The sequence below is a fragment of the Breznakia pachnodae genome, assembly GCF_030814225.1.
Lineage (GTDB): Bacteria > Bacillota_I > Bacilli_A > Erysipelotrichales > Erysipelotrichaceae > Breznakia > Breznakia pachnodae.
In genome coordinates, this window is record NZ_JAUSUR010000001.1 from 1,093,364 (window position 1) to 1,151,034 (window position 57,671).

General features: G+C 32.4%; 47 protein-coding genes and 1 pseudogene (2 of these 48 running past the window's edge). 13 read left to right on the plus strand and 35 right to left on the minus strand.

The features are described 5' to 3' along the window. Both J2S15_RS05190 and J2S15_RS05195 read right to left on the minus strand, forming a co-directional pair. Positions 1 to 2,313, minus strand: partial view of a leucine-rich repeat domain-containing protein gene (locus J2S15_RS05190; RefSeq protein ID WP_307406118.1) — the 5' portion only. Its footprint begins 675 nt before the window's first position; only the first 2,313 of its 2,988 coding nucleotides appear in the window; it begins with the start codon at positions 2,311 to 2,313; its stop codon lies beyond the left edge, outside the window. 45 nt (positions 2,314 to 2,358) lie between these two features. Next, positions 2,359 to 3,702, minus strand: a complete 1,344-nt coding sequence (locus tag J2S15_RS05195; protein ID WP_307406120.1) for an RNA polymerase sigma factor — start codon at positions 3,700 to 3,702, stop codon at positions 2,359 to 2,361. A 272-nt stretch (positions 3,703 to 3,974) separates the two neighbouring features. On the opposite strand from J2S15_RS05195, the gene J2S15_RS05200 reads away from it, so the two are divergent. From J2S15_RS05200 to J2S15_RS05210, 3 genes are all read left to right on the plus strand, one after another. After that, on the plus strand, positions 3,975 to 4,268 hold the full coding sequence (locus tag J2S15_RS05200) for a hypothetical protein (RefSeq protein ID WP_307406122.1): 294 nt from the start codon (positions 3,975 to 3,977) through the stop codon (positions 4,266 to 4,268). Positions 4,269 to 4,335: 67 nt separating this feature from the next. Continuing rightward, positions 4,336 to 4,998: an HAD family hydrolase gene (locus J2S15_RS05205; protein WP_307406124.1), complete on the plus strand. Its 663-nt coding sequence runs from the start codon at positions 4,336 to 4,338 to the stop codon at positions 4,996 to 4,998. Positions 4,999 to 5,049: 51 nt separating this feature from the next. Further along, positions 5,050 to 5,727, plus strand: a complete 678-nt coding sequence (locus J2S15_RS05210) for a class I SAM-dependent methyltransferase (RefSeq protein ID WP_307406125.1) — start codon at positions 5,050 to 5,052, stop codon at positions 5,725 to 5,727. A gap of 40 nt (positions 5,728 to 5,767) precedes the next feature. Here the strand turns inward: J2S15_RS05210 and J2S15_RS05215 are convergent, their stop codons facing one another. The 5 genes from J2S15_RS05215 to J2S15_RS05235 form a co-directional block, all read right to left on the minus strand. Next, positions 5,768 to 6,859 carry an ABC transporter ATP-binding protein gene (locus J2S15_RS05215; RefSeq protein WP_307406128.1) on the minus strand — a complete coding sequence of 364 codons (1,092 nt, stop codon included), beginning with the start codon at positions 6,857 to 6,859 and terminating at the stop codon, positions 5,768 to 5,770. Between the two features lie 10 nt (positions 6,860 to 6,869). Continuing rightward, entirely contained in the window at positions 6,870 to 7,037 is a 168-nt protein-coding gene (locus J2S15_RS05220) for a DUF6903 family protein (protein WP_307406130.1), read from the minus strand. Between the two features lie 9 nt (positions 7,038 to 7,046). Then, positions 7,047 to 7,916 (minus strand): carbohydrate ABC transporter permease, encoded by an 870-nt coding sequence (locus J2S15_RS05225; RefSeq protein WP_307406132.1) that lies wholly within the window; start codon positions 7,914 to 7,916, stop codon positions 7,047 to 7,049. Between the two features lie 11 nt (positions 7,917 to 7,927). Next, positions 7,928 to 8,809: a carbohydrate ABC transporter permease gene (locus J2S15_RS05230; protein ID WP_307406134.1), complete on the minus strand. Its 882-nt coding sequence runs from the start codon at positions 8,807 to 8,809 to the stop codon at positions 7,928 to 7,930. A 71-nt stretch (positions 8,810 to 8,880) separates the two neighbouring features. After that, positions 8,881 to 10,206: a carbohydrate ABC transporter substrate-binding protein gene (locus J2S15_RS05235; protein ID WP_307406136.1), complete on the minus strand. Its 1,326-nt coding sequence runs from the start codon at positions 10,204 to 10,206 to the stop codon at positions 8,881 to 8,883. A gap of 213 nt (positions 10,207 to 10,419) precedes the next feature. Here J2S15_RS05235 and J2S15_RS05240 point away from each other — a divergent pair, with 213 nt between their 5' ends. Continuing rightward, the gene (locus J2S15_RS05240) at positions 10,420 to 11,874 is read left to right on the plus strand and encodes an arylsulfatase (protein ID WP_307406137.1); all 1,455 of its coding nucleotides are present in this window, start codon (positions 10,420 to 10,422) and stop codon (positions 11,872 to 11,874) included. Positions 11,875 to 12,194: 320 nt separating this feature from the next. On the opposite strand, the gene J2S15_RS05245 is transcribed toward J2S15_RS05240, so the two are convergent. The 5 genes from J2S15_RS05245 to gnpA all read right to left on the minus strand — a co-directional run bounded on the left by J2S15_RS05245 (position 12,195) and on the right by gnpA (position 21,727). After that, a complete protein-coding gene (locus tag J2S15_RS05245; protein ID WP_307406139.1) occupies positions 12,195 to 16,109 on the minus strand; it encodes a hypothetical protein in 3,915 nt (1,304 codons plus the stop codon). Between the two features lie 20 nt (positions 16,110 to 16,129). Further along, on the minus strand, positions 16,130 to 17,440 hold the full coding sequence (locus tag J2S15_RS05250; RefSeq protein ID WP_307406141.1) for an RNA polymerase sigma factor: 1,311 nt from the start codon (positions 17,438 to 17,440) through the stop codon (positions 16,130 to 16,132). A 190-nt stretch (positions 17,441 to 17,630) separates the two neighbouring features. After that, positions 17,631 to 18,731: a radical SAM/SPASM domain-containing protein gene (locus J2S15_RS05255; protein ID WP_307406143.1), complete on the minus strand. Its 1,101-nt coding sequence runs from the start codon at positions 18,729 to 18,731 to the stop codon at positions 17,631 to 17,633. A 9-nt stretch (positions 18,732 to 18,740) separates the two neighbouring features. Further along, a complete protein-coding gene (locus J2S15_RS05260) occupies positions 18,741 to 19,523 on the minus strand; it encodes a sulfite exporter TauE/SafE family protein (RefSeq protein WP_307406145.1) in 783 nt (260 codons plus the stop codon). 41 nt (positions 19,524 to 19,564) lie between these two features. Then, positions 19,565 to 21,727: a 1,3-beta-galactosyl-N-acetylhexosamine phosphorylase gene (gene gnpA / locus J2S15_RS05265; protein ID WP_307406147.1), complete on the minus strand. Its 2,163-nt coding sequence runs from the start codon at positions 21,725 to 21,727 to the stop codon at positions 19,565 to 19,567. Between the two features lie 231 nt (positions 21,728 to 21,958). Here gnpA and J2S15_RS05270 point away from each other — a divergent pair, with 231 nt between their 5' ends. Next, on the plus strand, positions 21,959 to 22,819 hold the full coding sequence (locus J2S15_RS05270) for an AraC family transcriptional regulator (RefSeq protein WP_307406149.1): 861 nt from the start codon (positions 21,959 to 21,961) through the stop codon (positions 22,817 to 22,819). A gap of 43 nt (positions 22,820 to 22,862) precedes the next feature. On the opposite strand, the gene J2S15_RS05275 is transcribed toward J2S15_RS05270, so the two are convergent. Then, a complete protein-coding gene (locus J2S15_RS05275; protein ID WP_307406151.1) occupies positions 22,863 to 23,471 on the minus strand; it encodes a 3-keto-alpha-glucoside-1,2-lyase-like domain-containing protein in 609 nt (202 codons plus the stop codon). 90 nt (positions 23,472 to 23,561) lie between these two features. Continuing rightward, a complete protein-coding gene (locus J2S15_RS05280) occupies positions 23,562 to 25,487 on the minus strand; it encodes a BglG family transcription antiterminator (protein ID WP_307406153.1) in 1,926 nt (641 codons plus the stop codon). A gap of 172 nt (positions 25,488 to 25,659) precedes the next feature. Here J2S15_RS05280 and J2S15_RS05285 point away from each other — a divergent pair, with 172 nt between their 5' ends. From J2S15_RS05285 to J2S15_RS05310, 6 genes are all read left to right on the plus strand, one after another. Further along, entirely contained in the window at positions 25,660 to 26,082 is a 423-nt protein-coding gene (locus J2S15_RS05285) for a PTS sugar transporter subunit IIA (RefSeq protein WP_307406155.1), read from the plus strand. Continuing rightward, entirely contained in the window at positions 26,075 to 26,563 is a 489-nt protein-coding gene (locus J2S15_RS05290) for a PTS sugar transporter subunit IIB (RefSeq protein ID WP_307406156.1), read from the plus strand. Before J2S15_RS05285 ends, J2S15_RS05290 begins: the two co-directional genes overlap by 8 nt. A 32-nt stretch (positions 26,564 to 26,595) precedes the next feature. Then, positions 26,596 to 27,369, plus strand: coding sequence for a PTS mannose/fructose/sorbose/N-acetylgalactosamine transporter subunit IIC (locus J2S15_RS05295; protein WP_307406158.1), 774 nt, complete (start codon positions 26,596 to 26,598; stop codon positions 27,367 to 27,369). Beyond that, positions 27,366 to 28,211: a PTS system mannose/fructose/sorbose family transporter subunit IID gene (locus tag J2S15_RS05300; RefSeq protein ID WP_307406160.1), complete on the plus strand. Its 846-nt coding sequence runs from the start codon at positions 27,366 to 27,368 to the stop codon at positions 28,209 to 28,211. Before J2S15_RS05295 ends, J2S15_RS05300 begins: the two co-directional genes overlap by 4 nt. Before the next feature lie 12 nt (positions 28,212 to 28,223). Further along, the gene (locus J2S15_RS05305) at positions 28,224 to 29,024 is read left to right on the plus strand and encodes a sorbitol-6-phosphate dehydrogenase subunit (protein WP_307406162.1); all 801 of its coding nucleotides are present in this window, start codon (positions 28,224 to 28,226) and stop codon (positions 29,022 to 29,024) included. A 61-nt stretch (positions 29,025 to 29,085) separates the two neighbouring features. Next, positions 29,086 to 30,168: a mannitol dehydrogenase family protein gene (locus J2S15_RS05310; RefSeq protein WP_307406164.1), complete on the plus strand. Its 1,083-nt coding sequence runs from the start codon at positions 29,086 to 29,088 to the stop codon at positions 30,166 to 30,168. Between the two features lie 57 nt (positions 30,169 to 30,225). On the opposite strand, the gene J2S15_RS05315 is transcribed toward J2S15_RS05310, so the two are convergent. The 14 genes and pseudogenes from J2S15_RS05315 to J2S15_RS05380 all read right to left on the minus strand — a co-directional run bounded on the left by J2S15_RS05315 (position 30,226) and on the right by J2S15_RS05380 (position 43,544). Beyond that, complete coding sequence (locus J2S15_RS05315; protein ID WP_307406403.1) at positions 30,226 to 30,744, minus strand: PDDEXK nuclease domain-containing protein; 519 nt, start codon at positions 30,742 to 30,744, stop codon at positions 30,226 to 30,228. Positions 30,745 to 30,825: 81 nt separating this feature from the next. Beyond that, positions 30,826 to 31,266: pseudogene (locus tag J2S15_RS05320) on the minus strand (DUF1016 N-terminal domain-containing protein); the annotation flags it as partial. 616 nt (positions 31,267 to 31,882) lie between these two features. Continuing rightward, the gene (locus J2S15_RS05325) at positions 31,883 to 34,990 is read right to left on the minus strand and encodes an ABC transporter ATP-binding protein/permease (RefSeq protein WP_307406166.1); all 3,108 of its coding nucleotides are present in this window, start codon (positions 34,988 to 34,990) and stop codon (positions 31,883 to 31,885) included. Between the two features lie 343 nt (positions 34,991 to 35,333). Beyond that, positions 35,334 to 36,065, minus strand: coding sequence for a hypothetical protein (locus J2S15_RS05330; RefSeq protein WP_307406168.1), 732 nt, complete (start codon positions 36,063 to 36,065; stop codon positions 35,334 to 35,336). Next, a complete protein-coding gene (locus tag J2S15_RS05335) occupies positions 36,055 to 36,600 on the minus strand; it encodes a PadR family transcriptional regulator (RefSeq protein ID WP_307406171.1) in 546 nt (181 codons plus the stop codon). The genes J2S15_RS05330 and J2S15_RS05335 overlap by 11 nt, the downstream gene beginning before the upstream one ends. Positions 36,601 to 36,712: 112 nt before the next feature. Then, on the minus strand, positions 36,713 to 37,492 hold the full coding sequence (locus J2S15_RS05340; protein ID WP_307406173.1) for a DNA alkylation repair protein: 780 nt from the start codon (positions 37,490 to 37,492) through the stop codon (positions 36,713 to 36,715). A gap of 23 nt (positions 37,493 to 37,515) precedes the next feature. Then, complete coding sequence (locus J2S15_RS05345) at positions 37,516 to 37,830, minus strand: YciI family protein (RefSeq protein ID WP_307406175.1); 315 nt, start codon at positions 37,828 to 37,830, stop codon at positions 37,516 to 37,518. Between the two features lie 22 nt (positions 37,831 to 37,852). After that, positions 37,853 to 38,143: a YciI family protein gene (locus J2S15_RS05350; protein WP_307406177.1), complete on the minus strand. Its 291-nt coding sequence runs from the start codon at positions 38,141 to 38,143 to the stop codon at positions 37,853 to 37,855. Positions 38,144 to 38,162: 19 nt separating this feature from the next. Beyond that, positions 38,163 to 39,077 carry a helix-turn-helix transcriptional regulator gene (locus J2S15_RS05355; RefSeq protein WP_307406178.1) on the minus strand — a complete coding sequence of 305 codons (915 nt, stop codon included), beginning with the start codon at positions 39,075 to 39,077 and terminating at the stop codon, positions 38,163 to 38,165. A gap of 125 nt (positions 39,078 to 39,202) precedes the next feature. After that, positions 39,203 to 39,511 (minus strand): PTS sugar transporter subunit IIA, encoded by a 309-nt coding sequence (locus J2S15_RS05360; RefSeq protein ID WP_307406180.1) that lies wholly within the window; start codon positions 39,509 to 39,511, stop codon positions 39,203 to 39,205. A 1-nt stretch (position 39,512) separates the two neighbouring features. Next, complete coding sequence (locus tag J2S15_RS05365) at positions 39,513 to 39,815, minus strand: PTS sugar transporter subunit IIB (protein WP_307406182.1); 303 nt, start codon at positions 39,813 to 39,815, stop codon at positions 39,513 to 39,515. Between the two features lie 2 nt (positions 39,816 to 39,817). Beyond that, complete coding sequence (locus J2S15_RS05370) at positions 39,818 to 40,690, minus strand: MurR/RpiR family transcriptional regulator (RefSeq protein WP_307406184.1); 873 nt, start codon at positions 40,688 to 40,690, stop codon at positions 39,818 to 39,820. A 59-nt stretch (positions 40,691 to 40,749) separates the two neighbouring features. Continuing rightward, a complete protein-coding gene (locus tag J2S15_RS05375) occupies positions 40,750 to 42,090 on the minus strand; it encodes a PTS sugar transporter subunit IIC (protein WP_307406186.1) in 1,341 nt (446 codons plus the stop codon). Between the two features lie 8 nt (positions 42,091 to 42,098). Beyond that, entirely contained in the window at positions 42,099 to 43,544 is a 1,446-nt protein-coding gene (locus J2S15_RS05380) for a glycoside hydrolase family 1 protein (RefSeq protein ID WP_307406189.1), read from the minus strand. Between the two features lie 264 nt (positions 43,545 to 43,808). On the opposite strand from J2S15_RS05380, the gene J2S15_RS05385 reads away from it, so the two are divergent. After that, positions 43,809 to 44,234 (plus strand): hypothetical protein, encoded by a 426-nt coding sequence (locus J2S15_RS05385; protein ID WP_307406191.1) that lies wholly within the window; start codon positions 43,809 to 43,811, stop codon positions 44,232 to 44,234. Positions 44,235 to 44,265: 31 nt separating this feature from the next. Here the strand turns inward: J2S15_RS05385 and J2S15_RS05390 are convergent, their stop codons facing one another. From J2S15_RS05390 to J2S15_RS05400, 3 genes are all read right to left on the minus strand, one after another. Next, positions 44,266 to 50,991 carry a hypothetical protein gene (locus J2S15_RS05390; RefSeq protein WP_307406193.1) on the minus strand — a complete coding sequence of 2,242 codons (6,726 nt, stop codon included), beginning with the start codon at positions 50,989 to 50,991 and terminating at the stop codon, positions 44,266 to 44,268. Positions 50,992 to 51,039: 48 nt separating this feature from the next. After that, positions 51,040 to 52,227, minus strand: a complete 1,188-nt coding sequence (locus J2S15_RS05395) for a hypothetical protein (RefSeq protein WP_307406195.1) — start codon at positions 52,225 to 52,227, stop codon at positions 51,040 to 51,042. Between the two features lie 105 nt (positions 52,228 to 52,332). Continuing rightward, positions 52,333 to 53,610 carry an RNA polymerase sigma factor gene (locus J2S15_RS05400; RefSeq protein WP_307406197.1) on the minus strand — a complete coding sequence of 426 codons (1,278 nt, stop codon included), beginning with the start codon at positions 53,608 to 53,610 and terminating at the stop codon, positions 52,333 to 52,335. 261 nt (positions 53,611 to 53,871) lie between these two features. Between J2S15_RS05400 and J2S15_RS05405 the strand changes: the two genes are divergently transcribed. After that, positions 53,872 to 55,032, plus strand: a complete 1,161-nt coding sequence (locus J2S15_RS05405; protein WP_307406198.1) for a DUF998 domain-containing protein — start codon at positions 53,872 to 53,874, stop codon at positions 55,030 to 55,032. Between the two features lie 44 nt (positions 55,033 to 55,076). Here the strand turns inward: J2S15_RS05405 and J2S15_RS05410 are convergent, their stop codons facing one another. The 4 genes in view from J2S15_RS05410 to J2S15_RS05425 are tightly spaced (at most 38 nt apart) and all read right to left on the minus strand, a layout consistent with a single transcriptional unit that may run on beyond the window. Then, on the minus strand, positions 55,077 to 55,820 hold the full coding sequence (locus J2S15_RS05410; protein ID WP_307406200.1) for an SIS domain-containing protein: 744 nt from the start codon (positions 55,818 to 55,820) through the stop codon (positions 55,077 to 55,079). Between the two features lie 13 nt (positions 55,821 to 55,833). Next, positions 55,834 to 57,108, minus strand: a complete 1,275-nt coding sequence (ulaA, locus tag J2S15_RS05415) for a PTS ascorbate transporter subunit IIC (RefSeq protein ID WP_307406201.1) — start codon at positions 57,106 to 57,108, stop codon at positions 55,834 to 55,836. A gap of 18 nt (positions 57,109 to 57,126) precedes the next feature. Next, positions 57,127 to 57,411: a PTS sugar transporter subunit IIB gene (locus J2S15_RS05420; protein WP_307406204.1), complete on the minus strand. Its 285-nt coding sequence runs from the start codon at positions 57,409 to 57,411 to the stop codon at positions 57,127 to 57,129. Positions 57,412 to 57,449: 38 nt separating this feature from the next. Continuing rightward, a protein-coding gene (locus J2S15_RS05425; protein ID WP_307406205.1) for a PTS sugar transporter subunit IIA crosses the window boundary here: on the minus strand, positions 57,450 to 57,671 show its end. It continues 222 nt past the right edge of the window; only the last 222 of its 444 coding nucleotides appear in the window; its start codon lies off the right edge, out of view — the gene reads right to left on this strand; the stop codon is at positions 57,450 to 57,452.

Sequence of the window (57,671 nt, forward strand, 5' to 3'; positions counted from 1 at the left end):
TAGTTCTGTTTTCAGATTACTATCTTCTAAACCTGTTACAAAGTCTTGTGAGTTTGTGATATCCTCTTGTGTAACACCATCTTTTAATGTTCCATCTTCATTGAATAATCCATCTACTGGAAGATATGTCAATGTATTATCATCTGTATCATAAATGATTGTTCCTGGATATGTAATACTAGTAGAACCATCATCAACAATAACTCCTGATGGGAATGTAACTTCACCTCCATCTGTTGTTATATCACTTACCTTATCTGCTGGTACAGTAATTGTCGTATCTGATGTAGTAAGATTTCCTTTTTCGCTTACTTTTCCAACGCCTGTTAAATACGTATTATTTCCTTCATTATCTGTAATAACACTTCCTGCAGGAACTTCAACAACACCACCATCATCATTTAATGTAATTGTTGCATTTGTCCCATTTGGTGTTTTTATTACAGTTGTTACATCAGTAATTACTACTTCACCATCTGTTATATTATTTGCAATTGTTATAGTTCCAGCAGTAGTAATTTTATCTTCACCAACAATCGTATTCCCCTCAAATGTATATGTAGCATTCCCAGTTACTATAGTTCCACCATTTGGCAAATTAACAGTACCTGTTGACGAATCTACATTAGTAAGATTTGCCCCAAGAATAAGATTTCCTTCATTATCCATTAATCCTCCAGCAGATAAATCCGTACGACTAGATGAAATCATTTTTAAGTTTCCATCTACATCTGTATAAGCAATCGCAACATAATACTCAGCATTCATAGCAGCATTAATTACATAATATCCTGTTGTTGAATCCCACTCAAATGCTCCTGCATTTCCAACTAATCTTGTTCCTGCACTGTACTTTGATTTGCTACCTGTAACATAGAAATTTGTAACCCTTGATAAATTAGCATTTGTTGCTTTTGTTATTGATAAATCTACTAAAGAATTCATTCCTGATAAATCAGCAATCTGCAAACTTTCATTGTCATGATATCTAAATCTATTTACACTTGTTAAGTTTGAAAATGAACTCGGAATCGAACCACTTAACTGATTGCTATAAAATTGAAGTTGCTTTAAATTAGTTAGATTCCCAAGTTCACTTGGAATAGTTCCACTTAATTGATTCTCACTCAAATTCAATAACTGTAAGGATGTTAAATTCCCTATTGTTGTAGGTATTGAGCCACTCAATTGATTACTTGTTAAATATAGCGTTGTCAATGATGTCAAATTTCCTATTTCACTTGGAATTGAGCCACTCAACTGATTAGTAACAGCTCGAAACGTTGTTAGTGATGTTAAATTTCCTATAGTTGTAGGTATTGATCCAGTCAATTGATTATTATCCATGTTAAGTGTTATTAATGATGTCATCCCTCCAATTGTTGTTGGTATTGAACCACTTAATTGATTTGATCCTAAATTTAGTTCTGTTAATAATCTTAGATTTCCTAATTCGCTTGGGATTGAGCCACTAAGTTGATTATTTGTTAAATGCAACTTCGTTAACGACACTAGACTTCCCAACTCACTCGGAATTGAACCAGTCAGTTGATTAGCATTTAAAGAAAGTTCACGTAGAGATATAACACTTCCAATTGTCGTAGGTATTCCTCCACCTAACTGATTATTAGACAAGTTTAAATATTGCAGACTAGTTAAATTTCCTATAGTTGTAGGTATTGAACCAGTTAATTGATTATTATTTAAATATAGATATTGTAATGAAATTAAATTTTCCACTTCATTTGGAATACTTCCAGTTAACTGGTTATTCTGTAACCATAATCTTGTAAGTGATGTTAAGTTTCCAACATCACTTGGTATTGAACCAGTTAGCGCATTTCCATTCAAGTATAATTGATTAATACCAGTCAAATACTGAATTCCATCTAATGTACCTGTAATTCCTTTTGACTGTAAATCTAGCCTTCCACTTAATGTAGCTGCTTCTGTTTTCGTTATATAGCCATCGCCATCTGTGTCGATTGAGCCATATGTTGCATGGTTTACAATTGCATCATTTAAGGATTTCGATTCATCTGTAAACGCCCAATCTGCAGGTATACTTTTTGTAAGACCACTTTTGTCATATGTTTGTGTAACTTCACCTGTAGTTATATCATCAGTTGATGTTTCTTCCAGTTCATTTGAGATTACTTCTTCACTTGTTTCGTTTGTATTATTGGTTTCATCCGATACAACTTCTTCGTCATTGGCAAAAATAGAGTTATTGGCAATTAATCCACATGATAACATAATCGCTAACAAACTTAATAACACTTTTCTGCTCATATTTGATTTCTTATTTTTCATTTTTCCTCCATCTAATTAATTGATAATTCTCATTATTTTTATTATTTATATAAGTACTACAATATATCTAATAAATAGTCCTTCTTTGTTAAACAATACAATTGATACTTCTCCATTAAAATTCCCTTGTATTATACTGTCTTGATTTATTTCATATTTTTCATTCTTATATTCAAAATACGATTGTTCGTAATCTAATTGCGACATTTCGTCATTAATAATTAACTGTAGATAATTATTGTGGTTTTGCACCTCTACTAATTCAGGTGCGAATTCATCAATATTATCAATTTTAAACTTAAATTTTGTATTATCTATCGTAACTATATATTCTCCATTTTCTTTTATCTGTACAAAAATATTCTTGCTATCTTTTTTAAACAATATATCCTCGTCATTCAACTGAATAGCAATAGCATTTTCTGCTACATCCTTTTTAAGTTCAATAGAAACCTCTACAGATTTCCTCGCAGGAAATGTAACATAATTAATATTTCTAATATATGGATGCTTTTGTAATTGATTGTTAATACTATCAACATTTGCATATCCCTTACTTATGTTTTCTCCTTCTAGATTTTCTTCTAGAGTAAAATACATAAAACCCATCAATGCTACTACTACAAATGAAATCACTGTTATTAATACCTTTCCAGTTAAAATTGATGATAATTTATCTAAACCTGATAGGTTATGTTTAAATACGTTTTTCTTATAACTCAAATCTTGCTTTTCACATAACTCGTTCCTGTGTTCCTGTAAAACCAATCCAAGTATTGCAAATAAAGAAATATTATATAATTTCACATTATGCTTCTTTTGATATTTAGAAATCTGTGATTCTAAATTCTTTCTTCCATCATGAAGTCTTGATTTTACTGAACCTGCATTGTAATCTAATACTTCTGCAATTTCTTCAATTTTCATTTCCTCAAGATAAAACAATGTTATTACTTCCTTTTGTCTTTTAGGAAGGTTGTCAATGAAACTAGCTACCAATCGTTTTGTCTCATTTAGGTCATAGGATTCATGAGGTATATGTTCTAATCGTTCTTCTTTTACATTCTCTTCAAATTGCTGCGCATAGTTGTCATTACTTATAAATTCTAAATCGTGTTTCTTATATCGTTGTACATAGTTTAAGCAATGGTTACGAATCAATCGATACATCCATGAAGTAAATGCTTCAGGATTTTTCAACTTTCCAATATTCTTATAAATAAGAAGCATAGATTCCTGTGTCATATCCAAAGCATCTGCTTCATTACCAACAACAGAATAGCACCAGTAATAAACTTTATTTACAATGTGTGAGTATAACAACTCAAATTGCTTTTTATCCTTTTGGACTTCTTTGACAATTTGGGTAAGTTCTTCTCTCTTATCCATAGTTTTTTCGCCCTCCTCAATCAGTCATTTCACTTACCCTCAATACTTAGGCACAGATGGGTTTGTAAAAGTTCGGATTTATTTTTAAAATATTTTTTAGTTATTTTGCATCCAAAAATTAGTCGTATTAATGTACAATAACGTTCATTTTATTTCAATAATATAAAATAATGAGGTTTTGCTTTTTCATATAATAATTATTATAATGAATTAGTATTGAAGAATAGGATTTGATGTAAAAAAAGATATTAGTTTGTGAAGGAGGTAAACAAATGGTAGCTTTTATGTTAATACTTTTAGGAGTAAGTTTACTGTATAGTTCTCTACTTGGTAAAAACTCTAAGAAGGGAAATAAGTATATGGTGCTTTTATTAATAATTGCAATCGTATTTCTAACATATGGTGGATATATTATGTACTTGTACTCAGGAGGAACATTGGGGCGCGAACTCTTAGTTGGAAGTCGTCAGAAAACAGCTTATACACTTGTTGATACAATAGGAATAGGTTTGTTTATATTAACAGCAATTGCAGGAAGATTATTTTATAAGACTAAGAAAGATTAATTTCTTTGTTTTGTATGTGGTTTTGAAAGACAAAAGTTAGTTTTTTTAATAGAGAGGACAATTGATTATGCTGAAAGGTTTTATTTTTGATTTTGATGGATTAATGATTGATAGTGAAGTGATTTCCTTTAAGTGCTATAAAGATTTTTTAGGACAATATAATATAGAACTTGATGAAGATGGTTACATCGAAGAGTTTCCTGGTAAAGAAACTAGACTTGCTCTAAAAATATTCAAAGAGAAGTTTGGAATTGAGTTTGATACAGATGAAGCATTAGCACAGATTAGAGAATATGAAAAGTTCTACATGGAAAGAGATGGTGTAGAATTAAAAGAAGGGTTAATTGAACTTCTTGACTATTTAAAAGCGAATAATTATAAGATGGTAATTGCAACCTCTAGCATTAAAGATCGGGCACTTAAGATTTTGGATAATCATAAGATTGCTCATTACTTTGATGACATGACCTTTGGTAGTGAAGTGGAAAGAGGAAAACCTTTTCCAGATATTTTCTTAAAAGCATGTGAGAAGTTAGGACTGCAAACTGATGAGGTGGTCGTGTTAGAAGATAGTGAAGCTGGGATTCAGGCAGCTTATGATGCAAATATTCCTGTTGTTTGTATACCAGATATGAAATTCCCTGATGAGGGTTATGCTGAAAAACCAATTGCTATTTTTGATTCACTAAAAGTTGTTACAAGAGCAATGAAACACGGTGGGTTATATTAATAGGTTTTCCTATTAATCATTGTTATAATGTCAAAAAGAAGGTGAAGCGATATGTACAATAATTATGCAAAGTATTTTGATTTGATTTTTTCAGCAAATAAAACTACTGTCGATTTTTTAGATACACATCTTAGTGGAAATAAAATATTAGATATTGGTTGTGGCAGTGGTGAATATGCTATTGAATTATATGATAGAGGATATGATATTGCTGGTATTGATTTAGATGCTGAAATGATTAAGTATGCGAAATTAAAAAATGAACATATTAACTTTAAAGTGGAAAATATGTTAGAAATGGATACTATGAAATATGATAGTTTATATTGTATTGGAAATACATTAGTTCATCTGCCAACTAGAGAAAATATTCAGACCTTTTTAAATAGTTGTTATTTGAAACTGGAAAATGGAAATCTGGTACTGCAGATTATTAACTATGAACGTATTCTTGATCAAAATATTACCTCTCTACCAACAATCGAGAATCAGGGAATTACCTTTGAAAGAAACTATAGTATTGGTAAAGAAAAGGTTATCTTCTCAACCGTACTGACAACACAAGAAGAAACATACAGTGATTCAGTAGAATTACTTCCAATCCAAAAGGAAGAGCTTGAGATGATGTTAAAAACTGCTGGGTTTACATCCATTCAGAGTTATGCTGGATTTTCAGATAAACCATATCATAAAGATAGTTACGCTTTGGTAGTTGTAGCTAGCAAATAGAAAAAGAAAGTCTTCCATGTTTTTACATGGAAGACCTTTTTTATACTATTTTATTTGTCGTTTCTTTATCAAAGAAATGTACTTTACTTAAATCAAATGCAACTTCTACATCACTGTGAGAATCAATTCCCAAACGAGTAGCAACTTTTGCCACTAAACTTTGTTCACTGATTTTACCATGCAGAATACTTTCATGACCAAGTAATTCACTGATATCCACATGGAATTTAAACCTCGCTGTAGGATATGTTTCTGCCACAATTCCTTCACAGTAGATATCTTCAGGACGTACACCCATAACTATTTCTTTTCCATCATACTCTTTCATTTCAGCTTGTAGTTTTTCAGGAACTTCAATTGTGTTTCCATCAAACGTAAATTTTCCTTCATGATAAATTCCATTCAAGAAATTCGTAGCTGGTGCACCTACAAATCCTGCAACAAATATATTTGCTGGATTGTTGTAGATTTCTTTTGGTGTACCAATCTGTTGGATATACCCATCTTTCATAACAACAATTCTAGTTGCCATGGTCATCGCTTCGGTTTGATCATGCGTTACATAAATCGTAGTAGCGCCTACTCGCTCATGTAACTGGATAATCTCAGAGCGCATCTGTACCCGTAGTTTCGCATCAAGGTTACTAAGTGGTTCATCCATTAGGAACACCTGAGGATTACGTACAATTGCCCTTCCTAGAGCAACTCTCTGACGTTGTCCACCAGACAATGCTTTTGGTTTACGATCTAAATAATCTTCAATTTCTAATATCTTTGCAGCATTTTGTACACGTGCATCAATTTCGTCTTTATTCGTTTTTCTGATTTTCAATCCAAACGCCATATTGTCATATACACTCATATGAGGATATAGAGCATATGATTGAAACACCATTGCGATATCACGATCTTTTGGTGCAATATCATTTACTAACTTATCATTGATGTATAGTTCCCCGCTGCTTATTTCTTCTAATCCTGCAATCATTCGTAATGTAGTTGATTTCCCACATCCACTAGGACCAACAAATACAATAAATTCTTTGTCATGTATATCTAAATTAAAATCAAAAACAGCCTGTACATTGTTGTCATAGATTTTATTAATATTTTTTAACTTTAAATCAGCCATCTACTACCTCCTACTTGTGGTCCTTGTTGTAAATAAACAACACTGCCAATAATCCAACTAATCCTATTAATTCCACAAACAATCCTTCATAACCAACATTACGTTGACCAAGAATAATCATTAATAAACATACAACAGATACCACTGCCATAACAATTGTTTTTACACGAATACCCATACTGTTCACCTAATCCTTTAATCCACCAAGGCTCATTCCTTGGGTTAATTTCTTTTGAACTAGAATATATAGAATTAATGTAGGTATCATAATAATTACTAACCCTGCATACATAACACCATCATTTGATTGTGAACGTGCATCTGCCATCAGAAACTTCACTCCAACCGCAAGCGTTGAATTCTCTTTATCCATAAAGGTAAAGGCTAATACATATTCATTCCAGAATGATAAGAACTGAAATAGAATAACCGTAATAATACTTGGTCTTGCCATTGGTATCATTACTCTCATCATTGTTTTAAAGTAACCACAGCCATCAATTCTGGCAGCTTCTTCGTATGCCTTAGGCAAGGTTTTAAAGAATCCACTTAATAAGTATATCGTAAATGGTAATGACGTTGCTGCATAAATCAATGCTAATACAAACTTATTATTTAATAATACATTGGTCCAGTCAAAGGCGACTTCAATATTAAAGAGCATTACAAATATTGGTAAGACAATATAATTTACATTGATAAACAATCCAGCCATAAATAATGCATTAAAGAATTTCTTTCCAAAGAAATCAAATCTTGCAAGGACATAAGACGCTGGTAATGCAACCGCTAATAAAATAATCAGTGCCATTGATGTTACAAGTACGGAGTTAATCAGATAGTCTCCCATTCTTGCTTTTTCAAATGCATCCACAAAGTTCTGCCATACTAAGTGTGTTGGTAAAGAGAAAGGATCATTACTTACCAAATCCAGTTGTGACTTCAAACTTGCCATGAACACCCAGATAATAGGAACGATGATTGTAATCGCTAAGGTTATTAGTGCTACATAGATAAATATTTTATAGATTGAAATCGGTTTTTTCTTTTTATTCATCTTTCTTCCTCCTAATACTCTAATGTGTCACGATCAGTAATTTTGTTTAAGATACCTGATAATGCAAATGAGAATAAGAAGATACATACTCCAATCGCCATACCATAACCATAATTACCTGCGAACGCTTTATTATACATATAGTTTAATGTTACTTCAGAACCTAAGTAACCTTCGGTTGTTAACTGAACAAACATAAAGCTTAAGTTAATCGTACTAATTACAAAGAATGTTAATGTCGTTCTGATATTATTCCAAATTAGTGGTAATGTAATCAAGAAGAACTGTTGAATCTTAGAAGCACCTTCCAGTGCTGCAGCTTCATATAAGTTCTCTGGTATTGATGACATACTTGCCATATACATTACCATGTAGTATCCAATTGCCTGCCATACTAAGGCAAATATAATTGAATAGTTTACAATATCCGGATTCCCTAACCACTGCTGCTGTAAAAAACCTAATCCAATCATCGATAACAAGGAATTCAGGATTCCATTTCCTGGTGCATAGATTGCTGAGAAAATACCTGCAATAACTACGATACTCAGTATATTAGGAATATAGAAGATTACTCTAAAGAAATTCTTTCCTTTAAAGTTTTCTCTTGTTAGTAGGGTTGCAAACAAGATTGCAAGCACTACAGTAAACAACGTAATTAATGTAATATACAGAATTGTATTTTGTAGTGATTCAATAAATTTCATATCTTTGAATAATACTTCAAAGTTGAAGAATCCTGCAAACTCCGGATCACTAACAAAGTTTGCCTGTTTGAATAACGAAGTCTTAAATACTTCAAATGTTGGAATTGCGATAAAAATCGTAACTAAGATTAATGCAGGTGCAAGACATGCAATGATAAATCTTCTTTTTTCCTTTTTCCGATTCATTAAAATCCCCCTTCTTAAGAAAAGCGATGAGCAACATCAAGCCCATCGCTTCAGAAATCATTTTACCTGTTTTATTCTACAGGATGTTCTCTTAATGTTTTCCATAAATCAACTAATGATGTTTGCCATGCTTCTGCAGTAGAAGTACCTGTAGCGATTTCATCAATTGGTCCGAAAAGTGATGCTTTGAAATCTACATCTGGAATTGCTGCTGCATCATATGGAGCAAATGCACCCATTGAAGCTTTTACATTTTCATCATCGTAAATACTGTAGAATTCTTTATTGTATCCTTCTAGTTTTTCAGTAATTCCTTCTACTGGTACAACACAATCATATTTTAACATAATTTCTGCACCTTCTTCAGAATAAATAAACTCTAAGAATTTTTTAGCATCGTCAGCATTTTCTGCTTGTTTTGGAATCCATGCTTGTTCTGTAAATGATGTAGCAACACGTTCTCCACCTTCTTCAAAAGCAGGAAGTGCCATTAATCCCCAATGGAAGTCTTCTGGTGTAGTTGATTCCATTTCTCCTACAATCCAGCTACCATTTGGCATAAACAATGCATCACCATCGATTACAGCTTGTTGGTTAATCTTAAATCCATCTTTAGCATTTGCATTTGCAACTGTATCTGCAAATAAGTAACCATTATCTTTCGATACTAATTTCGCAATTGTATCCAATACTTGTTTTCCAGTATCTGAGTCCCAAGTTCCTTCACCATACTTAAGTGCTTCTGTGAAGTATTCTTGTCCTCCAACTTGGTCTAACATTCCAGAAATTGTTGTATCAAAGTATCCTTTTACTGGGTAAGTAAACAATGAAATTCCATCTGCTTTCGCTTGTTCTCCAAGTGCCCACATGTCATCCCATGTTTCAGGCAATTCATATTTTTTACCTTCTCCAATTAGTTCTGTATTATAGTAGAAACCTGCTGGAGTATACATAATTGGAGCTAAGTATTTTTTACCATCTCCAAAGTATTCTGTAATTGAGTTAGATGCAAATTGTGGATCGATACGACCTTCAATATTATCAAATACATCTGAGATATCCATTACTTCTCCTGTATTAAGTTGCGTTTCAGTATATGCTGAAGGCTGACCTAAATTATAGTAAACGATATCTGAATATTGTCCTTTTGCATTTTCTTTGTTTAGAACTGAATCTAATTCTTTTTCAAAACGTAATTGAATATCAATATCAGGGTTTTCTTTTTCGAATGCTTCAGCTAGTTCAGTGAATACTTCTTCACCTTGTCCACCTGAAAATGAATCAAACTTAACTATTCTCTTTTCATCTTTTGTATCACCAGAATCATCAGATGATCCACATGCTGCTACTGTTAGTACCATCATTAGTGATAAACCAGTTATAAGTAATTTTTTCATAACTTATAAGATCCTCCTCTTTTAAGATTATTTCATCTTTGTACCCAAAGTATAGCAAAGTGAAAGCGCTTTTACTATATAGGATATTGCTTGCTTTTTTAGATATCTTGTTGTTTCTTGTTTTTTTCAAAATAATTACATTTTTTCATAAATAATTGTTTATAATAGTATTAGTACAACTATTATAATAAAAAGGATTATGAGGTAAAAAAAATGAAACAACCAAATATATTATTACTGATGTGTGACCAGTTTCGAGGTGATACTTTATCGTATAAACATCACCCTGATATTCAAACTCCTTACTTAGATACACTGGCAAAAGAAGGAGTATCATTTGATCATGCTTACTCTGCTTGTCCTAGCTGTATCCCTGCAAGAGCTGCATTGTTTACAGGAAAGAGCCAGAAGAAACATGGTCGTGTTGGCTATGAAGATGGCATTAACTGGGACTATGACCACATGCTGCCTCAAGAGTTGAGTGATCATGGTTATCAGACAAAATGTGTAGGTAAAATGCATGTACATCCAGTTCGTAAAAGTTGTGGATTTCAATCAATCAGTCTGCATGATGGATATATTGCGTATTATCGAAACAATAAGATTCCGCATTATCAGCATCAGGAAGTCAGTGATGATTACCTGTACTATTTGAAGAATAATGTAGGTCAGCACGCAGATGTAACTGCTACTGGTCCAGAGTGTAATTCATGGGTAACCCACCCTTGGATTTATGAAGAACGACTACATCCTACCAACTGGGCAGTTGATGAAAGTATTCGCTTCTTACAAACAAGAGACCGTGAGAAACCATTCTTTCTGATGACTTCATTTGTTCGTCCACATCAACCATTTGATGCACCTCAGACTTACTTTGACATTTATAAAAACAAACAACTGCGTTCCCCTGCAAAGGGTGACTGGATTGACGATAAGCGAACAGAACAGTTTGGTTACAGCAAAGATTCTATCTTTGGCAGCAACAACGAAGCAATGAAACATGATGCAATGGCCGGTTACTATGCAAGTATTACTCATGTTGATCATCAGATTGGACGTTTGCTTACTTCCTTACAGGAAGATGGCTCTTATGAAGATACGATTATTGTTTTCCTTAGTGATCATGGTGAACTGTTATTTGACCATGACTTGTATCGAAAAGTACTTCCTTATGAAGGAAGTTCTCATATACCACTAATATTCTCAGTTGGAAAAAATATTGAAAGTATCCGTCCACTTCAAAGCAATACGCTAGTAGAACTCCGCGATATTTTACCGACGTTATTAGAGTTTGCTGGTATTGATATCCCTAATGATGTGGATGGTTTATCACTGGTATCTGAGTTAAAAGGTCAATCAAAAATTAATAGAAGTTATCTACATGGTGAACATAGTTTCCATTCTGACTTATCTACTCACTTTATTGTAACTAATGAAGATAAATTTATCTGGTACTCTCAAACTGGTGAAGAGCAGTACTTCAACTTAACAAATGATCCCAGAGAGGAACACAACGCTATCCACGATACTGCGTATCAAAATCGGATTGATTACCTTAGAAACACATTAATTAATGAGCTCAAGGATCGAGAAGAAGGTTACAGTGATGGTCAACAATTAATTGTTGGCAGAACACCTATAAATACTCTAAACATACGAAACGATTAGGACAAACCTAATCGTTTTTTTGATTCAGTAGAAGTTCTTTAATCTCTTTTAAGACCTTTAGAATTCCTCCCAGATAACAACATATGATAATAAACCCAATTACACCTAAAATAGCTAACATATATATCCTCCTTTTTTATTTATGACATCTTCTTTATTTTAATTATATAGTATAACCTTCAAAAATAAAACAAAAGAGTTACTGATCGGCTTCAGTAACTCTTCTCCACGAGGGTATGTGTGGATGATTTATGCACAAAGATTAATATAATATGAAAGTGGGCTATTTATTTCAAATGTTCGCTCTTTGTGCACATTTGTTATTTTTTAGCTTCTTTTCTTCTTCTCAATGCAATGATAACTCCAAGCATTGAAATCATTGTAAGCATTAATACATTTGTATTTGTTGTATCACCTGTTGCAACCGAAGGATTTGCTCCTGGAGTTCCTTCAGGTGTAATACTTGGTTTCATTGTAATTGTCTGATCTTTTTTAGTATCATCTTTTGTATAGTAAACTTTTAATACTAAACTTCCATCACCATAAACCATTCCACTTAATACACTTCCAGCAACATTCTTATTGAATGTATAACCTTTGTATTGTTTTGCAATTGCTGTCACGATTGTGTTCGCTGGGCTACTGAAGGATTCATTATCTTCTAACTTATATGAACCATCTGTTTGTTGTAAGTAATGTTCTACTTTATAGCCAGCATCAACTGCTACACTTGGATGTTCGTTTACAGTATAGTAAAGCTTTAATACCAAACTTCCATCACTTGCCACAATTCCACTTTCCAGAGTACCATCTATAGAATTATTAAATGTATATCCTGCATATGTTTTAGATACAGCTGTTACCTTTGTATTCGTTTTACCAGTTAAATTTTCTGTATCTTTCACTACATAACTTCCATCTTCTTGTTCTAGATAGTGTTCCACTTTGTATCTCGTATCTGTATTTGCATCATAATATACATGAAGATGCAATGTTCCATTCGCTTCCACTGTTCCAGTTAGTTTTGTATTAGCTGCTGAAGGATTATGTGTATACCCTTCATAGCTATTGATTACAGCATTTACACTATAACCTGTTTTACTATTTGTTGAAACGGTTCCCTTTAAGTTATATTTCGTTGTATCACTTCCATCCTGCAAATAGTACGATGTATTATATGTTGTTGCATCTGCTGTATAAATTAGTACTAATGTAAGTTTCCCATCAGCTGTTACAACACCACTACTTTTTGTTTGTGCATGAGTTGGTGCATATGTATATCCAGCATATGTTTTGTCTGTTCCATGTACTGTTCTTCCTATTTTCTCAGTACTTTCATCTGTATCTACTGTATCAAAACTTCCATCTTCTTGTTCTAATTTATGTACTACCTTATATGGCACAATATCGGCATCATAGTAAACTTTTAAAACCAACTTACCATCAGCTGTTATCGTTCCACTTAATAAAGTATTTGCTGCACTAGCGTTATGTGTATATCCATCATAGTTCGTTCTTATAACTGCATTTGCTGTAGCACCAGTTCGTCCAGTTAAGTACTCAGTATCATCTAAATCATAAGTGCCTTCACTGTTTTCTAAATAATGTTCAACTTCATAATCAACTATATTTGCATTGTAGTAGAAAGATAGAGTTAGGGTACCACCAGCTTCAACCACACCACTTTCCTTTTTATCTACATGATAATTGTTAGCTGTATATCCAGGAATTGTAAGATAGTTTGCGCTTACTGATGTACCAACTGTTGCACTTAAAACTTCTGGCATTCCATACAAGTTATAGCTAGTTGGATCATCACCATCTTGAATGAAATGTTTAACAGTATATGAATCAGTTGCATTCTTTCTATAGTATAATTTCAACACAAGTGAACCATCTCCAGCTATCGTTCCACTATCTATCGTATCATTAACAGTTTTGTCTAGAGTATATCCCTCATAAGTTGTTTTTGCTACTGCATCAACTATATCACCTGTTTTTCCTGTCAACTCATCTGTAAAATCCAAAGTATATTCATTCGTTTCATGACCTGTTTCCAGGTAATGTTGAACTTTATATTTTGTATCTGTATTTGCTTTCCATTTAGCTACATAAGTAGCATTTTCAGTAACTGTACTCGCTACCTCTTTATCCCATCCATCAAATGTATATCCTTTATTACCAGCTGGGTTTCCATCGGATCCTTCAGCACCACTATATTCAGGTGTTGTTGAGTGAATTATAATATCAGCATGTACATTGTCTGCAAATGTTCCTTGTGTTCCTGGCTTATACGTAACTGTAAATCGCTTCTTTATATTTGTCATATATACTGTATGACCTACATCATCAGCATATACAACTGTAAATTCATCGGAAATTACAGTTTTCAGTGTACTGTCATAACCTTTTGATTTAGAAAGATCATAATCATCACTGTATGTATCATTTTGAACAAATCGATACGTTCCCTCATTAAGAAAATCTGTATCTACATACCCATCTTCACTAATTGTTCCTTCACTCCAGACAGTAGAAGTCTCCCAAGTTTTAGTTACACTATTGTATTTTTGAAGTGTAACTGATACTCCATTTAATATTTCTTGAGTTTCTTCATCAGATAGAAAAACTCTTGCTGCATTTGGAGCTACAACATTTGCTGATCCACTAATTCCTTGAAGGACACCTTTTCCAGTTAACTCATAAGAATCATTACCTTTTGTGATGATTGCTGTATTTGTTTTTTCTGTATTAACTACAACTTTATCAAATACTTCATTAAAACCTATTCTATACCTTATAACTGATCCTCCATATGAATTAGAAGTACCATAAACTCTTTGAAAATATGCTTCTAAATCATCTCGATCATCTTCGGTATAGAATCCACTGCTAATACTATAGTCAGTCGCTTCCTTTGCAAAATTTGAACCATATTTAACAGGTGAATTTTTAATATCGCCAAAATTAATAAGAACTGTTTGGATACCATTATCATCTTCATATACTCCATACTGTTGAGGTGCAAGACTTGCTTTAAACTCTTCATAACTTTGTGAACCATCTTGTTCCACATAAGTAAATCTACCTGTTACATCATTTCCACCAGCAGTAATTCCAGAAGGTTCTCCACTTGTTAAATCCACTGGAACCTGTACTGGTGCTGAAATATTTATCCATGGTTTTCCATTGGTATCTAAACTTACTTTTCCACTCAATTGATCCTCAAAGTAAATCGAACCTGTTTCAACTTCATTACCATTTACTACATCATATATATCTTCATTACCAATAAACATCGCCCAGTTAATTGTTGTATTTGATGTTCCTGAAGCATATTTTAAATCATAATCTTGTAATTTGCTAAGATTTGCTTTATTAAATGTAATTTCTTTAGTCGAATTACCAATTGATACATTTTGTGTTATATCAACTGTTGTCGCATTTTTAAAAGATGAAGTCCCTGATTCTAAAGTACCAGTAATCGACATTTTTTGATCTGAATTTTCAGTAAGTTCTACCTCAATTCCTGTAGATGTAATTCTCCATCTCCCTAGAACCTCTGTATTTGTTGAATCCCATAAATCTCCCCAATCCGTCGTTACAACTTGCCAACTTCCTGATATTTCATTTTTTGGAAGTGGAAATGTAAAATAATCGCCAGCTTTCAGAAATGTACCTGATGGTTTTAGTTTCCATGAAATTACTAACTGATAATCTGTGTAAAATTTTGCTGGATTTGTAGTTGATAATGCATCTTTATTCGAATCAATAAAGTCCCAGCTTACAATTTCCACTATATCTGTATAATCAGTACCTGTTGCATCTCTTGTAAGTCCACTTCTATCAATTGTAGAATGTGAAGAATAGGTTTCTTCTTTTACAACTACAATATCAGATACCTCTACTGTTTCTGTATATTCGTATCTTTCATTTTCTAAATCAAAATATGTTATATGAAAATTATAAGTTCCATTTTCAGTAACCTTGTATGTAAGATTTGTTAGATCCATCGTATTTCCATCTGGATCACTTACACTTTCTAATGTATAGTCTTCAATGATATTTGAAGCATCTAATGTAATTGTTGCCTCTTTGTTATCTTCACTATAAATTACTTCAGAAGAAATAGTAAAGTTTTCTTCTGCGTATAATACTCCATTAAATATTCCTAAACTCGTAAAAGCAACAAGAGTCGCCAATACTACTTTCATTGTTTTTGTTAATTTTATCATTCATGCCCTCCGAATTGATATTATTCAATCTCTATTGTTAATATATTTCCTGCGTAATCACTAATATAAATATCGTGTCTGGATACATTATCGTTTTTCACAATCATTACATTACGACTTGCATCATAAGTATAATCATTGCTAGCTGTCCCATTTACATAGTATGTAATCTGATTTGCATTTACCCCTGACTTATCATCGCTCAGATAAAGATAATAATATTCATCATCTTTTTCACTTGTTGCAGTAGGACTGTGTAAATCCACATTACTAATTTGAATTACTTCTTCATCAATTACTGCATCGTCTTTGATAAGTTTCACCATATAAGTACCATTGTTTACAACTTGTGTGGTTTCTATATCATTGATAGTTATTCGCTCATAGTTATCATTACTTGTCTCAATCGCCAATTGAATTGGTTGGTTTCTCCATGCATCATCATAAGAAATACTCGTTATTTCAGCTAATTCAGGTTCCTTTGATGGTTTGCTGACTTCTTCAACTTCTTCCACCTTTGGTTTTTTTTCTTCTTCTTGTTGCGGTTGCGTGTTCCACAGTGCTATACCACCAAAAACAACCCCTGTTGTAACTACTCCTATAATCCATTTTGATAATAAAGATATACCTCCAGCGATATCTGCACCAGCTGGTAAAATTGCATATAGAATATCATTTGATAATGCCTGATTCATTTTTGTCTGCTGATAAAGCATCTTATATGCTTCAAATAAAACAACAGGTGAAACAACAATTACTCCATAAGTACTGTTGATTCCCTTTTTCTGTAACTCAGTGCTCAGTACCCTTCTGATTCTTATTAGTCTAGAAGATACAGTATTCTTAGGGATATCTAAGATATCAGCTATCTCCTGCAATTTTAAATCTTCAAAGAACCGTAACATCGCAACTGACTTTAGTGGAATACTAAGGTCATCTAGGATATCCATAATTTCATTCTTTATTCTTTCATTTTCAATCTTTGAAATAACATCCACTTCCGCTGTATTTGGAAAATCCTCTATTTTATCTTCATCCCCTAATTCAAATATATTTGACTTCCTACGATTGTAATTGTGACACTCACGATATGTGATAACATGTAACCATGAACTAAAAGCTTTTGGCGCCTGTAATTTATTAATCTGCCGATAAACTTTTATGAACACCTCCTGCACAATATCTTTTGCTGTGTCTTCATTTCTAAAATATTGAATTGCCATAAAATACACTCGATTACTGTATGTACGATAAATCTGCGAAAATGCATCCTCATCTCCATGAATTGCCTTAAGGATAATATCCTCTGATGTTTCCTGTAATTTGCTCATCTAAAAGTCGCCCTCCTTTCTATGAACTTTTTACCGTCCTAACATTAGTCGCCATACATAAAGTTTTCGTTCATTTTTTTTGAATTTTTTCAAAAAGTTAAATTTATAGCTTCTACTGATATTTCATTAAGTAAGACACGACGTCAAAAAAAAAGTACCATTCATTTTTGGAACTTTTTTAAATTTATTTTTATGTAGTATATTTTGAATATTCATCTATTAAAGTTAGGAGTGATGGAAGCATATATTCCAGTAATTGCTGGTGCCCACAATACGCATCACTTACAAATGCTGAATTCATCCGTTTGCAACCACCATGACAAATATTCTGGTAGCGACAGTTCTCACAAACCTTATATGTCTTCTTCTTTTCCTGAAGAAACTCCTGCATTACTTTATTTTTCATAATTGTCTTTAGTGAGTCGTTTAGAATGTTTCCACATTTATAATTATCCATTACATAGAAGTCACAGGGATATACATCCCCGTTTGCTTCTACCACAAACTGTGGACTGCAGAACCCTAGCATTCCACATTGATATGGAAGTTGGTCTTGTGTCATTAGCATAATATTTTCAAACAAGTTAACACTTTGCATACTTCCTTTTTGGGCTTCCTTCAACCATAGGTCATAGTATTCTTTATAAAAGTTATAATAGTTTTCTGGAGTTAATGCTGCTGCTTCATTTTCATCCAGATTATCTAAACAAGATATAAACTGAATATAAGATAAACGATTGGATTTAAAAAAGGAATATACTGCTTTCGCATGTTTGGATAGGGTATTGGTTAGTACACATAGGACATTGAAACTTATATTTGCTTTCTTTAATAATTGAATGTTGTTCATAATTTGAAAGAATACAGGTTTTCCTTCTTTATCGTAGCGAAAGTAATTGGTATTCTTTTCATAGGCATCTAATGATATTCCAACCAGAAAATCATGCTCAGCGAAGAATGTTATCCACTCATCATTTAAAGTAGTTCCATTTGTCTGAATGGAATAGTGAATGGTCTGTTGTTTCTTATTTGCAGTTACATAATCAATAAAGTTTTGAAAGTATAATAGTCCTGCAAGGGTTGGCTCTCCGCCTTGAAAGGCATAAGTAATTACTCCATCATCATCTGCATAATCTAAAGATTTTTGAATCAATACTTCCATTGTTTCTTGCTTCATTAGACCATAAGAAAAGATTTCACGATGATTACTAACATCATTATAAAAACAATATTTGCAGTTTAAATTACATAATGAAGATGCTGGTTTGATAAGTAATGAAATTGACTGCATAGATTCTCCTTAGACAAATGCATGGTATGCATTGATTGCATTCAATAATAAGATAAGAATGATAACCATGTTGTAAACATATTCTATCACTTTTTCATTTACTTGTTTATGAATCTTTGTGCCAATAAGGCCACCTAGTAATGCTGCTGGCAAAATAAAGAAAAGAATATTTAAATCTTGCGATAAGATGGAAGTAGTAAATATTGCTAATAATAAGGATGTTAATTGTGAGAAGACAATTGTTATTAGTGAGTATACGGCTGCCTGTTTTATTGTACATGAGAAGAATAGAATGAAGACAGCTACGTTTAATGGACCTCCTCCAATTCCGATGAAACTGGAAATTGTACCTAGAAATAGTCCAACAAAAAGGATTGTCAGTTTATTGTTTATATGAAACTTTTTAAATTCAAAAATAGAATTCGCTAACACAAACAATAAAATTAAAACAAGGATACAGGCTTGCATTCCTTTCATCATATCATTGGATATGATTGTTAAGAAGAACTTAAACAGGTTACTTCCTATAAAACCACCTAGAATACTTCCACTGATTACATACAACAACATTGAAGAATTTGATAATTGTAATTCTTTATTTCGAATATGTTTGGAAGTTGAATATAAAGACATGGTTAATACGGCACAACCCGACAAAAAACTAATGGTTTCTACACTATGAATATTTAATGCATCAAAGCTTGGTTTTATGATAACCCCTCCACCAATTCCACTAATTGCACCAATACAGGTTGCAAGAAATACTACAATGCTATAAATTATCTCACTCATAAAACCTCCCTATTTTATAAAAGGATGTCCTAATGACATCCTTACATTTCAAACCAACGAATTTCTGATTCTTCTAAAGTGATATCAAAACTGGTTCCATCACCTTTATAAACCACTGTACTTTGTGCTTCGTATGTATTGTTTACTACACAATAACTGTTCGTACTTGGATATACATTCACTTCTACATTATAGTTATCTGCATACCATCGTTTTATTTCATCTTCTTTTGATGCTGCATAGTAGAGTGAACGATACAGTAATCTTGTATTTTCAAAGTTAAATGGTAAACCACTCATATAAACTGCTCTACCTTTGCCATACGTGTTACTGGCAAGATTGATGTGCTTGTTTGTTTTACGAATAACAGTTGTGTCATCAAACGCATACACATGTTGGATTTTCTCTCCAAGATCTAAATCTTTCGGTAATCCTTCTAAGATAAAGTGTTCTTTCTCTTCCCAGTTATATTTATCATAAGATAGGGTAAAACCTAATTCTTTATCTACACCCAATACATCATATAACTGGAAGTATCTTCCTTCCTTATGATAAGCACTTGGTTCACCAATACCAATGAATCCATTTCCTTCATAAATATATTCACGAACGCGTTTTACTATCGTTTCATTTGCCCAATAGTTACCACCACTGAATGCAGTGTAGGCATCTCCTACATTAAGGATCACTCCTGCTTTGTTTAGTACTTCATTATCATTCAAAAGGTCATCAAAGCTAATAAATTCAACATCCACAGGAAGACCACTTAATGCTTCTAATACTCCTTCATAAATTCTAGTTTCTGGATATTCTAATGCATGAGCTACCATATGGCTACCCCAACTTCTTAGTTTACCCCAGCTGTTTAATACATATACTTTAAATGGAGCTACATACGGTTGATGATTTGCGACTTTTGAATAGAGTGCACGAAACTCATCTGTAACCTTCTCCACATAATCTATGAAATCTGGAAACTTTAGTGCAAGTTTCAGATATCCACCATAACCAATTCGATCCACTGGTTTACGAAGTAATGCTCTACGAGCAGTTACCCAATTGACCTTTGCTTCTTTCATTGGATCCCCACCTTCATAGAAGGTATCAGGGAAGAAGTATGGAAGCAATCTTCCTTCGCTATATTTAAGTCCTGGTATTTCAGAAATCAGACGTAGTGTCATTCCATTTCCTACTGAACCAACTACGGAATCCAATCCTAATTCTTTGAAGTATTTACCATAAGGTTCGGTTCCTATCCAATGATCTCCCAGAAACATCATTGCTTCTTTTTTTGCATCATGAGTTAAGTCAATAAACACTTTCATCAACTCTGCTACTTCACGTTGTTGAAAATCTAAGAAGTCTTTAAACTCTTTGGTAGGAACGACAAAGTTTGAACTATGATATCCCTGGTTAATAATATACTCTGGTCGAAATTTATATCCCACTTCTTTTTCAAAACGTTCCAAGATATATGGACTTACGCTTGCACTGTAACCAAACCAATCGACAAACGTTTCTCTTGCATACTCATCAAACACCAATGTGAACTGATGGAAAAACGTAGTAAAACGAATTACATCAATTTCTTTGTGTTCTTCCAAATAATGTTTAAACTTATTAATTGCATATTCTTTGGTCTTTGGTTGACGAACATCATATGTCATCTGACGATCTTCTCCCTGCCAGTCATTTGTAAGTGAATTGTACATATGAACAGGATCCCAAATAATAAACGCTAAAAAACTTACGGTATATGCATGAAAAATATCCACCTTATGAAGAACGACTTCTTTGGTTGTTTCATCATAATCCCATTCGCTTGGATCCACTACATCACCTGTAGTACGATCAATTACTTCCCACCAGCGTTTAATGTCATCAATAGTATTTACTTGTAATTGTTTATCATAAAAATGTTTCATTAAAGGAATTCTTAACACATCATCTACTGCAGTATAAAATCTACTCATCAGATACATTTGTTGAATTTCTTCAGGATTCTGTTTTGCCCACTCATTATCTTTTCTGGTTGTATAATATGTTGCATATCGTTTGATATCCATTGATTTTAATTCATCTGGCATATCCGTTCCATCACAGTCACGAATAGCATCTGCTCCCCACTTTTCAATAAGTGAAAGCGTATCATCTATTACATCTACATCTGTAGGAATTGTCACTTGACCTTTATTTTTTGTCATTTAAAGTTCCTCCATCTCAAGCATATTCTACAAACAAAAAATAAGAGCGTCAATATGCCTAAAGCCCCATAAATAAAGGAGAAAAACAATATATCTAAAAAATATCAAAAAACAGGCGTTAAAACCTGTATATTGTTCATTTTTTAGGTATATTGTTCATTTTTCGAAATTTCAATATTTCTTGTTTTATTCGAATTGATTTATATTATAATAAATGTGAAGGGAGTTCTTATGAGTAATTACAGATATCAGTTAAAAGAAAAGAAAGCTGAAAAAATGAATATGCGTCTGTTGTATATATCACAGGCACGTTATGATACCGATTGGCATAGCATCAAACATATGCATCACTTTACCGAATTATTTTATGTAATGAATGGATCAGGTGAGTTCTTAGTTGAAAACTCTCGTTTTAAAGTATCTCAAGATGACTTAATAATTATCAACCCAAATGTATCACACACAGAGGTTGGTCATGCGGATGATGATGTATTTGAGTATATTGTTTTAGGAATAGATGGATTACAGTTTGTAAGTGAAGATGGTAAAAGTTCTAGCAGTTATAGTTTACATAACTATCAGGAGTTTAAACATGAAGTATTATTCTATTTACGTACGCTTGTGCTTGAAGCTCAGGCAAAGGATGAAAGTTATGAGCCAATCTGTCAGAACTTATTAGAAATTCTTATTCTAAATATGGTAAGAAGAACTAAGAAAAAACTTACGTTTGCTCCTACTAAAAAGATATCAAAGGAATGTAAGTTTATTGAACAATACATTGATGAGCATTTCCGAGAAGATATTACATTAGAAAAACTAAGTCAGTTAACGTATTTGAATAAATATTATATTGTCCATGTATTTAAAAATTATAAAGGAATCTCTCCTATTAACTATATGATTTCAAAACGAATGGAAGAAGCAAAGAGTTTGCTAGCTACTACAAACTTCTCTGTATCTAAGATATCTGATATTACTGGTTTCTCATCTCAATCCTATTTCTCTCAAGTATTTAAGAAAGAAACCAATAAATCTCCTAACCAGTATCGTCGTTCTCCAGATAAACCAGAGAATGAATCCGATCGTAAATAAACCAAAAGAAATATGAAACTTTAGAGGTCTCATATTTCTTTTTCTATTTATTCGTAATTTTTAGATCTCTAAAATAACCTTCAGTTCCAATATCAACCCATAATCCAATTGCACCAGAAGCATCTTTACCATGCTTTAAGTCATTAACAATTAAGGTTGGTTGAGTAGCTCCATTCACATACAACTTCGCATGTTCTCCCTCTACTACAATCTTTACATCAATCCACTCATCTAATCCAATATCTGTATAGGATTCATACATCCCTGGTGCTTCCTTTCGAAAGTGATTAAACTTATAATCTGGATAAGAAAAGTATTGAGTAGATGAATTCCTTCTTGATTGTATTTCACAACGTCCATTGATTGGACGAACATAAATTCCTTCAAACATACTATTATCCTCATTGATTCGAAATGTTATTCCAATAAATCCTCTGGCATAATCTGGTGCATCAGGCAGTAATCGACTATATAATTTTACTTCAATCGTTCCATTTTGAAACTCGATATCTTTTACTCTCGCATAGGTTGGTTCATCAACTTCAATAACTGATGCATCCTTTATTACTTGTAATGCATCATATCCATTGATTTTATTATCACTTATATGTGTCTGAATCGCTTCAACATTACTTGTATTAATATCAATCATTCTTACCCCTCCTTGTAATTCTCTATACTTAAATTAACGTATATATTACTTCATTACAAGTAGGCACCTTTTTGTAAGTATGGGTATACTTTAATTAAACTCAGGTAAAATTGCAGTTCTCATTAAACTTATAAAATTATCATATGTTAAGTTGTTTAATAACTTATGAATTAATTTATCATTTGATACTAATAACGATATATAATGCCAGAACTGAAACGCTTTTGGATTATTCATTTCTGTACATACCATAATAATGATTTGTACTTTCTGATTTTCTCCCCAATCAATTTCATTTTCTAATAATGCTAATGCCACAAAGGTTTCTTTTGTAATTGGCGACAGCGGATGGGGCATGGCAATCTTTGAACCATAATAAGTATTTCCAATATCTTCTCTTTCTAGGACTGACTTCTTAAACTTATGATCCAAATCAAAGTGTTCTTTTGATAATTTAAATAACTTATTTAAAACATCTTCTTTATTCTTTGCTTTTCCAATAAAGACCAAGTCTTTATCTAACTTTGATAATACACTCTCTGCACTTGTAAATCCATACAGTGCATGATTGATTCGTACATAATCTTCATCATTTGGAAATAAACCTATCTTCACTACTGCGCCACTATAACGATCATCTTCAAACGCATCTGTAGTAAAAATTGCATCATAATTTGATAAATCCTTGATTGCTTCATTCGGTCTTACAAAACTTAAACTTTCAATCTGATTCTTAAACCAGTGCATGAACTTTTGTCGAATTAAAATCGTTTCAGACTGACGAAGTGAAGTTATAATCAAAATATTCTTCGCATCTTCCTCGGTCTTTAGACTATCTAAACTATAGTTAAAATATAAAGATAAGAAAGTAATCTCATCATCTGATACCTTAAGTGCATATTTTTGTTGAATCAGTAAAGTGAAGTAAGAAGCAACATCAGTAGCTAATGGAAAAGAAACTTTAATTTCTTTTGCCATTTTACTTTTCTGTTGCATCCCATAACGGACACGATTCAGTAAAGGTACAAGATGAAGGGATAATGATATCTTTAAATCTACATCATTCGTAAAATCAACATTAAATTCATTCTTAATCTTTTCTAATGATTCTTGTATAAAAGTATTGGTTTCCTTTGATATCAAAGTATCCTGATCATATTCACTCTTCCCTAGTAGATTTGCAGTTAATTGAATCACTTCATTTTTTAAATGTTCATCATTGATTGATAAAGTTGGCTGAAGAAAAGAGTTGAAAATCGCTTTTGCTATCTTATATTCCTTTAAATTTTCAACATTTGGAATCGATATTAACTCATCGATTAAATTTCCTCTACGAATTCTCTCCAAAGTAATAACTATATGGACAATTAAATTTTCAAGCAACGTATCTGATGTACGGTATTGATACTTCAATAAGATATCCGATAATGTTTCTGATATCTTTGATATATTTTGAATATTTAATACTTCATCGTGATAAATCTTATCCTCATCAAAATTATAAATATTCTCTTTGATTAGACACAAGCGCTTATCTTTTTCAGACCCAATGATAAAATAACCCGATTGTTTCTTTTGCGATATCTTTAAATTATATTTCTGCAAGATTACCTCTACTTCTTTTAAATCAGAATAAAAAGTAGACTCAGATATAAATAACTGATCAATAATATTCCATTTCGTTATATATTTATTCTCAAACAATAATAAAATAATCTTCTTACTTCTTAGAATTTGTTCATCTTCATAACTTAATGCAAGATTAGAGTCATTAAAATCAACTTTCAATTTAGAATAAGAATCAAGGTCATCATATTCAAATAGATACCCTTTTGAAGGAACTGATATTAATTGAATACCATTATAATTAGTTACTAGAAATTGTTTGATTGTTGTAATATCATTCTTTACTGAACGTGAACTCACATGAAAAAGAGTAGATAACTGCTTTGATGAAACATAGTCATCATTATCTATAAATGTCTGAATGATTTTAAACTGTCTGTTCGTTAACATAAATTACCTCCAAATTAAAAATGAGTTCATTTCTCAACTATAGTATAGCAAAAAAAGAAATGGAAGATTTTGAATTGTTGCACCAAGTATGGTGAAAAAAAAGAAAATCTAGGTTGAAATAGTCATGCTAACATGTAATCAGGCCAAAAGGGCTAGCAAAGGGGGGAATAACTTGAATCAACAAAACCTTAACATTTTACTTCTTACTCATGGTAAGGCAGGAGAAGCATTGATTGAGAGTGCTGAAATGATTGCAGGAAAACTAGAGAATGTAAACGCAATATCACTGATGCCAGGCATCGCACCAGAGAAATATACTGAAGAAGTGCGTAAAGAACTTTCAGGATATTGTGGTGAGATAATTATCTTCTGTGATATCTTCGGTGGGACGCCATCGTATGTAGCAGCTGAGTTATCTGTAGATTTCAATATCAGTCTATTCAGTGGTCTGAATCTGGCAATGCTGTTGGAAGCATGTATTAGTAAGAATGTGGAGGACATCCACGAACTAGTTGCAAGTATAAAAAGAGTTGGGGACACTTCTTGTGTTTTAGTTCAAAGTGAAGCGTTAAAGAAAGGAGCAACACATGAATGAAATTAAATTAGCGAGAGTAGATTTCCGTTTAATGCATGGTCAGGTAATTACAAACTGGGTAAAGCAAGTATCAGCAAATCATATTTTAGTAGTTGATGAAGAACTTGAAAAAAATCAGTTTATGGCACAAGTGTATTTAATGGCGGCTCCTCCGGGAATTAAAGTAAATATTTTATCCCCTGAGCGAGCAGTAAAGAATTTATTAGCTGGTAAATTTAGTAAAGTATCACTACTTGTATTATTTAAATCTGTAGAAAGTGCAAAAGAAACTTTTGACTTAGGGCTATCATTGGATAGATTACAGATTGGTGGATTAGGGAGTGGTACTGGAAGAGTGATGATTTCAAATCAATTATCACTAGATGAAAAGGAAGCACTTCTATTAAAAGAGATGGGGGAAAAGGGAGTAGATATCTTTTTCCAGGCTGTACCAAAAGAACCTGAAATTCCTTTATCAAAAGCTTTGGAAAAAGTATTGTAGTTTAGATAGAAATTATAAATAGGAGGAACAATATGAATATCGCAGTGGCATTAATAGTTGGAATACTCTATTGGATTGCAACTAATAAAATATGGTATGGGACACAACATATTATCAGACAACCATTATTTCTAGCTGTACCGTTAGGGATTATCATGGGAGACTTGGAAACTTCAATGAAGATTGGTGCAGCATTACAATTAATTTATTTAGGGGCTATTGCACCTGGTGGAAACCTTCCAGCAGATGAAGCATTGGCAGCATGTATTACAATTCCTGTCGCTATTGAAGCTGGAATCGATCCAAGCATGGCAGTTACAATTGCAATGCCAATTGGATTATTAGGGGTATTATTGGATAACTTAAGAAAGACGTATGCTTCCATTTGGGTACGTATGGCAGACAATGCAGCACAACAAGGAAACGAACGTGGCTTTCGTTTAGCATCGTTCTGGTATCCACTACTAGTATCATTTCCTTTAAGAGTCGTACCAACAACAGCAGCATTATTAGTTGGTACAGGTGCAGTAGCAGCCTTCTTGAATTCAATTCCTGCATGGGCAATTACTGGTCTATCAGTAGCTGGTGGTCTATTACCTGCATTAGGGTTTGCAGTAACAATCCAAGTAATTGGTAAACGTGATTTAATACCTTATTTCTTATTAGGTTTCGTTATCTTCACATATGCTGGAATTAACGTTATTTCTGTAGCAATTATTGGTGTATGTTTAGCACTAATTCAATCAAAATTTGCACAGACAAGTGATGTAGAAAATATGCAACAAGGGGGAGGAGATTTACTATGAGTGAAGCCAAACTAAAGAAAAGTGATATTGTAAAAGGTTGGGTACGATATTATTCTGGAGTAGAAGTAAGTGCTAGTTATGAACGTATGACAGCTCTAGGTTTCTCAAATGGGATGTATCCTATTTTAAAGAAATTATATGGAGATGATCCAGAGGAATTTAAAGAAGCATGTGAAAGACAATTAATGTTTTACAACTGTGAAGCAACATGGGGATCAATGATTTTTGGAATCGTTGGCGCATTAGAAGAAGAACGTTCAATTAAGTTGCATGAGGGTGCAACAAAAGAAGAACTAAAACAATATTCAGATATTATTTCGAACCTTAAAGTTGGTCTGATGGGTCCATTGGCAGGAATTGGAGATACGATTAACCATGGTACGATTCGTCCAATTCTAATGTCATTATTTATTCCATTAGCAGAGTCAGGTTTCTGGGGAGCAGGTATCCTACCATTCTTAATTTGGGGAGTTGCAATCAGTGGATTGGCTTACTTCTTAAATATTAAGGGTTATACCTTAGGTAAAGATTCAATTATGAATGTACTACAATCTGGTAAAATCAACCAGATGATTAACACTTGTAGTGTTCTTGGTTTATTCATGATGGGTGCTTTATCTGCATCATATGTTAAATTATCAACTGTTGTATCTTGGAGTGATGCAGTTGGTAATGAAAGTACACTTCAGGGAGTATTAGATAATATCTTCCCTAACCTGCTACCGTTGGCAGCAGTATTCGCAATTTATTTCTATATTAAAAAATCTGGACCAAAGTATATCCGAATATTATTGGGAATCATTATTTTCTCATTAGTATTTTCATTCTTTGGAATCGTATAAGGGGGAGTAGAGATGTCAGATAAATGGTTAGATTTAAGTGATAAAGTAGTAATTGTCACTGGTGGAAGTATGGGTATTGGAGAAGCAATGGTTACTGACTTAAAAGGCAATGGCGCAAAAGTAGTAATCGCTGACTTCGTAGAGCCAAAAGATTATGTTGAAGATGAACAGACATTATATGTAAAGTGTGATATCACGAAGAAAGACCAAGTAGAACATGTAGTTAGTGAGACAATGAAAAAGTTTGGTCAATTAGATGCACTTGTAAATAATGCTGGAGTTACTCGTCCTCGGGTTCTAGTTGATTACTTTGAAAAAGAAGAAAAATATGAACTGGATGAAGAAGACTTTGACTTCATGGTAAATGTAAATCAAAGAGGTACTTTCCTGTTTGCACAGGCAGCAGCTCGCATCATGTATAAACAACAATCTGGTGTAATAATCAATATGTCATCAGAAGCAGGTATTCAAGGTTCAAGAGCACACAGTGCTTATTCAGGAACAAAGGCTGCTATTCATGCATATGGATTATCATGGGCAAAAGAATTAGGTCCATACAATGTACGTGTAGTTGGTGTAGAACCTGCTATTCTGGATCGCACACCTGCTAACAACGATGAAAAATATCGTGCACAAGCTTATGGTAGAGGACAAGATCCTAATAAGTTCTACGGTGATTATACAAAGTCAATTCCTTTAGGAAGACCTGGTCACCTTTCAGAAGTAGCAGACTTGATTTGTTTCTTAGTATCTGATCATGCAAGTTACATTACAGGAACTACAATTGCTATCACTGGAGGAAAATCTCAATAGATAACATGAATACAATAGCCTAGGCTATTGTATTCTACTTTATAGAGTAGAAAGGAAACATATGAATTCAATCGTTATCATTGGAGCAGGACAAACTGGAAGAGGATTTCTTGCGCCAATCATTAAATCAAATGAAAACTGTTCACTTACTTTTATTGATAAAAACAAACAATTAATTGAACAGTTAAATAAACAAAAAGAATATAAGATACATTATTATGACGAAGATAAAGAAGACCAAGTGATTCACAATTTCAACGCAATTTATATTGAAGATAAGGAAGCAATCGAAACAATAGCAACTGCTGATTTAGTCTTAACCGCAGTGAATGGTAACAATATTATTGATTTAGTTAATCCATTTCAGCAAGCAACTGCAATCAGAAAAAAAGAAAAACTTATGATTATCTGCTGTGAAAACGGGGTAAATGTAAAACAACCTTTGGTAGATGCAACTATCAATGCTCACATTAGTGAAGCAGCTGTATTTTGCACAACACTAGATCCACAAAAAAATGATTTATCTTTAGATTCACAGTTTTATCCAGACTTACCTTATGATGTCACTAGTCTACCAATACAAATTAAACTGCAAAGATTTCATGCAGAACAAAACTTCGCATCACTTATTCAACGAAAGATTTATACATACAATTGCTTAAGTGCCTGTATTTCTTACTTAGGTGCTTATAAAGGTTATGAAAGTTATGCTGATGCAGCAAATGATCCTACTATTGATAATGCAATGAGAGAACTTTTAAAATCAGTAAATTATTCTATTTCTAAGGAATACAATATCCCACTACCTGAACAAGAAACCTTTGCAAAGTATGCAATTAGTAAGTTTCAAAATAAAGCAATTGTTGATACGATTACACGTAATGCCAGAAATGCCAAACGAAAAGTTGGTTCATCTGAAAGAATCATGATGCCAATCAAATTATGTTTGAAATACCAACAACCAATTCATATTTTAGAAGTTGTACTAGCAACTGCATTCTATTATGGAATCCACATAGAAAATGATTCCATAGATATATTGGTAAAAGCTAGTGAAGTTGCCAACTTAAATGAGTGTTATTCTAACACAAAGGAAATACTGAAAGCATTAGAAGATAAAACTTCGATTGAACAAATTCTATAGCTTGTACACTAATAGACTGTATCTACAATATCAAGTGGATACAGTCTTTATAATTTACTATCGTCTTTGCTTTTCATGCCAGTTAGTAACTACCATTTCTACCTGTTCAATTAACTCGTCTTTGTTTGGAATATAATATGTATATTTTGAAGCAAAGATATTATTTGACAATCCCCCTAATGCATATTCTGCAGTTAGAGCATCCTTATCTGTACACAAAATTATCCCTATTGGTTTATTATCATTCTCATCATTTACTTCCTGTTCATAATAATTAAGATACATATTCAACTGACCTGCTGCGTCAGGCATAAACTTAGTTGTTTTAAGTTCAATCAACACATAAGATTTTAATGGCTTATTATAAAATACCATATCAACATAGTAATGCGTATTATTGATTGTAACTCTCTGTTGAACACCAACAAACATGAAACCTCTACCTAATTCCAATAAGAACTTTTCTATTTGATCCACAAGTGATTTTTCTAAATCATTCTCCATCATTATTTTATTTTCCGGTATTCCCAGAAACTCAAACACATATGGATTTTTGATTATATCCTCAGGTTTCATTATTTCTACACCTTTTGTGGATAATGATAATAATTCTTCTTTATCAGATTCACTTTTAGACAGTATTAATCTTTCATATAAAGAAGTATTAATTTGGCGCTTTAGTTCTCTAACTGACCATCCTGAATTAATCGTTTCTTTTTCATAGAATTTGCGTTTTTCATCATTGGAAATATTCATTAGTTCACAGTAATGTGACCATCCCAATTTGCCAGACAGTGTCTAGCATTTTCTATATATTAAGTAGAACTGTCTCATATTATGCAGATTTGACCGTGAGAATCCTCTACCAAATTCTGAGGTTAATTCTTTAGATAATTGCTTTATTGTCTGTTTTCCATAATCAGCTCTAATATTATTGTTCTGCTCATACTTAATTATTACCTCCCCAATTTTCCAATATGTTATTAGTAGTCTATTATTAAGTGGTTTAGACAATGAACTTCTTTCCTCATTTAATATATCTTTAATTTCAATTACTAAAGAACTAGAAATTTCTTTCTTCATTTTATTCCTCCACATTTTCTTACTAGTTTATTAATAATATATTTAATTTATCCTAAATCTTTTCAATAATTCATTGTTTTATAAATATTCCAGACACTGTCTGGAATTTCTTATTTACTTATTAGAACTACTTCTCACCTTTCGTAAACATCAGTTTCAAACATTTGCCAGTCATGCCTGGCATTTTCATATTAAACTAATTTATTTTATTAATAATCTTGTAAATAACTCCTTAAAATTTAATTGTTTCTTCTTTAATTTTAAACATCAATCTAGCCTATTTACCAATTTTCCAGTCGCGACTGGAAAATCTTTTTGTATGTTAATACTGCTTTATTTCATAAAATATTATCTTAAAACATTTGCCAGACACGTCTGGTATTTTCATATTAAACTAATTTTTTATTAATAATCTTGTAGATATCTCCTAAAGATTTAATTATTTCTTCTTCAATTTTGAACATCTATTTGTTCTATTTCTCAATTTTCCAGTCATGACTGGAAAATCTTTCTTGTGTGTTAATACTAGTTTATTCCATAAATTATTATCTTAAACATTTGCCAGTCAGTGACTGGCTTTTCCAAATTAAAAGAGACCTCAATATATGAAGTCTCCATAATATACTAACTGTTATTCACTACGTAATGCTTCAACCGGATCTTTTCTAGCTGCTGCCGATGATGGAAACAGACCAGAAATAAATGCCAGTAACATACTAATAATAATCAAAATTGCTGATGCATCGATTGGTAACTGTGCAATGTTTGCAATACCCAGTTCATTGTATACTATAATGTTTGCCACAATGCTGAGTAAGTAAGTTACAAAGATACCTAGTACTCCTGCAATAAATCCAATGATTAATGTTTCAGCGTTGAATACACGACGAATATCTCGTTTGCTGGCACCAATTGCACGAAGGATACCAATTTCTTTTTTACGCTCTAATACTGAGATATACGTAATAACACCAATCATAATTGATGATACTACAAGTGAAATTGCAACAAACGCAATTAATGCATAACTGATTGTATCTACGATATCAGTTACGGATGACATCATGGTTCCTACAATATCACTATAGCGAACTACTTTATCATCATCTCCTGCTTTTTCCATCTTTTCATTGTAGTCATCCAAGAAACCTATTACATTTTCTTTAGTAGTAAAGTCTTTTGGATAAACACTAATCTGATTAGGATTTGTACTATCTGCATATCCTAATGAAGATAGATTCGTTTCTAATGTTGTCTCGGTTGGATTCATCATTGCTGTCATTAAATCCAATATATCATCTTCACTAACATTTAACTGGAATGCTGATGCAAATGCTTCTTGATCAATTGAGATTGCATTTTGCATCTGTTGTGGCAATTGTGCTAATGTTGTTTGAATCTGTGTCTGGATTTGAGTTTGCAGTGATGTCATAATCTCTGTCATATATGTCTGCATAGCAGTTTGCATATAAGATTGAATTGCACTATTTAACTGGTCACTGATTTGAGTAGGGTCAATTACTGAACCTAACTGTGCTGCAATACTTTGTTGGACATCCGCTCGATTTAAGTAATCAACAAGATTTTGAGCCATCACTGCTGGATCAGTTACTCCTGCCTGTATCTGCTCAGTTACAAAGTCCTGCATTACATTCATCATAATCATATTTAACTGATCTGCAGGTATATTAATCTGACCTGAAACAGCTTCATTTAATCCTGTTAAATCCATTTGTGGGAACTCCACACTACTCATATCAATATTAAAACTAGACATATCAATATTAAATTGCGAAGTATCTACATTAAATGCATTTCGAATTGCATTTTCATCGATTGTGAATAAATCAGTAAAACTAAAATCTGATTGTGCACTTTCTTCTTTTTCCTCTGCAAATGATTTACCAGTAAATACATTGATGGTTGGATTTGCAAGTTGCTCCTTTACAATTTCGGTCTCTGATGATTCTTCCATCAGATATTGAATCATCTCTGGTGTATAGTTAATACCTGAAGATAATGAAGTTGCGGTAGCATCAGGATCTGCCTGTACTACTCCAACAATTTTAAGATCGACTCCATCATTAATTACACTTTTCATATGATCATTACTATCTGATTTATCCATCCAGATTTTGTAACCTTCATCATATACATATTTATCTGCTGGATTAATCACCTTTAATTCAGCACCCATAATATCATCGTAGGTAACCTCTGTGTCACCTTCTTTAATTTCAACTGTTTTTCCAGGATTATTCACAAATGTATCTAACATTTCTTTTAATTCACCACGGTCTTTTAATCCTAATGAATATAATACGTAATCGGATACATCACCATTTCCCATTAGGACCAGTACTGCTTCATCATAACTTTCAGGCCAGCGCCCTGCTTTGATATCATACTGATTCTCAAACATACTGCTGTCACCTGGAAGCTCATGGAAGTTGTTCATACTCATCATTGAACTATTCCCCATGATTGCACTTATACCAGTACTTGTTCCGATTCCATAACTACTTAGAATAGAATCTGGACTTACTTGCTCAATACTACTTGTATCCTTCAAATATATTTGAGGAGTAATATCATATTTATATTGAATATTCTTTACGTAAGGACTAATATCCTTTTCATTCTTTTCAATATATGTTTTTAAAGAAGCTAAGTCATTTTGATTCTGGTAATTAAACATTCGCTCGAATACATTACGAACACCTACATCGCCATCTTCAGTTGCTTTTGCATTATCACTCCCTGTGGAATTTACATCATCAGAATCAACTAGGAAACTCGTTATATCAACTCCACTGGACTGAATTGTCAGTGGATAGACACTCATGGTTTCTTCTTCAATACTTCCAATGTATGCATTAATTCCAGAAGCCAATGCCAAGATAGCAGCAATACCTATAATACCAATGGAACCAGCTAATGAAGTTACAAAGGTTCTTCCCTTCTTTGTCATTAAGTTACTAAGTGATAATGATATCGCTGTAAAGAATGACATACTAACTTTACGAGGGGACTTCTGAGGAACCAACTTCTCTTTGTCTGGATCAAATGGATTACTATCATTAATCACTTGTCCATCTTTTAATTCAATAATTCGATTTGCATACTCATCTGCAAGTGCTGGGTTATGGGTAACCATAATAACCAATCGGTTCTTAGCGATTTGGGTTAATAGCTCCATTACCTGAACACTTGTCTTTGTATCTAACGCTCCTGTAGGCTCATCAGCAAGCAATATTTCAGGATCATTAATTAGGGCGCGAGCGATTGCAACACGCTGCATCTGTCCACCACTAAGCTGACTCGGCAACTTTCTGATATGATCAGCCAGACCAACTTCTTCCAGCGCTTTCTTTGCACGTTCCTTACGTTCACTTGATGATACACCACTCAACGTAAGAGCCAATTCAACATTCGCCAATACTGACTGGTGTGGTATCAAATTATAACTTTGGAATACAAACCCAATACGGTTATTACGATAGGTATCCCAATCGGAAGATTTATACTTTTTTGTTGAAATACCATCAATTTCCAGATCACCAGAATCATAGTGATCAAGTCCTCCAATAATATTCAACATGGTTGTTTTCCCAGATCCCGAAGAACCTAGAATAGCAGCAAATTCATTGTCTCGAAACGAAACCGAAACATCATCCAATGCCACCTGTGTAAAATCATATGTTTTATATGATTTACGAATATTTGTGAGTTTTAACATAATTAAATTCCTTTCCTGGAATAATCACAAGTTATACTTATGAAGTTTACTCTACATCTCCATTATAGTATTTTTTAACTTATATTTCTTGCTGTTTAATCAAAAAGACATCAAAAAAACAGGTATATATTTTATTATATATATAATAACAGGTTTCGTCTCCAAAATAATGTTATTTGTTTGTGAAATATACGAAAATTATCGAAAGAAAAAGTAAAGAAATTAATTCTCTACTTTGATTGAGTAAATAAGTAAAACTTATATTAATAATTTTGGAACTGAGAATTACCAAAAAATAAAAGAATCCTAAATTATTAATAACTTGCTAATACTTGTAGCAAACCTATGTATTGATTTGCACATTTTCAATTATTGTTTGTCGCATATTATTCGCTGTAGTTTTTACAATCGTCTTATTTTCATCACTCTTTATAAATATTAGTTTTTGCTGACTTGGAAGAGTTACATTAAAACTTTGTTCTGTTTGATTACAGTTATTAAAAACAGTTGCCATAATCGAGAAATCAGTATCACTCCATTTACCATATAATTCAACTATTTCAATACCATGAATTCCATTTTCAACACTATTGGGAACCATTTTCTTTTGCATATTTTCTTGTACTTTATCAGAATCAATTTGTTGAAAACCAATCTGCAGTTGTTCATTCTCAAAAAATGGTAAATAACAATTTTTCCATGGGGAACGCATTTTAAAGAATTTAAAAAGAGAAAATGTAATACGTTCTGGTTTAGACATATTTAAATGTTTAAATAATGTATACAATTCATTTATATCTGAAACACTTAGCATAACGCAAATAAGTCCCCTATGTCCTTCATGATATTTTTCTACCCAATCCTTTGTCCATCCTCCACCATCATCATTTAAAATTGTAATCATTTCTAGGTATTCTTTTCCTATCCATAAATTACTTGCGCGAAATCCTTTTGTTTTCTTCCCTTTATCTGGTAGATAAGGAATTTTTGATTCTTGAATATTTTCAATATCATTTTTATTTATTTGATATTTTCTATCAATATTTAGGACTAAGTGATCTATTTTATTTATCATAATTTTCACTCTCTTTCTTTATAATCTCAGTGATATTTTCTAAATATTGTCTGTGCAATTCATTACTCTTTTGCATATAGATGAATGTCTCTCTAGCGATCTCATTCATATAAACTTTTTCTTTTTCAATTTGCCCTTTATGAATCAGTAGTGATTTTTCATCTAATTTTTGTATCTGTTTATATAGAGCAGTTATACATTCATCAGATGATAATAAATTAGAGAAAGTAAGAGCAGCAAAACTGTTACTTGGATAAATATTTTCATCATTTTCCATATTATCAACAATCAAAGATAACAATCTTTTTTCCCCAGTTTCTGTGATATCATAAATATTAGTTTTTCGCTTACCAATGGACTTTGTTTCAACAATTACAACACAATCTTTCTTTTCTAATTTATGTAAAGCATGATAAATAGATCCAACAAGAATTCCACCCCACAGTTCCACCTGACTACTTTCTAAAGCTTGTTGGATGTCATATCCTGACATTGGCTGTTGCTGTAATAATCCTAAAATAAATAATTCTGTCATTATTTGTCCCTCCAATACTCAACGTTAAGTATATAATACTCTACGTTGAGTATATTGTCAAATAAAAAGTAGACTTTTCTAATTGTCTACTTCAAGATAATCAAATAAAATATTATTTTTCTACCTTATTTAATGTCCTCATCGCTTTTTTTATAATATAACCTATTGCAGTTTGATTACTTTCACTTTTCCATCGTGTACATAATTCAATTACAAAATCAGGTCTTGTCTTACTTGCATCATTCAACCAATTCCCTACACTGTTTCTTACATACGTAGATTCATCTGTTTTCAACGATTCCAAAATACATAATGCTAACTCTGGTTTATCTTTTAAAACTTCAATATGTTTACACCAAACACCTCGAGGTCGTGTTAGTTCACTTGCAAAACGTCTGATATTTTCATCTTCATTTTTTACCCATGTAGATAAAATTTCAAGACTTTCCTCTAAGTTCTCTATCACACTCATTCTAAGAGCAACCCATGCTTCTTCTCTAACATTAAAATGTTTATCCCCAGCAAATAATTGGATCTCTTGAAACTTCTTATTCAAGCTTAAATCATCAGCTTTACCTATCATGAATGCACCCCAACTGCGAACCACATCAGAATCATGATTCGCAATTATGGATATAAGATTATTATCGTTATAAATCTTTGACTGATGAAGGAGTCCTTCCCCTATCGTTTCATTTAATGTGTTAGCAGTTTGTTTTTCCAAACTGTTAACACACTTCAAAATAGGTTTAAAATATTCAATTCGATTATTATCAGAAAGTACAGTCTCTAATAACTTCCTTCGATCAATGGCAAACCACTCTACTGCATTTGCGCTCTCCAGTTCACCATTATTTAACTGTCTTAAAATATCATCAGGAATATCCTTCATAGTTCTTGCACCTTTTCTAATACTTATTTACCTACTTTATCGGATACAAGTCCAATATTCCACTTATATAATTCATAGCGATAAAATCCTTTTTTAATAATTGGATCATTCTTTGTAAGTTCTTCAGCTTCTTCATAACTTGACGCTTCAAAGATTACTAGTGCACCTTCAAACTTCTGCGCTTCTAAGTCTCCTAATAGCCCAGCTTCAAGATAACGATCTTTCGCAAGATTCTGCAAGTATTGCATAGACTCCATTGCTTCTTTCTCAGTTTCCCATTCTTCTCCAATTTTAAAATCTAATCTAGCATATAAAATGCTTCCTTCTTTTAATTTCATTAGTATAGTTCCTTTCACTATTTTATAATAAATAATTATTTTCTTTATTAGCCACTTCTAAACAACAAAGTTTATATGTTGCATAACCCTCAACAACAAATGGCTCTTGCTTACAAAGTTCATCTGCCTCTTCATAAGTCTTTGTTTTCAATATTACCATTCCTGCGATACCAGAATATCCCTTAAGTGGTCCACATAATTTTAGGTAATTACTTTCATCTAATCTTTTTAGATTAGCTACATGTCGTTCAATAACTTCTTTTGTGTAATCCTTTTTCTTTTCAATCATCATAACGTACAACCATTTATTCATGATTCCACCTCCAACAAGTTTACTTTTCGTATAACTTTTGTATTTCTTTTACTCGTTCTTTCATCATCTCTCGTGCCATTTCCGGCTCTAGAATCTCTACATGTTTTCCAAAGGATAACAAGTAATGAAACGTCCAATCGTTAAGTTCATATTGAACACTAACTAAATAGCTACCATCCTCACATAGCGTTACCTGACTTTCATGAAAGTTATCATATAATTTATATGCGATTTCAGGACTGAATCGCAATTTCAAAAATGGAATATCTACTTCTGTTTCTTCGCAGTGTGTAATTAGTGATTCTTCCTGAGGTAATTCACGAAGAAATGTTTCACTGATTACTTCCAAATTCCTAATTCTAGACATCCGAAAGAATCGTATTTCTTCTCTATCCCTACAATATCCAGCAATATACCAAGCATGTGATTTAAACACTAATCGTAGTGGTTCTATTACTCTTTTCGATTTTTGTAGATAAGTATTAAAGTAATCAAAAGTAATTACCTGTTTATTAATAATTGCATACTGCAATTCTGAAATCTTAATTTTTTCTTTTTCTTCACTTCCCCAATACGTAAGGTCAATCTCTAACCATTTTGGCTCAAGGGCACTCCTAAAAATAGCTCCAATTTTACTTAGTGCCATTTCTGTATTTGGATACTTTGTCGCCTGTAGTGTCTGTAATCCATGATAAATATGTTGTTGTTCTTCCTTTGACAACAATGATTTATCAAGTGTATATCCTTCCACTAAAGAAATACCTCCTCCAGTTCCTTTACTAGATAGGATTGGTATTCCTGCCAGGGTTAAAGTATTTATATCTCTATATACTGTCCTTGTAGATACATCAAAATAGTCTGCTAATTCCTTAGCAGTGACATGGCCATGATGAATCAGATAAAAGATCATCTGGATCAAACGTTCGATTTGCATAGGTTTCTCCCTTACAAGAAAATTATAGCATATCTAATATGACAACTAGATGTCCCATTAGAAAAAAAATCTAAAAAAACAGAGTAACATTATTATTACTCTGTAAATAATTTTCTCAAAGATAATTATAGAATTTTTTTATATAATTCAATGAACTCTCTAGAAAGTATTTTAAATGATTCTGCACTCATCAATTGATCTTCTGCATGTGCAAGCAGTAATGTAACCTTTAGTTCACCACCATTTGCCTCTTGTTGAACTAAGCTTGCATGTGCATGATGACCTTCCAAGAAAGATTTTTCACCTTCATACATTACCTTTTCTGCTTCTTCAAATAGCCCAATTTTAGCTTTTTGAATTGCTTCAATAAATAAACTTCTTGCATTTCCTACATTTGAAATTATTTCAAAACTTATTAATTCTATTCCTTCCATTCTACTCTCCTAATTCTTTTAGCGCCATTTCTAAAACCATCGCACCATTCATAGTTCCATAAGCAGCCATATCAATAACCATAACTGGTTTCTCCTTTGCATACCCTTTTATTTTTTCTAATAAGAAACGTACTTGTGGGCCTAGTAATATAATATCGGCATCTTTAATATTTTCTTCAGCAGCAGCATCTCCAACTGCCCAAACTTTTGCTTCTATATTTTTTTTATCAGCAGCTTCTTGAATCTTCTTTACTAACATACTTGTTGACATTCCTGCTGAACATACTAATAATATTTTTTTCATTTCTATTCCTCTCTTTCATTTTCATCTTTAATCTGTAATTCATAATTTGCAAGTTTAGCATATTCATCTGATTTCTTTACACTTTCATTATAATTATGTGCAAATAATGATGCAAAAAGTACATATAATACATATCTAGTAGAAGTTGAAAAAACAATTGGTCCCATATCTTTAAACCGCCTTCCAGGTCGTATATAGAAATGATAATTTGTTAATTTTGCAATTGGTGAATCTGTATACCCAGTTAACGAAATTGTCTTAGTGTTCTTTTCATTTAATATATTAACTATATCAATATATTTTTGTGTTTCACCAGTATGGCTCAAAATTATTGCTATGTGATTTTCTTTTGATGAAAATGCTTGCGTTAATCTCACATTGGTCGAATCAGAAACATATGCCTTTTTTCCTACTCGCATTAACAGATAAGTTAACTCTTGTGCAATGTGAAGATTTACACCTGAACCATAAAAATCAATTTGCTCTGCTTTATCTAATAGTGGTATAACTTCTTCAACCACTTTATAATCTAGAGAATTAGCAGTATCACTAATTGCTAAATATTCTAACTTTTCTACAGTATGAATGATTTTATATATTGAGTCATTTTGCTTAATGGGATTATTATCTAAGAATTCCATTTCTGAAGTTATAGAGCTTAATTCAGATGCTAACTGTATCTTAAATTGTGGAAACCCTTGCGTTCCAAGTTTATGGCAGAATCTAACAATTGCTGTTGGACTTGTATAAACCATTTGCGCAAACTCTCGTGTTGATAATTCAAGTACCAGCTGAGGCGATTTTAATATAAAATCTCCTATTTGCTTTTCTACATTTGTAAGTTTTATTTCTTTTATATTTTCTAATAATCCCATATGATGTCTCCTTGCTTATCTTCATTATAATTCATTGATTATAATTGTAAAGAAAGCTATTAAGATTCATTTGTTGTTAATTCAACTGTATCCTTTTCTTCGTTTGTTGATATTTTTTCTTTATTTGCTAATTTAACAAATGGGAAATAAATCAAGACAGCAACTACTAGACAAATTAGTTGTGTGATAACTGCTCCTATACTTCCTCCAGTAGCTAAATATGAATTAAAGAATACTGGTGTTGTCCAAGGCACTTCTACAAAGGCTGCTCCTGCAAATCCAATAAATGTAGAAAAGTACCCAATTGCTGCTGATGCTAGCGGAGCCAATATAAATGGAATCATCATTATCGGATTTAATACTAAAGGTAATCCAAAAATAAGTGGTTCATTAATTGTGAAAATTGCTGGTAAAGTTGATAGTTTACCAATTGCTTTATAATCATCACGTTTGCTAAACAGGAAGATTGCAATCAATAACCCCATCGTACAACCAGACCCTCCTATTGTACAATACATACTCCAGAATGGTTTTGCTGTAATCATATCTGGAGAAAGGCCTGCTGCTACTGCATCTATATTTGCTGCTAATGCTACATACATTAGTGGCTCGCGAATTGCTGATGTAATATTTGCTCCATGCAATCCAAAGAACCAAAATACCTGCGTTACTAAAATAATTACTAATATTCCTAATGGATGTTGCATAACTCCTTGAAGTGGTACTTGTAGTGTTTGTAATATTGCTTCTGATAAATACATATTTGTAATTGATCTAAATACAAAAGATACTAAAGAAATTAAGAATAACGTTAATATCGTAGGTATAAGAGATGAAAATGAATCTGCTATTGATTGTGGTACAGCTTCTGGCATTTTAATTCTTAATTTTTTTACATTCATCAATTTTGAAAATAACACAATTGATACAATACCAATTAACATCGCAAGGAATAATCCTTGTGCGTTTGTATTCACATTTGCTATTACATTAGAAATTGTTACTGATTGACCATCTATATCACTAATTACTTCTGTTGGGATTGTAATTACATAAGCAGCCAATGCTAATAATCCTGTAAAGCGTTCATTATGACCATTAGATTTCCCAATTGATGACCCAACTAGAAAGCAAATAAATATAGCCATTAAATTCATTGTCGCATAATTAATACTTGTGAATAGTGGTGCATAATCTGCTAAAAATGCAAATGTATCAAATTGAGCTAAACCACTAGTAGTCGAACATAGTACACTAGAAAATAAAGTAGCAAATGATCCTGTAATAATTAAAGGCATATTTGATACAAACGCTTCTCTTATCGCAAATAAATATTTATTCGAACTTACTTTATATGCAATTGTATTCATTTTATTCATTAATTTATCTGAATTTTTCATAATTCCCCCTATTTGTTTAGCAGACTTTTTCCTGCTGTATGAATAACTTCTTTATACCATTCAAAGGATTCCTTTTTTGATCTTTCATAAGTTCCTGTGCCATCATCATGTTTATCTACATAGATAAATCCATATCTTTTTTTCATTTGACCAGTGCTATTTGAAATCATATCAATAGGAGCCCAGTATAAATATCCCATTACATCTACGCCATCCTCAATGGCATTATAGATTTCCAGTAAATGTTGCTTAATATAATCTATTCTATAATCATCATGAATTACTCCATCTTCACTTATTTTATCTTCAAATCCTAATCCATTCTCTACTATAAATAATGGAATTTGATATCTATCCCACATCTCATTCAATACATATCTTAGTCCTATTGGATCAATTTGCCATCCCCATGCCGTTGTATCTAAATATGGATTCTTGATACCTAATACCCCTCCTGAATCTTTAAATGTTGTTGAGCCAGCTTTATGTGTAGTGCTTCGATAATAACTAAAAGCTAAAAACTCAGCTGTATTTTCTTTTATTAATTCTAAGTCCCCATCTTCCATTTTTATTGTAATTCCTTCTTTTTCCATTTCACGTTTTGAATATCCAGGATATTTGCCTCTTATAAATACATCAGAAAAATAATAATGATCCTGTTTTAATTGAAATGTTGCAAATTCATCTTTAGGATCACAAGTACTAGAATAAATCGTACTGAGTGACAACATACATCCCATCTTAGCATCAGGAATTATCTCATGACATAAAGCAGTTGCTTTTGCAGCAGCAACAAATAAATAATGGGATGCTTGGTATGTGATTTCTAAACTATTCTCTCCCTCATAAACTACAACATTTCCCGCATGTAAGGGATTATCATGTAAATGATTTAATTCATTATAGGTCATCCAATACTTCACTTTCTCTTTATACCTATGAAAGATTACTCCACAATAGTTTATATAAAAATCAATTAGTTTTCTATCTCTCCAACCACCGTATTTTTTGATTAAATGCATTGGCATTTCAAAATGTGAAATAGTGATAACTGGTTCTATTCCATATTTCAGTAATTCATCAAATACATTATCATAAAACTCTAGCCCCTTCTCATTTGGTTTATCTTCATCTCCTTTAGGAAAAATCCTTGACCAGTTGATACTAGTTCTTAATGCTTTAAACCCCATTTCAGCAAATAGTTTTATATCATCTTTATAATGATGATAAAAATCAATTGCATCATGACATGGATAATAATTATTAGCAGTATCAATTACTTCAGTTAATCTTCTTCCATGATTCATCTCATGTAAATCTTTATATTTTCCAGTTAAACCTGTTGTATGATCTAAAAGACTAGGTCCTTTGCCATCAACATCCCATGCTCCTTCGCATTGGTTAGCAGCAAGAGCTCCTCCCCATAAAAAAGTTTCAGGAAAAGTTTTATTCATTTCATTTCCTCCATCTCAAACAATTCAAGCGCTTATCGTTTGTAACCACAATATATCATGCGCTTTTTTCTTAAGCAATTAATCAAGATATAAAGGTTGATTGTAACAATAAATATAGATTTTTTTGCTAATTAGTATGTTACAATGTAACAACAATTATAAAAATAGCATTGTATGATGGAGCTTATTGCGATAGAATTAATATATCGAAAAAATTATAAATCAAGTAGTGAGAAATATTTCTATATAGTAAAGGAGCTTTGTATGAGTTGGGAAAATGATCCAGAAATAATCGTAGTTTTAGGTGTTCTATTATTATTCATAATATTTTGTATAATAATGGCAGTACGCTCAAGTAAAAAGAAAAATGACGAGCAACAATATAGTGCTGGTATTCGTTTAAATGAAGTAAGAAAAAAAGACAGTGGTACCAGTGTAGCTGGATGGGGTTTTCTGATTTTTATTGGTGTTGTATGGCTATTGAGTGCAGTTCTTATATTCGTCTTATACAACAACAGTAGTTTATCTGGAGACTTCCAGATTCCAAGAATTCTAGCATTGCCTTATGACATGCTCGGAGTTACAGCAGGTGCAGTTGTGCAAGTTGTTCTTAGTCTGGCAATTATTGTTGCCAGCATTAGAGGAATCATTAAAAGAAAAAAGAGCAACTCAGGATATACTCTGAATTAACTCTTTGTGCAGGACAGTTGTCTTGCTTTTTTTATGCTTCTTTTTTATTTCTTTTACTCACTACAATTAAACATAACAAGAAAGAAACTCCACAAAGGCTAAGTAAGAAATTGATGTCAGTAACATCAGATGTAGCAACTACATCTTTCGCATCATTTGGTTTATCTTTACCATCAATACTTGGTTTATTAATAACTACTTCACCTTTTTCTAATACTGTTACATTTACTGTAACTTCATTTGTGATAATTTCTCCATCTTCATTTGTATAACTTGCGATAAATGTTAATGGATATTCTCCACCTTTTTGTGTTGTTGCATTAATTGCATCTAACCCTTTTACTTCTAGGGTGATTTCACTATCTAGTAATAATCTGGCTTTTGCAGCATCATTATTTACTAAGACTGAAATAATCTCTGCCTTTTCAATTGCTATTGCTTGATCCAACTTCAATGCTTCATCATAAGTAAGGGTAAAGTCTTTACCACTAATTGCTAAACCATCAACGATTGATGGGGTGTTCTTACCTGTTACTACTACATAGATTGTTTTAGAAACCGTAATATCTCCATCTGTAATTGTATATGTAAGAGGATAAATTCCTTCACCTGATTCTTTGATTGTTTTTAATTCATCTTTATTTACTGTAATGTTATTACTTACATCACTAAATCCAAGGATATTTCCATCTTCATCTAGTTCAAACTTAAATGAAGTAGCATTTCCTTTTGATAACGCCATACTTTCATTAAACCCTGATGCATCTGCTTCAGTTATTTCAAATCCAGTTACAGATAATGTAAGTACGCCTGTAGGATCTGTAATATACTTTTCAGATTTTACCAGTACATCAATTGTTGTCTCCTCTGTATTACCATTATTTGTAATTGAGAATGTTAATGGATAAATACCACCCAATGAATCAGTTGCATTGATTGCAGCAAGTTCTGCTGTATCAATATCTACATTTGCGCTTATATCTTGAATTGCAGAAATATTACCATAGATATCACGTTCAATTTGATATGCCATTACATTTGCATGTTCTTCATTAACTGCTGTTGCTTCATCTAAGTTTTTTGCTTCTGTATTTTCTAATGCGAATGGGTTTGCATGAATAACTAAGTCATTTGTTATTGCTTCTTGTTGAACCAATACAGGAACTGAAATTGTTGCAACTGTTGAGCCATTTGTCACTGTAAATGTGAATGCATATAATCCACCACTATATCCAGTTTCCTTGATTGCTTTTAGTTCATTTTCATCAACTGTTATGCTATCGCTAATATCTCTTGCACTAATAACATTGTTGCTTCCATCTAGAGTTAATGCATAAGCACTAGCATTCGCTTCTTTTTTAGCAACTGTTAAATCCAATGCTTTTGCTTCTTTTGTTGTTAGCGTAAATCCATTTGCACTAATTGTAGTATCATCTACTGTCACCGATTTCTCTGGCCAAACAAACACTTGAATATCTTTAGTCTTTGTTTCTAATCCATCCGTCACTGATAATGTTACAGTAAATACACCACCTGATACTTTCGCATTATTAATCTTTTCAATTTGGTCTTCATCTACTGTAATTGAACTACTAATATCAGTAAATGAAGTTATGTTACCATAAGAATCTTTATTGATTTTTGTTGCTTTTGCTTTTGTATTCACCAATACATCTGCACTTGTTAAGTTAAGCGCATCTTCATATGTCAATGAAAGATTTGTTGCATATAAACTAATATCTTTGTCAATATTTCCACCCTTAGGTTTTACAAACACATCTACCTGTTTTGTAAGTGTTATTAAATTATCGCTAAGAGTATATGTAAGAAGATACACTCCACCTTCTTCTGGTGCTGATTGAATTGCAGTTAACTCTGTTGGATCAACAGTAATTAATGAAGTTACATCTGTAATTGCAGTTACTTCACCTTCTGCATTTCTTTCTACCTTATATCCTTGTCCACTACCATTACTAATTGCTAGCGCTTCAGTTAAGTTTTCTGCATCTTCATAGTCTACAACAAATGCCTTTGCATCTAACATCAACGATCCGCTACCATCTACTACTGCATTTTTAGGTTTCACAAGAACTTCAATTTCCTTACTAACCGTTTTTGAATCTTTTGTAGCAGTGAATGTTAGTTTATAAATACCACCATCAATGGTTGCAGATTGAATTGCTTTCAGTTGTGTATCATTCACACTAATTGCACTGTTATTTAGCTTTTCAATCTTTTCAATTTCACCATTCTTTTCTATTTCTGCATATGCCTGTACACTTCCATTTGTAATTGACTTTGCAAGGGTTAAGTCTTGTGCATCTGCATATTCAAGAACAAAGTTTTCTGCGTGAATTGTTAATCCATCTTTACTTTCATCCTTAGGATCTTTCACTAATACCTGTACTGTTTTACTCGCTGTTCCACCAACTGGAACATTCAAGTTAAAGGTAACCGTATAAAGTCCCGCTTTACTAAAGTCTGTAACTCCCATTTCACTTGTTACCGTTTTTGTAATCAATGATGTTACATCTCTTGATACAGCTGCACCTTCTGTTGCTGGTGCTTCTAACCAAGTTGCAGATGTCAATGCATTTACCTGTGCATCAATCGTAGTATCTGTTACTAAGTAAGTTGCTGAATTTGCACTAATTGTTGGTTTCTCATGTACTCTAACAAGTCGATCAACGCTTGTTTCATTTCCACGGACATCTTTTACTTTGTAAGTAATTTTATAACTTCCAGCAACCGTGTACTTTCCATCTGTCTGTGGAACACTTTCACTAATCCATGCGTTTTGTAGTCCACCAGTTGCAGTAATAAGCATCATCGGATTTCCTGTAACATCGCTAGCTGATAAGCCTGTTGAGTAGTCTACAACTGTATCACCAACGTAAGCCACTGTATCAGCTACTGTGATTGTTGGTGCAATATTCGATAGTATTTTAATCGGAACACTTGCGCTTGTTTTGGTATTACCATAAATATCAGTAATTGTAAGGGTTAAGTTTACTGTCTTATCTGGCAATGGTGCTGCAAGTGCTGTAGGTGATACTGTAACAGTACCATCATTATTATTTGTAAGGGTAATGTTTGTACTATCATCCAAACTCCATGCATAAGCACCAGTCGTTGCTTTGATACTTTCCCAGAAATCTGGTGTAACAGTACTACTAACAATAATACTATCACCAACTTTTACTTGATTTGGTGTTGTGCTGACACTAACACTAAGATCTACAGGTGGATTATATTTTAAGAATCCACAACCAATTGTTTTCGCAACTGGTTTTGTTGCATCAATATCAATTGCCCATCCTCTATATGTATCATTTTCTTCTGGAATATTATTTGCAATAATCGCATCACTGTTGATATTTTCCTTACCAACTGCAGAATTATTAATTGTATATTGATAAGTAGCTCCTGTCTTTTCTACAAACTCAACAGCATACTTTCCATATCCCATACCGGTTGTATAATCAAACAAATATACTCCATTACTATTACTTGTAACTGAATATTGTTGATTGGTTGAAGGATCAATTACTGGTTCATAACTTCCGCTATCTTCATCCCATTTATATAATTTCACTTCATGCCCTGAGACTGGAGTATCACCATTTTCTGGGATATATAATCCATCTGCATCTTTATCAACGAAAATCATTCCACCTACTTCAGCAATTACTAACTCAGCTCCAACTTTTGTACCTGATAATGTACCTGTATAAGAAGTACTGACTACATCATAAACAGGACTATACACATTTCTTTTCCCAATTTTGTTGTCAGCAGTTGCTGAATCAAAATCTTCATCTACAATTAGCGATACTTTAACCTGCTCACTTGCGCCTGGTGCAATAAGTGCTGTAGCTCTAATTTTTACCATTTTCACATCTTCTAAATTTGATGGTAATGCTGATTCATAAGTTGCGGATGCATAGTTTGCCCCTGTTGCATCTGTTGAGTATAATACTTCATAACCTGCTGGAACACTTACTGCCTCTTTTAATTTCATATCCCATTTAAAGTCATCACTTTGAAAAAGCGTTCCATAGTTTACGTCAGACTTTGGAATTGGTATATAAGTTTCAAAACCAGTAGCATATGCATCACTGTTATTTGTAAGTTTTACCGTATAGTCTGCATTTGTACCTGGTGTAAAGTATGCAACTGAACTTGAATTCCCTTCTACATATGGGTCTTTTGGATCTTCACCTGATATTGATAAGAATGTTTCAACCAACATATTTTTATTTTCTACAACTTTGATTGTTTTTGGTGCAAATGAAAATACTTCGTCAGTAATATCATCATTGCCATTAAAGTCATGAACATCTGTAAAAACTACATACTCAGAAAATGTTAATGGAGTCATTGTACTATTACCCCAAGCAACTAAATCTCTTCCATCATAATTTCCTACTAATTTTACATTCGTACTAATATCATATGTAAATTTTAAACTCTTTGTTTTATCTCCATCAAAATAAAATCCAATATACGTTGTATCAGGAGTTTTTACTTTATATATTATCTCACCTTCATCATTCGTAGAAGATGTATAAGTCCAACCATCTATAACTACACCATCTTGATCTTTAATTTCTAATGTATCAATTGCTATCGTCATCCCTTCGGGTTGACGAATATAGATTTCTGGTGCTTTCATTATTGTAGAAGTAGAACTTACAAAACTAAGCGACATTGTTCCTTCAACTGTTAGTGTATTTCCTGCTTCTATCTGTGTAATTCCTTTACCTTCATCATCATAATAATTAATTGAACCATTAAATGATGACTTATATCCAGATACTGAACTTGAATTTATAACACCAGTTGCTGTTGTTTTTACACTGGCATCATTTTTATCATAAAGTGACATTGTTACAGTGGCACTTGTAACACCAGACTTCAAACTTCCATAAGTTGATAATGTGTTTGTTCTTGCTACATTTGCGGCATACGTTAAGCTATAGGTTGAAGAAAATTTTCCAACATTAGCTCTTAGAGCCAGGAAATATTCATCATCATCTAGTCCTACTTTATCTTTTGATACCTGTTTCAACCAATTAGATAAAGTTGCAACATCCGCTGCACTTGCAGGAGTATATGTTTTCCAAACTCCTGGTTCTTTAGTAGTCTGATATTGAATATCTTTTAATTCATTTCCACTGACTGACGTATCAAATGGAATTCGAACTAATTCTGCTTGCCAATTTGAATCAATTGTAACTTCAAACATTTGATCTGTCTTTGTACCTGCTGTACTATTTTTCACTGAAAAGAATGGACCATAGGATTTTGTATTTGCAACTGTAATATTATCTTGATTTCCAGGTGCTGAATATGACATTTGCATTTTATTTTCTACTGTTGATACATCAATCACTTCAACTTTGTACTTTGACCCACCTATCGTTGATGTATAAGTTGTTCCGTCATAATTTGTAATTTCCGCATAATCAGATGCAGGATTTTCATGAAATCCTAAGGTTGCGTCTTCTGGAACTTTATATTTAATCCATCCTCCAAACAAACTCATTCCATTTGTGAATGTTATCTTTATTCTATTATTTGAAGTCTCATCAACAATAGTAGGAGCTGATCCCGACCAGTTTACATCAGTAACAAAACTATCAAATACCATTCCTTCAGGATAATACATATAAATAACTGCTGATTTCACAAATCTTCTGTCTGCACCAATTATTGTAGATAAAGCAGGATTATATAAACCTACTCTTTGTGCATTCGCTAATCCATATGATGTTTCATCACTTGTACTAACTCCAATCTGCGTTGTTGGTGTATTATAACTTGTTTTAGATATTTGTCCAGCTCCAGATGATTCTCCTATCGCATCGATTGATTGTTCTGCACTTCCTAATTCTTGCGTAGGTGATCCCATATATAATGTTGCCTCAATTGGATCTTTAATTGTATGTGGACCATAGTATTTATATCCATCCACTCTAACCTTTAAATCAATTGTTGCTGTTTTTGTACCTGCTGAAAAATAAACAACTAAATCTCCATATGTAGATTTTGGTCCTGTTGTTTCTCTTATTGGTAATTCCATTTTTGTGATTGCTGTAGCTAATGGATCCGTACTTGGATAATTAGACAAAATTGATGTATCAACATTTGTTGTACTAAATGTACCTGCTGTCTTAACTTGCTCATAACGCATTCCTTCAGGTAGTGTAATCACAACTTTTTTATTCTCAGTTGTATTATCACCATTAAAATCAACTTTAATAGCCAAATCCTTTATTTCTCCATTACTCCATCCAACACCATCATATGCTGGAATACTAATCGTAACTCCACCATCAGTAATTGTCGTTAATGGTTGAATATCTGATATTTTATTATCAGAGGTTTCAATACCTTCCACCTTTACTGATGTCGTTATCTCTAGTAATTCTGGTGTATCATTTTCACGATACTTAATTATGAAATCGTATGTTCCATTTTCCCAAACTGTATACAGTGGATTTGTAATCATATCCATTGTACTTCCATCTGGATTTTCAATACTTTCAATACTGTAGCCATCTTTCAAATCTTCAATATTGAATGTAATGTCTGCATATGTCTTGTCTTCACCAATCTTTACATGTTCTTCTATCTCAAATGTTTCTTCGTTTGCCAACAAACTAATAGAATTTGTCATAACGCTTAGAAACGAAAGAGACAATGCAAATACGAGTGCTAGCTTCCACACTTTGCATGATGTAACTTTCTTCATATTCTTATGCCCTCCTCAAATTGTAATAGCCATGTACATAGCCATTCATCAGTTAGATGGCATGTTTTTCTTTTTTGGTTCGCGTAAATTTAATTTTTTAAAAATATAAATTACGCTAATAATAAAAAATAAATATAGTAAAATCGAAATTCCCTTTGATGAAAGAAAAGTAGTAATGCTATCTGTTGTTTGCACCGTATCTTTGCTTTCACTAATTGTGAATTTATGATTGTTCGCATATGTTATATATGATGAAGTTCCTCCCTTACTTACTTCACTGCTTGTTTTTCTATCAATTAACATAAAAGAATAATTCAAGTTGTTGTTATTGACTTTAGACTTATCACTTACTTGATTATCCAAATGAACATTTCCATCTTTATCCCTAAATAATGCGTATACATTTAGATTACTCTTTATACTTGATAGTTCTTCACTCCATCCTACAAACTCACCAAACTCTGAATCATTAATTACTAATAATGGTGCTGCTTCACCATAATTTACACGTTCATTTGCATATAGGTTGTCTCCTATATAATAGGAAACTGTGAATGTCTTTTTTTCATAAATTGCATAATAATCTGCTGTATTTCTAACCTTCTTACTTTCATACTTTTCTCCACTTCCATCTTTTTTAGTGTTAAACTCTTTTAGTTTATATCCTTCACGATAAACAATAGGTACTTTTGCGAGTGAATTACGATTTACTATTTGTGCATCTAGTAAGCTATTATTGTAATCATAGAAATTAACCAGATACTTCTGTTTGTATTTCGTATCGACACTATAATCAAACGAGCTAACATGTTCTGCTGTATTTCCATCCCGATTACTAGCTACAGAAACATTCATTGATAATAGATTGTCTTCTACCCCTGTATATTTCGCATAAAAAGATAAGGTCAATTGTTTTTGTAATGTTGTATCTAAACTTTTATTATTAATAAACTGATTGTATTGCTCTTCAGAATAAAGATTTCCATTCACTTTGAAATCAGCTTTATTATAAGCATAATATTGAAAACCTAACTTCTTTGTAACTCCTACAGATATAGGAAATTCACTTTCATAATTTGTAATCGTTACATCTATTTTCAGTTTAGAACCAATAGGAACTTCTTCAAGTGAAATTTGATTAGGGATGATATCTACCGTATTGTCTAAGTGAACAACACTTACAACATTTGAGACTTTAATATTCAGTGGATTAGCAGTTGCTTCGATTTTTTGCATATTTACTACAACGCAAAAAAGCATCATTAAAAATGATACGATTATCAATTTAAACTTTCTATTCCATTCACCGCCCACATTTATCATAACTATACTACCTTGTTTTTAATCTCCAATTGTAATCTGATAAGTCGAACTATTTCCAACTTCATCAAACAGTTGTAATATAGCTTCTCCCTTAAACTCACCAGTAATATCTCCATTCTCTTGAATATCATACTTCTTTCCCTGATATTCAATATAGGATGCTTTATAATCAATACCAAATCCTTCATCATTTACATCTAAATGAAAGCCCTGTTCTGTATTAATAATTTCATTCAATACTGGAGGACTCTTATCAATATTTCTGATCTCAAGTGTACCAGTATACTCATCAACTATTAGATTGTAATTTCCATTGCTCATTGCTACAAATTTTAATTCTTTTCCTTGTAGTTCAAATGGCAGTTCTTCACCATCTAACGTGATTTCAGCCTTGTCAGTTGTGATATCTTCCTTTAGTTCCAAAACAACTTCAACATCCTTGTTCGTCTGTTCTTTGTCATAAGAAACACTATCAACTACACCAGTAGGAACTTCCTCGCTTCCTTGCGTTACACTTTGGTAAAACACCCCAGTACCTACCATTAATACTCCAGCTGTAATAACCTTTAATAGCAATCCACCACCAATCATTGATGATGTAGTAGTTGCAGATCCTCCAGCTACTGCAGTCAATGTTGACTGTGAAGCAGTTGCAGATAATTGATGTTCAGCTACTGATTCTTTAATTACCTGATAAAGAATTGGAACCCCACCAAGTGAAAAATACTTATCTGGTGTAATTCCCTGCTTTTCTAGAATTGGTTGCATGATTTCTCTAATTCTACTTAGTCTTCGTTTCACTGTTCCTACAGGAACTGATAGAGTATCAGCTATTTCATTAACTGATAATTCTTCTAAATATCGCAACTGTGCAACACTTTTAAATATAGGATTTAATTCCTCAAAACCTTTTTTTAATGTATCTACTACTTCACCTTTTTCATAATCATCTACAATATTAAAATCATCCTCAACATCAATATCTTCTTCAAGTTGAAAATACTTTTTCTTTTTATTACGTTTTAAGAAACTCATTGTCATGCTGTGTGCAATTGAAAAAGCCCACGACTCAAATGATTCTAGTTTTTCTAAGTCTTGAATACGATTATGGATTCTCACAAATGTATCTTGAAATACTTCTTCAGCATCCTGACTATCTTTTGTATAAGAAAAGATGAAATAGTATAACGAGTTTTTGTAATAATTATAAATGTAATTAAATGCTTCCTGATCACCAGCTTTAAATGCTTTTATATAGTCAACATCAATTTTCCTTCTTCTGACTTGTCCGCTCATATACATCTCCTAAAATTTATACTTTCCTATCACTTAGACATACTTTCACTTCAAATTGGTTCGCGTAAATTTAAAAAGTATAATTTACTTATAAATTAGCAGTCTAATAATTAGTCGCAGAAAGTTGTGATATCGTTCATTTTATTTCAATTATTAAACAATCTGTTCCTATAAGTTTACAAATGTCAAAGCAATGATATACTTATATAATACTTTTAAATTATATGCAATATTCACAAAATAGAATTGAGGCGATTATTTATGAATAAAAGTTACTATATTAAAATACCTGAAGAAATATCAAAACAAATGGACTTACAGGAGAATCAATGCGTTTCAATGCACACCAAAGACGATCGATTAATTATTCGTGTAAAGCCTATTTATAATGCTGTTTTAGATAACTTAAAATTGATTATTGTTCCTGCAATATGTTGTAGTGTGTTGTTAATTTTAAATACATTAGGAAACGATAATATAAATGCATTACATATTGGATTTATGACAAATCGAATTTTAAATATGCTGATGTTCAGCAGTGTTTTCTGTAGTATATGGTTTCTTGTTATTAAAGACAGAAAAGAGAAGAAACTTAATATCTCATTTACCGATAAGATAACTGAAATATTTGCTTTATCAATGATTCTATATTATATTTCTAATATTTTATTCATCGGAATCAATATCGTACTCAAAGACATTACTTTTAATCTCTATTTCTATTCATTTGTAGTATTATTAATGGCGTTGCTTACAAATGCTATTATGATTAAAGCATTATCATCGATTACACCAATTCAAATTATTAAAGTAATTGTCTTACTTATTATTTGTTGTGTAGTATTTTCTTCTTTTGAAAATGGAAGTTTCTTATGGTGGCAACATAACTTTAGCTTCTTAGGATCTGCAAGCGCTAAAGAACCTTGGCGTTTTAATAATATGCTTATTCTAATGGGACCATTATTTATTTTCTTATTTAAATTTACATTTTCACATTTAAAAGCAGTTCCTCATACAAAGCAATTCAGACAATTAAATAGACTTATTACTCTTATTGGGTTAAGTATTTCTCTCATAGGGTTATTTCCTTTCAATCTAGTAGAAACCTTTTTTCAAATGCATAATTATGTAGCTACTAGTGCGATTGTCCTTATTATGATTATGATTATTGGAATCAAATATTTCCTTCCTGACATTCCAAAAGATTTCATAAAGAAGTCTCTGATTATATTTTCTATAGTTTTGCTTAGTGCAGTATTATATCTAATTACCTTGACGATATCCTTAACTGCATTTGAAACAATTGCGATACTTGCAGTATTGTATTGGTTTCTAATGTTAATAAAATATCTGTTACCTCTAACAAATATTATTTACGATAAAACTTGTACAACCGTTATAAAAGCAATCACCCACAACTAAAAAGGTAGCCGATATCATTTTGATATCAGCTACCTTTTGTTTGCTTAAAATTTATAGCGAATTGATTCTTTATATTCCTCATATAATTTCTGATTTAGTTCATCTCCACCATCTAAGTTTGCACTATAGAAGATTGGTGGTTTTTCCATTCCACTATCAACTAACTTTTGTGTTAATGCTGCAACAATTGAGTTTAGCATAATTGCACCAACAACAGTTGAAGTTGGTGATACTTTCTGTTGTAATCCTTCGATTGCAACACATGCATCCCCTACATCACCATGATTATCTAATATAATATCTGCTAGTTCAAATAGTCGCTTTCCACTAGGATGACGTGAACTCACTGACTTAGAGTATTCCAAGTTGGTAATTGCAATTATCTTTGCTCCTGCATCTTGTGCAGCTAAAGCAATTTCGATTGTGACTGGATTTCTTCCTGATACTGAATGAACTACTAAGACATCCCCTTCTTTGAAATCTGCTTTACTTTGTGCTAATGCAGTTCCATACCCTACACATCGTTCCATTTTAGAAGTTAATGTAATAGGTGATGTATCAAGCATAATTTCTTTACCAAAGATTGGATTAAATAGCATTAATCCTCCTGCACGATAGTAAAGTTCTTCACTTAAAATTCCTGCATGACTGGCTCCGAAGGTATAGATTGTATTCTTATCTAAGATGCATTTACAAAGTAAATCAACACTTTGCTTCATTGCTTCTTGTTCTTCGTTTTCAATCAGTTTTATTAATTTATATATTCGTTCTATATATTTAAATTCCATATACGATCCTAACTTATATAAACAACCTAGCAAACAAACCTTCTATAATTCCCCATAACGAGAAGTCCTGTCCACCATATACTAACATCCATTGTTGGATTGTATCATTAAAGAAGTAAGCTCCAAATCCAACCAACAATACCATAATTACACCACTAACTGCTGCACCAATGATACAACCTCGAACCCCTCCGGTTGCATTACCAATGATGGCAGCACATCCGATTTCGAAGAAACATGTAAAGGTTAATGGAATAATTACTGTTGGGAACATTCCTGCAGTTAAGATAATTGTGATGATTGAAGTAATCATTGCTACAATAAATCCAATAATTAATGCATTTGGTCCATAAGGGAAAATAACTGGTACATCTAACGCTGGAATAGCACCTGGTACAAATTTTTCTGCGATTCCTTGGAATGCTGGTACGATTTCAGCAATCAACATACGAACACCTTGAAGCATAATTGTAACACCTACACCAAAGTAAATTGCATGTGTAAAGATGTAACTAAATGCGGTTGTTCCTGATTCTGCATATCCCCAGACAACTGCTGGATCAAATCCATTTCCTTGAAGAATAAAATACATAACGATATATGTAATTGCAATTACAATTGATCCTGTAATTGATACTTCACGTAAGAAACTTAATGAAGAAGGTATTTTTAAATCTTCTGTTGATTTTTCTTTATTCCCCACTACTCTACCTAATAAACCAGAGATTACTGAAAGAATCGTTGTAGGATGACCAATTGTAAATGAATCATCTCCTGTAACTTCCTTCACAAATGGTCTCATTAGGTTTGGTGATACTACCATATATAGTGCTGTAAATACTGCTGCAATAATAACTAGTTTTGTTCCTGTTAATCCAGCATTTACTCCAGCTGCAATAAATACAAATGGGAACCAATATAACATATGTCCTGTTAAGAACACTGATTTCCATCTTGTAAATCTAGCTACTAATAAGTTAATTCCAAATCCCGCTAACATTACGATACCAATTTCCGTACCATATTGTGCACCAATATCTACAGTAGTTGATTCAACTGCAGTAGGCATAATTGTGTTAAATGCAGATGCAATTCCATCAATAGAATTCCCCGTAATAAGTCCTGTACCAGTTGATAATACAAAGAAACCAATTGCTGTCATTACCGTTCCTCTAATTACTTCTGATGCAGATTTCTTTTGTACAAGTAAACCGACAAATGCGATAAGCGCTAAGAAAATCGCACCTTGTCCAAATATTTCATTAATAATAAAATTAAATACTGCCATAATTTTCTCCTCACTTTTCTATTTTATTGTGTCAAAATAAGCCAAACTCTTTTCTTCAACTTCTTTCTTATCCATAAAATTATTGAATATAACCAATGGAACTTTTGCGCGATCTTGGATGCGTTCTGCTAATTCTTTCGAAATGAAAATCACATCACAGTCATTGGAACAACAAGTTCCTACATCACCACAAAACGCTTCAATTTCTATCCCGTGTTTTTTGGCGATGCTTTCTACATTCATTTTCAACATCAATGAAGATCCACATCCAAAACCACACACTGTCTGAATTTTATGCTTCATATGCATTCCTCCTTTCTTATATTTGAAGTTCTTTTATCCTAAACTTCACCTGTATTCAATATTTCATACAATTCCTGTTCACTTTTACAAGCACACATCTTCTCAATAATTGAGTCATCCATTAATGTAGTTGCCACCTTCTGCAACTTATCTAAATGCGATATCTTATCAATACAAGCAAGACAAAGTACTACTTTCACTGGATCATTCTCACAATTGAAATTCACTCCATCAGGGAATGTTGCAATCGACATATCAGA

Bases quoted from the DNA above. Each gene is read 5' to 3' on its own strand.
- J2S15_RS05195 (WP_307406120.1), bottom strand. From the start codon at position 3,702: ATGGATAAGAGAGAAGAACTTACCCAAATTGTCAAAGAAGTCCAAAAG.
- J2S15_RS05200 (WP_307406122.1), top strand. From the start codon at position 3,975: ATGGTAGCTTTTATGTTAATACTTTTAGGAGTAAGTTTACTGTATAGT.
- J2S15_RS05205 (WP_307406124.1), top strand. From the start codon at position 4,336: ATGCTGAAAGGTTTTATTTTTGATTTTGATGGATTAATGATTGATAGT.
- J2S15_RS05210 (WP_307406125.1), top strand. From the start codon at position 5,050: ATGTACAATAATTATGCAAAGTATTTTGATTTGATTTTTTCAGCAAAT.
- J2S15_RS05215 (WP_307406128.1), bottom strand. From the start codon at position 6,859: ATGGCTGATTTAAAGTTAAAAAATATTAATAAAATCTATGACAACAAT.
- J2S15_RS05220 (WP_307406130.1), bottom strand. From the start codon at position 7,037: ATGGGTATTCGTGTAAAAACAATTGTTATGGCAGTGGTATCTGTTGTA.
- J2S15_RS05225 (WP_307406132.1), bottom strand. From the start codon at position 7,916: ATGAATAAAAAGAAAAAACCGATTTCAATCTATAAAATATTTATCTAT.
- J2S15_RS05230 (WP_307406134.1), bottom strand. From the start codon at position 8,809: ATGAATCGGAAAAAGGAAAAAAGAAGATTTATCATTGCATGTCTTGCA.
- J2S15_RS05235 (WP_307406136.1), bottom strand. From the start codon at position 10,206: ATGAAAAAATTACTTATAACTGGTTTATCACTAATGATGGTACTAACA.
- J2S15_RS05240 (WP_307406137.1), top strand. From the start codon at position 10,420: ATGAAACAACCAAATATATTATTACTGATGTGTGACCAGTTTCGAGGT.
- J2S15_RS05245 (WP_307406139.1), bottom strand. From the start codon at position 16,109: ATGATAAAATTAACAAAAACAATGAAAGTAGTATTGGCGACTCTTGTT.
- J2S15_RS05250 (WP_307406141.1), bottom strand. From the start codon at position 17,440: ATGAGCAAATTACAGGAAACATCAGAGGATATTATCCTTAAGGCAATT.
- J2S15_RS05255 (WP_307406143.1), bottom strand. From the start codon at position 18,731: ATGCAGTCAATTTCATTACTTATCAAACCAGCATCTTCATTATGTAAT.
- J2S15_RS05260 (WP_307406145.1), bottom strand. From the start codon at position 19,523: ATGAGTGAGATAATTTATAGCATTGTAGTATTTCTTGCAACCTGTATT.
- gnpA (WP_307406147.1), bottom strand. From the start codon at position 21,727: ATGACAAAAAATAAAGGTCAAGTGACAATTCCTACAGATGTAGATGTA.
- J2S15_RS05270 (WP_307406149.1), top strand. From the start codon at position 21,959: ATGAGTAATTACAGATATCAGTTAAAAGAAAAGAAAGCTGAAAAAATG.
- J2S15_RS05275 (WP_307406151.1), bottom strand. From the start codon at position 23,471: ATGATTGATATTAATACAAGTAATGTTGAAGCGATTCAGACACATATA.
- J2S15_RS05280 (WP_307406153.1), bottom strand. From the start codon at position 25,487: ATGTTAACGAACAGACAGTTTAAAATCATTCAGACATTTATAGATAAT.
- J2S15_RS05290 (WP_307406156.1), top strand. From the start codon at position 26,075: ATGAATGAAATTAAATTAGCGAGAGTAGATTTCCGTTTAATGCATGGT.
- J2S15_RS05295 (WP_307406158.1), top strand. From the start codon at position 26,596: ATGAATATCGCAGTGGCATTAATAGTTGGAATACTCTATTGGATTGCA.
- J2S15_RS05300 (WP_307406160.1), top strand. From the start codon at position 27,366: ATGAGTGAAGCCAAACTAAAGAAAAGTGATATTGTAAAAGGTTGGGTA.
- J2S15_RS05305 (WP_307406162.1), top strand. From the start codon at position 28,224: ATGTCAGATAAATGGTTAGATTTAAGTGATAAAGTAGTAATTGTCACT.
- J2S15_RS05310 (WP_307406164.1), top strand. From the start codon at position 29,086: ATGAATTCAATCGTTATCATTGGAGCAGGACAAACTGGAAGAGGATTT.
- J2S15_RS05315 (WP_307406403.1), bottom strand. From the start codon at position 30,744: ATGAAACCTGAGGATATAATCAAAAATCCATATGTGTTTGAGTTTCTG.
- J2S15_RS05325 (WP_307406166.1), bottom strand. From the start codon at position 34,990: ATGTTAAAACTCACAAATATTCGTAAATCATATAAAACATATGATTTT.
- J2S15_RS05330 (WP_307406168.1), bottom strand. From the start codon at position 36,065: ATGATAAATAAAATAGATCACTTAGTCCTAAATATTGATAGAAAATAT.
- J2S15_RS05335 (WP_307406171.1), bottom strand. From the start codon at position 36,600: ATGACAGAATTATTTATTTTAGGATTATTACAGCAACAGCCAATGTCA.
- J2S15_RS05340 (WP_307406173.1), bottom strand. From the start codon at position 37,492: ATGAAGGATATTCCTGATGATATTTTAAGACAGTTAAATAATGGTGAA.
- J2S15_RS05345 (WP_307406175.1), bottom strand. From the start codon at position 37,830: ATGAAATTAAAAGAAGGAAGCATTTTATATGCTAGATTAGATTTTAAA.
- J2S15_RS05350 (WP_307406177.1), bottom strand. From the start codon at position 38,143: ATGAATAAATGGTTGTACGTTATGATGATTGAAAAGAAAAAGGATTAC.
- J2S15_RS05355 (WP_307406178.1), bottom strand. From the start codon at position 39,077: ATGCAAATCGAACGTTTGATCCAGATGATCTTTTATCTGATTCATCAT.
- J2S15_RS05360 (WP_307406180.1), bottom strand. From the start codon at position 39,511: ATGGAAGGAATAGAATTAATAAGTTTTGAAATAATTTCAAATGTAGGA.
- J2S15_RS05365 (WP_307406182.1), bottom strand. From the start codon at position 39,815: ATGAAAAAAATATTATTAGTATGTTCAGCAGGAATGTCAACAAGTATG.
- J2S15_RS05370 (WP_307406184.1), bottom strand. From the start codon at position 40,690: ATGGGATTATTAGAAAATATAAAAGAAATAAAACTTACAAATGTAGAA.
- J2S15_RS05375 (WP_307406186.1), bottom strand. From the start codon at position 42,090: ATGAAAAATTCAGATAAATTAATGAATAAAATGAATACAATTGCATAT.
- J2S15_RS05380 (WP_307406189.1), bottom strand. From the start codon at position 43,544: ATGAATAAAACTTTTCCTGAAACTTTTTTATGGGGAGGAGCTCTTGCT.
- J2S15_RS05385 (WP_307406191.1), top strand. From the start codon at position 43,809: ATGAGTTGGGAAAATGATCCAGAAATAATCGTAGTTTTAGGTGTTCTA.
- J2S15_RS05390 (WP_307406193.1), bottom strand. From the start codon at position 50,991: ATGAAGAAAGTTACATCATGCAAAGTGTGGAAGCTAGCACTCGTATTT.
- J2S15_RS05395 (WP_307406195.1), bottom strand. From the start codon at position 52,227: ATGCAAAAAATCGAAGCAACTGCTAATCCACTGAATATTAAAGTCTCA.
- J2S15_RS05400 (WP_307406197.1), bottom strand. From the start codon at position 53,610: ATGAGCGGACAAGTCAGAAGAAGGAAAATTGATGTTGACTATATAAAA.
- J2S15_RS05405 (WP_307406198.1), top strand. From the start codon at position 53,872: ATGAATAAAAGTTACTATATTAAAATACCTGAAGAAATATCAAAACAA.
- J2S15_RS05410 (WP_307406200.1), bottom strand. From the start codon at position 55,820: ATGGAATTTAAATATATAGAACGAATATATAAATTAATAAAACTGATT.
- ulaA (WP_307406201.1), bottom strand. From the start codon at position 57,108: ATGGCAGTATTTAATTTTATTATTAATGAAATATTTGGACAAGGTGCG.
- J2S15_RS05420 (WP_307406204.1), bottom strand. From the start codon at position 57,411: ATGAAGCATAAAATTCAGACAGTGTGTGGTTTTGGATGTGGATCTTCA.